Here is a 57671-nt window from a genome sequence, read left to right on the forward strand (position 1 = left end):
CAAATTCGCTGCGCGAATTTGGTAGCCCGTAGGGGAATCGAACCCCTCTTACCAGGATGAAAACCTGGCGTCCTAACCGATAGACGAACGGGCCAAAGAGGATTTACAATTTACCATTTAGGATTTACGATTGAAAATTGCCGTCGTTGCATCAGTTCCTTGCGGTAACAATGCCAGCCGGGCAATTCAAAATTGTACATCATCAATGGTAAATGGTACATCAAATTCGCTGCGCGAATTTGGTAGCCCGTAGGGGAATCGAACCCCTCTTACCAGGATGAAAACCTGGCGTCCTAACCGATAGACGAACGGGCCATTGGGCACTTTGTAATTGGGAAGATGAGCGACTTAAGAGCGACCGGAAGTACCGGGAAGCACAATTTAAGTGAGCGAATCTGCCCCGTAGCCAGCGTTCTGGCCCAAAGCGAGCGCAAAGATAGTAAGTCAGGTTGCAAACTGACAACTATCCGCATAACTTTTTACGAAGGAGGAAAGTTGCTGCTCCGCTTAGAGGGAGGTCCGGAGTTTTTCCAGGCGGGCGCGGAGCTCTTCGGCTTGCTCGGCTTTGTAGCTGATGGCTACGTCCCGGCTCAGTTCCGCGATGGTATCCAGCTGGATGCTGTCTTGCTCCAGGTGGTAACGGGTTTCTTCCAGGCTGGCTTCGTCGTCGAAGTTGGTGCTGCGCAGTGCTTCGAGTTCTTTGCGGCGGGCGGCGATGCTTTCGTGCAGGCGGTGGCGGTCGAGCAATTCCCGGAGCCGCTTGGCGCAGTCGGCAAAGAAGGCGGCTTTCGCATGGCGGAGGTTGAACTCTGCTTCAAAGTCGCGGATCAATTGCTCGCCCCGGGCAATCTCGTCGGCACCGGCGTTCCCGCTCTTTTCCAGGTCTTCGCGCAGGGCCCGGGTGCTCTCGCGGATGGATTCCGCCTCCGAGCGGAAGCGTTCCTCCTGGGCCAAACACTCCCGCAGGCGCTTGCTCACCCGGCCCGCAAAAGTGCGCTCCTCCTTGCGGGCCAGGCGAGCCCCCAGCCAACGCCGCCGGCCTTCCCAGGCGGCCCAGGCCACCCCACCCAGTGCGCCCAGCAGGAACATCAGAATGGCTACGCGCGGAGCAACGCGCAACAGGAAAACCACTGCCATTAAGTAAACGGCAATGAAAATCAGCAGGGTAGGATTCCAAGGCTCCTTTTGCTCGGGAGTTTTCATACCCTCAATAACTAGCTGGCGGGGAGGATAGTTGTACCGTAAGTCCCCGGAATCGTCGCTCCCGTCGATATTCCCCGGATTTGGCTTGGGCCCAGCTGCGCTGCGCCGTCTTAAACCACTAAGTACACGAAGAGGCACTAAGACCAACTTTGGGCCCAGCTGCGCTGCGCCGTCTTAAACCACTAAAGCTAGTCTGTCTAATTAATTGGGGTGAGCCCGTACGCGCGTTAGACTGCCTAGGTTGAGACCCTCTGGGTCGTAGGAGAATACGCCAATGTACTTAGCTGGATCGACACAGAGGGTCTCAACCTAGGGGGGCACCGTGATTAGCTGGATCGACCCAGAGGGTCTCAACCTAGGGGGGCACCGTGATTAGCTGGATCGACCCAGAGGGTCTCAACCTAGGCGGTCCAGGCCCCTAAAGCGCGCACGGGTTAAACCCATTAGATTAGACAGCCTACCACTAAAGCATCAAGGGCACTGCGTTGCACTAAGGTTTGTCTATGTGCTTTTTCTTAGTACCTCTTCGTGTTCTTAGTGGTTCAAAAGAAAGAGCGAAGCTCAAAGAAACCTACTGGTCCTTCTTCTTAAAGTCCCCCCGCTTCCAGCCGTCGAAGAACTGCTTCCAAGCCACGGGGCTGAAGATGTTCATCGGCGGCCGCTGCCCGATGTAGTAAGTCTGCCGGGCCTGTTGCCGCAGGTAGTAGCTGGCGTTTTCGGCACCGGAGGCGGGGACGGTCTCCCGCAGTTTCTCCAGTTTATCCGCGCTCAGGTTGGCCGAGGCAATTTGCTGCAACTCGGGCGTAACGTCCATGGCCAGAAACTCCAGCTTAAAGTGTTCGCGGCTGGGCCAGGGGAAGACGATGGCCGTCGGCAGGTCAATGTCGTTCTTGGTCATCAGCTGCACGATGCTGTACTTATCGTCCTTCAGCGTATCGGGCACGACGTAAACGGCCGGGTCGTAGCCCAGGGCACTGAAGATGACGGTATCGCCCGTGTGGGTGACGATGCTGAAAAAGCCTTCCAGGTTGGCGTAGGTACCCCGGCCGTCGCTTTTAATGAGGACGGTGGCGTAGGGGATGGGCAGCAACTGGTTGTTGGAGCCATCGAGCACCATCCCGGAAAACTGCACCAGCCGGTCGCCATTTTGGTCCACCAACTGCGCACGCAGCGTGGTGACGGAGACGAAGAGGGCACAGACGAGGACGAAGTATTTCATAATGCGGGGTATTTCTTCCGGACAATAGACAAGGAACAGCCCCAAACGGTTGGGAAGCCAGCCCAATGTTAACGCATTCTTGGGGATTTTGGCGCCGCCACGGCAAAAGGCCAGGGTGCGGGGCCCTTACTGAAGCGCGATGTTGAGCACCTCTTCCATCGTTTCAACGAAGCGGATTTTGAGGCCCTTGAGGTAGCGGGCTTCAATTTCGCGGACGTTCTTCTCGTTGAGCTGGCTCAGGATGATTTCTTTCATCCCGGCCCGGCGCGCGGCCAGCAGTTTTTCCTTCACGCCACCCACGGGCAAGACCCGCCCGCGCAGGGTGATTTCCCCTGACATTGCCAGGTAGGGCTTCACGGGCCGGCCGCTGTACACGCTGGCCATGGCCGTCAGCATCGTCACCCCGGCACTGGGACCATCCTTGGGCGTAGCGCCTTCGGGGACGTGGACGTGCAGCTCTTTTTCCCGCAGCACTTCCGTATCGAGGCCCAGGCGTTCGGCGTTGGCTTTGAGGTAGGAAAGGGCCGTTACCGCACTTTCCTTCATCACGTTGCCAAGGTTGCCCGTTTGCACGAGTCCGCCCTTGCCGGGGCTGAGGCTGGCCTCCACGTAGAGGATTTCGCCGCCGACCTGCGTCCAGGCCAGGCCCACCGCAATGCCGGGTTGCTGGGCGGTGCGGTAAGCTTCGCGCTCGAAGAGGAGAGGCCCGAGAATGCTTTCCAGGTCTTCGGGTTGAATCGTCACTACGTCGGCGTCCTCCATCGCAATCTGCTTGGCAGCGTGGCGCATCAGGCCCCCGATCTGCCGGTTGAGGCTGCGTACCCCGCTCTCGCGGGTGTAGCCTTCGATGACGGCCCGTAGGGTGGGCAAGCCGATTTTCACCTGCCGGGGCTTCAGGCCGTGGTCTTCCCGCTGCCGGGGCACCAGGTGGCGTTTGGCAATTTCCAGCTTCTCCTCGGCGGAGTAACCGGAGAGGTTGATGATCTCCATCCGGTCGCGGAGCGGCGGCTGGATGTCGCCAAAGCTGTTGGCCGTGGCGATGAACATCACCTTGCTCAGGTCGAGGTCGAGGTCCAGGTAATTGTCGTGGAAGGTGTTGTTTTGCTCGGGGTCCAGCACCTCGAGCAGGGCGCTGGAGGGGTCACCACGGTGTCCCTGGGCCACTTTGTCGATCTCATCGAGGATGAAAACGGGGTTGGAGGATTTGACTTTCGCCAGCGACTGCACGATGCGGCCGGGCATGGCACCGATGTAGGTCTTGCGGTGGCCGCGGATCTCACTTTCGTCGTGCAGGCCACCCAGGCTCATCCGGATGTACTTGCGCCCGAGTGCGTCGGCCACGCTTTTGCCCAAGCTTGTTTTGCCGACGCCGGGAGGGCCGAGCAGGAGGAGGATGGGGGCTTTCATGTCGCCCTTGAGCTTCAAAACGGCCAGGTGGCTCAGGATGCGGTCTTTGACCTTTTCCAGTCCGTAGTGGTCGTTGTCCAGCACCTTGGCAACGGCCTTGAGGTCGAAGTTGTCTTCGGTCGTTTCGTTCCAGGGCAGGTCCAGGAGGGTTTCCAGGTAAGAGATCTGGATGCTGTACTCGGCCACCTGGGGGTTCATGCGCCGGAGCCGTCCCAGTTCGCGCTTAAAGACGGTGGCGACCTCTTCGGGCCAGTCTTTTTCGGCCGAGCGGCTCTCCAGGCGGTCGATCTCGGCCTTGTTGGGGTTGTCGCCGAGTTCTTCCTGGATGGCCTTCATCTGCTGATTGAGGAAGTACTGGCGTTGCTGCTCTTCGATGTCTCCGCGGGTCTTGTTTTCGATCTGGTCGCGGATTTCGAGGATGTGCAGTTCGCGGTTGAGTTCTTCCAGTACGCGGCTGGCTTTGACGCCCAGGTCGGCCGTTTCCAGCAGTTCCTGCTTGACGCTGAGTTCGCCGTTGAGGTTGCTGGCGATGAAGTTGAGCAGTTGGCGGGGCTCCTCGATGTTATCGAGCATCACTTGCGCCTCGGTGGGGATGTTGGGGTTGAGTTCAACCACCCGGCGGGCATTGTCGCGTACGCTGTCCATCGTCGCCTGAAAGGTCAGGGGGTCGGAAGGCGGGAGGTAAGAAAGCAGTTCGATTTCCCCTTCCAGGTAGGGAATATCCTGGGTGATGCGGGTACGGCGGATGCGCTGCCGGCCCCGCAATACGGCGGTAAGACTGCCGTCGGGCATCCGCAGCATTTTGAGGATTTTGGCCAGCGTGCCGATTTCGTAGAGGTCTTTGCCCTCGGGCTCTTCCACCTTCAGGTCGCGCTGGGCAAATACGGCCACCCACTTATCCGTTTCCGAGGCCTTATTAATGGCCTTGATGGAGCGGTCGCGACCGATGTTGATGGGGATGACGATGGAAGGGAAAAGGACGGAGTTCTTCAGGGCCAGCATGGAGACGCTGGTGGGAAGATCGCCGGAGAACAGGTCTTCTTCACCCTCATCGGTGCCAATGAAGGGAAATAGATCGGCTTCTTCGTCGTATCCTTGTTTGTCCATCTTTATGGTGATCTTCGGTCGGCTCACGGGGTCATGTTGGGGCGGTAAAGGTAGGCATACTCCCTTAGGTTAAAAGCGTGGGAATGCAGCGCAGGCTGCGCTTTGCTGCGGTCGTACGGCCAACTTGCGGTCCGCAGACTTAGCCAAACTGGCGCACGGAAAGCCTCGCCGGGCTAAAACGCTGATCAGTTTGCTAATCCCACCCACACCATCAGGGGTATAACGCGCAACAGCGCGCGGAGGTTCTTAACAAGAATCGTGCCAAAGTTAGCCAATCCGCCACCCATTTGCCTCCTTTTTCCGGATCGGCAGGCTTTTGGGGTCCAGGCCCTGCTCTTGTTTACGCAGACACCGCACCTGCGGCCGCGCCCGAAACGAAAAAGCCGGGCGAAACGGCGTGCCCCGACCATCTTTCTGCCCCAACAAAACGTTCATGGGAAATGGAACTAGAAATTACGCTAAGTTCTTCGACGAATCTGGCCGACATCCCGGTGGTTTTTCCGGACGCGGTGGAGAGTAATGCGGGGACCGATCTGTTCGGCATTCCCTACGAAAGCGTGCTGTCGCTGGAGCTCGTTTTTCGCCACGTGGAGCAGATGACCAAGAGCAAAGACGCCGGCATCCGCTTTCTGGCCAGGGAGGTGATGCGCCGTGTGGCCAAGGTGCCCGAACTACGCCAGCCGCCGCTGGATTACGCCCTGCTGGCGGCCCATAAAGAGATTTTCGACTTCCTGATGCTGTTCATCATTCCGCCCAACGACCGGGAGAAGGAACTCTATAAATTCAGTAAGCCCTTTCAGTTCCAGCCCCTCTACGTGAGCCCCGCGATGGAGCGGCTCATGGCCGTAGACCAGGCCTGTTATTCCTTCAATAACCGCTACCAGGATGTGGTTTCGCGCCACCAGGTGGCCGTCGGCTGCGTCATCCTGAAACGCTTTTACGGCATCGACGTAGAGATGACGCCCTCGGCGATGCTGACCGTGCCCGACCGCGTCACCGGGTTGAGCCGCTACTACAAACCGACGATGAACGAAGACTTCATTGAGGTGGTAGCGAAGGGCCCGCTGCCCAAGTTAAGCCAGGAACAAATCCAGCGCCTGCTGCACAACATCTCCGATACCGACCTGTGGCTGGAGTACCTGCCCGCCGATAAATTTGCTTTCCAGGGCCTTCACATTGCCCACCTCATTGAAGTTACCGAAGAGGAAGCCCTCAGCCGCCTCAAGCATCGCCTCATCAGCCGGGACGCCATCCTGGACATTGAGCGGGTGCGGGAGCTGGCTGACCTGGTGCGCATCCACTTCAAGAACAAGGACCTCCAGTTGGGGCTCACGGCCGTCGATTACCCCATCGACCGCGACGTAGACCACGAGTACCGCATCCGCTTCAACTTCCTCTGCGACCACGTCCGGAAGCTGACCAGCGAAGCCTTCCGGGGCAGCATTTACGACCGGGCCTTCCGGAGCCGGGAGGTGATGATCATCGAAGACCTCACGGCCTTGCCCAACCCCACCAAGCTGGAAAAACTCCTGCTCAAGGAGGGCTTCCGGAGCATTCTGCTGGCCCCCTTGCTCGACCAGCGCAAGGCCGTTATCGGGCTGGTGGAACTTGGCTCACCGGAGCCCTTCGGCATCAATGCGTTTACGGAAATCAAGTTCCGGGAAATCCGCGGCCTTTTCCGCACCGCCGTGGAGCGCAGCCGGGAATACATCGATAACCGCATCGAGGCCATCATGCGCGAGCAGTACACGAGCCTGCACGCCAGCGTGGAGTGGCGCTTTACGGAGGCAGCGTTCAACATCCTCCAGCGCCAGGACGCCGGTCTGCCGGACATGCCGGAGACCATCGTCTTCAAAGGCGTCTATCCCCTCTACGCCCAGGCCGACATCGTGGGCAGCAGCCGCCTGCGCAACGCCGCCATTTACCAGGACCTGGTGGACAACATCCGCGCCGGCCGCTTTTTCCTGACCCAGGCCCTGGAATTGATCGACTTCCCGCTCATCCACCAGGTGTTGCTGCGCATCGATGCTTCGCTGGTGACCAAGAGTGAAGATTTCGACAACAGCCACGAGATTCGCTTCGGCGAACTCATCCAGCGCCACATTACTCCCCTGGTCAGGCAGCTGGCCAACCACGCGCCGAAACTCCGGGAGTTGGCCGATCGCTACATCGCCAAACTGGACCCCGACCTGGGCCTGTTTTACCGCGTCCGCCGCGACTACGAAAACAGCGTAGCCCAACTCAACCGGGCCCTGAGCGACTTCTTTTCCGAACGCGACCAAGCCGCCCAGGCTACCCTCCCCCACTACTACGAAAAGTACAAAACCGACGGCGTAGAATACGAGATCTACGCTGGCCAAAGCCTCCTGAAAAACCAGGAATTCAGCGACGTACACCTGCGCAACCTCCGCCTCTCCCAGCTGATCGACCTGTGCGAAGCCACCCGGCTGGTCCGCAAAATCTCGGAAGAACTGCCCATGCCGCTGCGGACGGCCCAGCTCGTCTTTGCCTACACCAATCCGCTGGACATCAAGTTCCGGATGGACGAAAAGCACTTCGACGTGGACGGCGACTACAACGTCCGCTACGAAATCCTGAAAAAGCGCATCGATAAGGCCACCATCCGCCAGGGGCAGGAGCGGCTGACGCTGGCCGACCAGGTGAGCATCGTCTACCTCCACGATAAAGACCGGCAGGAGTACATGGACTACCTCGACTACCTCCACCAGGCCGGCTACGTCGACGGCGACATCGAAGAGTGGGTGCTGGACCCCCTGCAATCGGTCAATGGCCTGCGGGCTTTGCGTTTTAGGGTGCGGGTGTAGGGGTAGTTCTGTAGTTCTGTAGTGGACAATACCTCGCTACCGAACTAAATACCCTTGCGATCTAACCCTCTGAAAGCAGCGAATAGCTACATTGCATACCCCCAACCTGGAGTTAATTAAGTCCCGAAGACTTCCGAATTTCCAGTCCCCCATCTTCGGCGCGGACCAGGAAATAGCCGTCCAATTCCGGGGTGTTCTCCACCAGTTCGAGGGCGGCTGCGGGGCCGAGGACCATGCAGGCGGTCGCGAAGGCGTCGGCCGTGGCGCAGTCGGGGGCCAAAATGCTGGCGCTGAGCAGGCGATTGCGTTCCACCAGGCCCGTTTTGGGGTTGATGGTGTGGCTAAAGGTTTCGCCGTCGACGGTGTAATAACTCAGGTAATTGCCGGAGGTGGCGATGGCGCGGCCGTTGCTCAGGGGGAGGGTGCCGGCTTGAGAGACTTTGCTGCGGTCTTCGTCGGGCAGTCGGATGGCCACGTTCCAGGGCTTACCGTTTTTGGTGCCGCCGCCGCGCATCTCGCCACCGATGTCGATGAGGTGATCGGGTCTTCCGGCGCTGGTGAGGAGTTGGGAGAGGAGATCGACGCCGAAGCCTTTGGCGCTGGCGTTGAGGTCGAGTTCCGTCCCCGGTTCTTTGTGGAGAAACTGTCCTTCGAGGCGGATGCGGTCCATGCCTACCAGTTGGCGCAGGCGGTCTACCTCGGCGGGGTCGAAGTTGGCGCTCTCCCGGGGTTTACCGGTGCCGAAGCCCCAGAATCTGACGAGGGGGGCAACGGTGGGGTCGTAGGCTCCGCCGGTGGCTTCGCTGGCGCGGCGGGCCAGTTCGAGGTTAGGGATAAAGTGGCGGGTGCCGGCCAGATCGATGCCCCTTTCGCTTTGGTTGAAGGCATTGAGTTTGCTGGTGGGCACCCAGGCGGAAAGTTCGGCGTTGTAGGCCGTCAGCAGGCTATCGATGCGGGCGCGGAGGCCGGGCAGGGAGTCGCCCAGGTAAGTCACGCGGTAGTAGGAACCCATCGCCTCGCCGGTCAGGAGGTGACTTTCCTGGGGGGTGGTGTCGGTGGGTTCGGCCTGCGTTGCGGGGGCGCGGTCGCAGGTGCAAAAGAAAAGGACGAGGAGCAGGGGAAGGTAGAAACGCATGGTCTTTTGGCTTTGGGAGGGAGATTGCCCGGGGAAAGGGAGCGGACGGGCTGCTTTGCGGCAAAGGTAGGGGCCGGCAGCCTCCCCTCGCTCGTCCAACTGGCCCGGCACCTGCGTCCGCGCCAAAAAAAAGCCTGAACTGCCGTATCTTCCCACTTCACCACCAATCTTCAGCTGCCGGGCCTTCCCGCGCGGTTTTGCGTTTATGTTTTCAATCGGCAGGTTCATCCCTACATTATTGTTGTGTAGTGCCTTCGCTTTGGCGGTGCTGCCGGTTTGTGCGCAGCTGCCGCACACTTATTTCTGGCCCTACACCTCCGACGATGGCCTGGGCGGGCAGACCTTGAATGATGTTTTTGTCGACCGCCAGGGCTACCTCTGGAGCGGTGGCTACTCGGGGCTGCACCGCTTTGATGGCTACGACTTTGTACCTTTTCCAGCCGACCTCACCGACTCCCTGGCCCTGAGCCACGACCTCGTCTCCCACCTCTGCGAAGACGGCACGGGGCAGTTGTGGGTGGGCACCAAGGTGGGCCTCAACCGCTACGAGCGCCGCAGTGGCACCTTCCGGCGGTACTTCGCCAAGCCCGACGACCCGCAGCAGCTGCCCGACGATGACATCATGACGGTGGCGCCCTACGGCCCGGACGGACTGCTGGTGGCCACCCTGCGCGGCCTGCGGGAATACCGCGCGGCGACCGACGACTTTGCGCCCGTGGAGCACCTGGCCGACTCCTTATTCTACTGCCTGCGCACCGATTTGCCCGGTTTCCGCATCCTGGGCGGCAACAATTTTACGGTGACGGGCATTGACGCGGCGGGAGAGCCGGTGCACATCCCCTGTGCTGGCCCGAACCGCATTGCCGGCGTCCACGCCCTGGTCCATTTCGGAGGCCAGATTTACGCGGGCACTTCGGAGGGGCTCTTCCGCCTTGACGTTGCGGCCGGCCGCGCCGAAAATGTTTTCCCCGCTGACCACCCCTTGCGCAATGCCTTCGTTAAAGACCTCAGCGTCTACCAGGGGCGGCTCTGGGCCGCCACGCGGGGACTGGGCCTTTTCAGCTACGATCCGGCTGGCGGGGTCCGGCGCTTCCTGCCCCGCGAAGATGGCAGCAATGGCCTGCTAGACGCCCACAACCGCGCCCTGGCAACCGACCCCCAGGGTAACCTGTGGATTGGCGGATTCCGGGGCCTCAACCGCTACCGCACCTCCGCCGGCCTGCAGTGGTACCGCTACCCCGCAGCCAACCCCGCCAGCAACCAACTCCTGATGATGGGCCTGGGCAGCGCCGGCGAATTCCTCACCTACCGCCGCCTGGATGGGCTTACCATCAGTCCGGCCGTCGGCACCGCCAGCCAGGCCGCCCCCTTCCCCCTCAACGAATACTGGATTGATAAAGACCTCAACGACATCTACACCGACCGCAGCGGCACCACCTGGCTGCCCCGGGGCAACGATGGCCTCTACCGCTACCGCGCCGGGCGTTGGCTCCCCCCGGTAGGCACCCCCGCGATGACCCAAACCCGCCTCTCGTGCATCGCCGAGGACCTCCGGCAGGACGGCATTTACTGGCTCGGTACGGAAGCGGGCCTGCTGCGCTACGACCTGGCGGCCAACGCAGCCCGCTTTTTTCTGCCGGCCGACTTCGATAAGACCGTCGTGACGGCCGTTGCGCCGGCGGCCGACGGGCGGGTGTGGCTCGCCATCGGGGGCTACTACGGCGCGCGCATTGCCCACTTTGACCCCGCAGACGGCACTTTCACCTTTTTACCAACGCCGCCGGGGCTGGACGCACTGGGCTCTTCCGGACGGGTCCTGCAATTCAGCTGGGAAGACGAGACAACGCTGTGGGCCCTGAGTAGCAATGGCCTGCAACGCATCGCCACCGACGCGGGAACGTCCACCTGGTTCGGCCAGCGCGAAGGCCTGCCGGCGGGGGTGTTGCGCTCTTTTGCCCTGGACCAGCGGGGCGACTTCTGGATCGGCACCGACCTTTTCATCCACCGCTTCCGGCCAGGGCAAGGAGCGGGCCTTCGTCTGCCGCTGCCACCCGGAGCCCACGTCATCGACCGCACCGCGCTGGTGGCACCAGGCGGCCAGGTGTACTTCGGCACTTTCAACGGACTGGTAACCTTCCACCCCGATAGCGTGGGCCAGGACCTCCGCTTTGCCCCCTTGGTCGTACACGAAGTAAGCGCCAATGGCCACCGCGTAAACCTGCCGGAAGAGCGGGCCGACGATCACTACCTCGCCCTCAGGAAAGGGGAACGGGTACTGCGGCTGAATTTCTCGGCCCTAGCCTACGATGCCCAGGGGGCCTACCGCTACGCCTACCGCCGGGCGGAGGAAAGCGACGCCTGGCAAGCGCTGGGTACGGGCCGTAGCCTGACGATCTCGGACCTTCCGCCGGGCGTTACGCGCCTTGAGCTCCGCTCCGACGACGGCCGGGGCAACTGGAACCCGAAGACGCTGGCGCTGGCCATCGAGGTGCCACCCTACTGGTACGAGATCAAAAAAGTACGGATCGGGCTGGCCCTGTTTTTCTTTCTCCTGCTCTTGCTCGCTGGCCGTTCCATCCTGCGCCGCCGGCTGGAGCGCCAGCGCCACGAGCAGCTGCTGGCGCTGGACGAGTTCAAATCCCGCGTCTTTACCAACCTTACCCATGAGTTCCGCACGCCGCTGACGCTGATCCTGGGTCCCGCCAAACGCCTGCGGGCCAGGGCGACCGAGTTGGCCGACCCGACGCTGGGCCGCGAAGCCCGGCGCATTGTCCGCCAAGGCCAACGCCTGCTCGCCCTCATCAACCAGGTGCTCGACCTCCGCAAACTCGAAGAAGGGCGGCTGGAGGTGGAGCCTGAACCTACTGACCTCGACCAGTTTCTGGCGGACTTAAGCGAAGGCTTTCGGGACGAAGCCCAGCAGCTGGGCATCACCCTGACGTACTACGGAGCCGAAGAGGGAGAAATTGGCAACTGTTGGATCGATCAACCCAAGGTAGAAAGCATCCTGACCAACCTGCTGGGCAATGCCCTGAAATTCACCCCCGCGGGCGGGCGCGTTACCGTAAGCCTAGTTCACCACCCCGGCCGCTGGTCGGTGACCGTGGCCGATAATGGCAAGGGCATTCCGGAGGCCTACCAGGAAGCCATCTTTGAGCGCTTCGGCCGGGTGCCGGGCAAGGAAGCCAGTGGCACGGGGATCGGCCTGGCGGTGGTGCGGGAGCTCACCGAACTTTTACAGGGAAAAATCACGCTGGAAAGCCGCCCGGGGGAAGGCACCTCCTTCCAGCTTGATTTCCCGCTGCACCCGGCCGGGCAGCCCGCGCGCCCGCCCGCTGCACCCCCTGTGAGCGAAGTGGCCGCTGCAGTGGAAGTCCCTGCTCCCCCCCACGACCGTCCCCTGGTATTGATCGTCGAAGACCAGGCCGAGGTGGCCGCCTACCTCCGCGAGAGCCTCGCCGCCCAGTACCGTACCCTGGTAGCCAGTGACGGGGCGGCGGGCCTGGACATTGCCTTCCAGGAAATCCCCGACCTGGTGGTGAGCGACGTGATGATGCCCAGGTTGAACGGCCTGCAACTCTGCGCCCGCCTCAAGGCCGACCGCCGCACGAGCCACCTGCCCGTTTTGCTCCTCACCGCCAAATCCGCCGAAGAACACCGCCTGGAGGGATTGGAACGGGGAGCGGATGCCTACCTCACCAAGCCTTTCAACGAACGGGAACTGCACCTGCGGCTGCGCAACCTGCTCCACCTCCGCGACCGGGCCGCTGCCCACCTGCGGGAACAATTGCTGGTGCCCGCCGCCCGCCCCGGCCCCGCGCCCGCCGAAGCCGACTGGCTGGAGGAGGTCCGCCAACTCATCCTGGCCCGCCTGGACGACGCCAGCCTGGGCGGGGCCGACCTGGAACGCCACCTGGGCATGAGCCGCAGCCAGCTCCAGCGCAAATTGCAATCGACCCTGGGCCTCTCCCCCTCCCGGCTCATCAACCAGTTCCGCCTGGAAGCCGCCGCCCGCCGTTTGCGCAGCAGCAACGACCCGGTCAGCGACATAGCCTACGCCTGCGGCTTCCAGGACCCCAGCTACTTCGGCCGCAAATTCCGCGAACACTACGGCGTATCCCCGAAGGAATACCGCGAAGGAACCGCGAAAAACAATTAGGGCGCGGCCGCAGGTGCGGGAGATGGGGATAAAAAGCAAAGCCGGCAGCCAGGCTCTTGCTCCCCGGCAGCGGCCTTCCGCCAGCCATTGCTAAGCCTGCCAGCCAGCGGGCAATACGTCCGAGGATCTGGGCAATTTGTCCGAGCCTCCCCGTCGGGGTCTCCCCCACCTTTGGCTTGCTTTTTGGCTGTGGACAAGACTCACTCTTTACTTTTAGTTACCCATGATTCACCAACGATTCAGGTTCCGCCTTCTGGCGCTGACCCTCCTCTTTATTGCATTTTCCCTTTCCGTCTATTCCCAGGCCGTTCGCATCAGTGTCATCGTGCCCAATCCGCCGCCGGCCTACTGGGATGCCTACCTGGAATTTAACGCCGACATCCGGGTGATCCTGACCAATGTATCGACCCAAACCCGGGAGGTAAAACTCATTCCCACCCTGACGTCTGACCGGGGCCTGGGGGCAAGGTTTTCGCCGGATTTTCAGCCCCTTTCGCCCATCGTGGTGCCGGGTGGAGGGACGGTCAACCTCACCTACCGCGATCTGCGGGCCATCTTTGGGACGCCGGCCCAGTCGGACGTCCAGCTCTCCGGCATCAGTTTTGATCGCCTTTTTGAATCGGAGACCATTCCGGAGGGCACCTACACTTTGTGCGTGGAAGCCCGCGATTTCGTCACCAACGAGCCCCTGAGCAACAACTTCGGCTGTGATGTCTTCTTCGTGCAGCAGCACGAACCGCCGTTGATCATTTACCCCGGCGACGGAGCGCAGGTGACGAGCACGCAACCCCAATTCATCAACTTCTTGTGGTCGACCACGGGCATTCCCGGGCGGGTCCGGTACCGCTTCGAGCTCTACGACCTGGACGACCTGGGTTTGAACAATCCCGCCGACGCCTACCTGCTGGCCGCTACCCGGCCCCTGTTTGAGACCGATGAGCTGGTGGCCAACACCCTGGCCTACGACCTGGGCTACCCCCCGCTCATTCCCGGCCGGCACTACGCCATTCAGGTGACGGCTTATGACCCGAACGAAGAACTTTTGTTTGCTCAAGGGGGCCAAAGCCAGGTCCATCAGTTCCAGTACGTCGCCCCCATCGTCTTCGGCGGAGGCAACGGCACGATCGTGATTGCTCCACCCAATGACGGCAGTGGCGGTGGCGGCGGCGGGGTGGTTCCCGGCCCCGGCAACCTGAACAACCAGGGCAACCAGCAGGCCAATTACGTGTACAACTGTCCGCCCCTGCCCCCACCCACTACCACGCCCTACCCCAACACCATCGGCATTGGCCAGACCATTTCCGTTGGTGGTTTCCCGCTGGAGATCCTGAGTGGTGGAGGCTTTTCCCCCATTGCGGGGACGGGCCGGATCCTGGTACCCGCCTTTAATACCTACGTCAACGTTGAATTTACTGGCCTCGACGTCAATACCAACCTGGAGGCCTACGGCAACGGCGATGTGGTACGGGCCGTGGCGGGCAGCAACCTCATCCCCAACTCCCTTTTCGAGGACCTTTCCAACGGAGCATTCAACCCCAACGACCTGGCCGAGAGCACCGCCGGGCAATTGCGGGATTACGTGGCCAATACCAACAACTGGCTCAACCCCCAAAACCCCGGAATTCACCCCGCTTTGAACCTTCCCGCCGGCGTTGCTGGTGCGGGCATGGACCTGATCCTGACGGGCATGGAATTCACCCCCGGCGGGGGCGTGATGGCTGCCTACGTACAGGTAGACCTGCCGGAGGCCCAGGGTGACCGCCGCCTGCTCTTCGTCGGCAAAGGCATCTGCCTGACCGAGGGCAACCTCGGCCAGGGGGGAGCCCTGGTGTTGGGTGGCGACCAAACCTTCGCCCTTTCCGACGGTCTGGACCTCACCTTCCTTGGCGGCGAGGACGGCACCAGCGTCGACTGGAGCGAAAACGGCGTCACCTCCCTGAACGTCAGCGGCCGGCTGACTTTCGACCAAACCCTCGTCAATACGAACGGGCAGGCCCTGACGGCATCCTTCACCGCTACGGTGGAAGACTACCAGGATTGGACGGCCACCGTCACCCTCAACCAAAACGAGTGGGCCATCCCCGGGCTGGAGGACTTTGCCCTGCAGCTGTTGCCGGGTACCATTGCCTACGACCACTCCGCCGTGGCCGCCCCTCCGGGCTTCGACCTGCCGGCCAGCCACCCCCTGGCGGGCAATGAACAGCTCTGGCAGGGCGTCTACATCCCTGGCCTCGAATTCAGCTTCCCCTCCGGGATTGACGCCGAAGTAAACATTCAGGACATCATCCTCGACCAGCAGGGCGTCTGGCTGGACGTAGACATTAATGGCAACATCCTTTCTTTCGGGGACAATGCCGACGTTGGCAACTGGCCCCTGGCCATTGACCACCTGGGGCTTGACGTGCGCGGCAGCTCTGTGGAAAGTGCCAGCTTCGGGGGGAGAATCAAGCTGCCCATCAGCAGTACTGAACTGGCCTTCACCGCGCCGATTGGTGGCGGAGGGGACTTCAACTTCGCCGTGGAACTGGGGCAGGCCATCAACGTTGATATGTGGGTGGCGGAAATGTCGCTGGCGGGCAACTCCTCCGTCGGTGTTTCCAAGCAAGGCAATTCCTACCTCCCGCAGGCCGTCCTCCACGGCCAGCTGAGCATTGGCTGGACGAAGACCGACAACCAGGCCAACTCGGCGGTGGGCGACTTCGAGCTGCCGGGCATCGAATTCCAGGACCTGACCATCACCGGCGGCGCGGGACAACCCCAGCTCAGCGGCGAATTTGGCTTAGACCTGGAAGACGTCTTCCAGGGCGGCTTGGCGGCCTTCCCGCTGCAACTCAAGGGTGTCGACCTCAACCTCAACGGCAGCGAAATCGGCTTGCAACTCGACCTCGGGCTCAAACTCACCGAGATGGCCAATGGCTTCGAAGGCAGCACCGCATTCACCATCATTGGCGACTGGGACGGCGGCCAAAAACGTTTTACCTACGACCGCACCGAACTCAACCAGATTTCCATTGACGCCGATATGGGCGTTATTGACATCGAAGGCTCCATCGTCTTTTACAACGGCGACCCTACCTACGGGGATGGCTTCGACGGGGCGGTGGACATTGAGGTCATCCCCCTCGACGTGGGTCTGGAAATGCGGCTGATGGTGGGTAGAAAACCCAGCTACCGTTACTTCATGATTGATGCGCTGGCTAAGTTCCCGGGCATCCCGCTGGGGCCCTCCGGACTTGGGCTCTACGGGCTGGGCGGTGGCTTCTACGCCAATATGCAACGGCAGTTTCCGGAAAACCAGGTCATGACCATCAATGATGTCCCGGACGTACCCGAACTGGGCAACGCCCTGGGTGAAGGCGGCAGCGGCGCCACCTACGTACCGTTGCAAGGCAACTTTGGCTTCATGGCCCGCGCCGTCATTGGCCTCTTCCCCGTCTCTACGGCTATGAACGCCGACCTGGAATTCGGGATGGACATTGGCCCGAACTTCAACGTCAACAGCATGTACATGTCGGGCGACGCCTACGTGATGCAAAACATGGCCGACCGCGACGGTGGTGCCCTCATCAGTGGCGGGGCCGACCTGATTATGAACTTTCAGGACAAGGAGTACACCTTCGGCGGCAGCCTCCACGCCAACATTCTGAAGTTCCTCGAACTGGACGTCAATCTGGAAGCCTACTATTCCCCCGACGACTGGCACTTCTACCTGGGCCGTTGGACGCCCGGCCACGCCGACCCGCTGACGGACCCCAACCGGATCAAGTTTGAAGCAGGCTTTGATTTCTCCGTGGCCAGCGTCAAGACCGGCATCAATTCCTACTTCATGATGGGTACAGACCTGCCCGCTGGCCTGCCACCCAAGCCACTGCAGATCCAGAACATCTTTGCCCAGGACAACGACAATCTTCCTACCCAGGGACTGCTCCCCGTCCTGACCACCACCAAGGGCTTCGCCTTCGGGATGATCAATTATTTCGACCTCAGCTTCAAGGTGCTCATCTTCCGTCTGGACATCGAGTACCTCATGGGCCTCGACGTACTGATGGAGAACAAACAGGGCCAGGAATGCAGCCTGACGGAGTTTGGCATCAACCAGTGGTACGGTAAGGGCCAGGCTTACGCCTACCTCGGCATCGAAGGGGCCGTGGAAGGACGGCTCTTCGGGAAGACCCGTAAGTTCACCTTCGTAGAGATTGAAGCGGCGGCCGCCATCGATTTTGCGGGCCCCAAACCCGTATGGTTGCGGGGGAAAGCCGCATTACGCGGGGAAGTCCTCGGTGGCCTGGTGAAGTTCGACACGAAGGTACAGTTCGAACACGGCAAGAAAGTGGTCTGTAGCCTGGACGGCAACAACGTCTTCGACGACATCCCCATCGTGGAGGAATTTGACCCCGCCGACGGGGCCACCTTGCAGTCCATCTTCACCAACCCCCAGGTATCGTTCAACTTCCCCCGCGGAGCCTTCCCCATCGAAGAAGAGTCTGACGAACCGGGTGAGACCATCACCCGCTACTACGGCTACCAGATTACTTCTTTTAAGGTCCGGACCAAAGTTCAGGGAGAAAGCTGGAAAGTTCACGCAGGTGGAACCGGTGCTCCCCAGTACGACAACGCTGGCTACAGCTGTGCCTACGACCTGCCCGAGCAATTGCCCGAGTACGCCGACGTAGAGATCGAAATCAAGGTGCGTGGCCGGCGCTACGGTTCCAACAATACCAACGACGTTGTGGAGAACTTCGATGAGCAAGTCTACAAGTCCACCTTCAAAACGGGTGAGGCACCGGATTACATCATGGCCAACAGCATTGACCATTCCGTACCCTTCCACCGCCAGCGCTACTTCCTGGAAGACCAGCACGGAAATAGTGGCTATTTCAACTTCTGGCACGAGCAATCCAACAAGCTCTTCCGTTCCGCCCCTTCTCCGCAGGATGGGCTTTCCAACCAGGGGACTTACTCCTACAAAGTTCGTTTTAAAGACCTGGCGGCGGGCACCCACCACGACGTCAACCCCACCGGCATCAGCACTGCGGCGGGCGGCGGGCTGAACTTTGCCCTGCCCAAGGCCTACCTGCAACCCGACAAGGTTTACGAAATCGACGTCGTCCGCATCTACAACCCGCCCGCCGGGAACAGCCAGGACAACACCAACGTAGTCATGGAAAACCTGGGCATCAGCGGCCAGGGTGGTGGTGGCGGCCAACTTCAGATTCTGGCCCTGCCCCCGCCCCCCAACCCAAACCAGGGCCTCTTCCAGGTGGCCGTGCTGAACAACAACGGCGGCAACATCCAGCAAATGGGGCTGAACAACCAGTTCCAGTCTCCCCAGAATCCGCCCGCCAATCTCAACCCCGGCAACCTACAGGGCAATGGAGGGGGTGGTGTCCAGCCCGGCCCCGGCAACCTCCAGGGCAACGGTGGTGGTGGCGGTGGCATCCAGCCCGGACCCGGCAATTTTCTCAACCCGGGCGGTAACATGGACGGCCTGAAGTACGCCTCCCGCCGCCTCAAGCACCGTGGGCAGGTCGGCGAACAGGTCGTTAAATCCCTGATGCAGCAGAAGTTTTACTTCAAAACTTCGAAGTACAAGACCCTGGCGGCGAAGATGAACGACGTAGACATCAAGAACCTGGCCAACCCAAAGTTCCAGGAACACATCCTCGATACCGACCCCCTCCACCAGTACCCCGATGGCGCGTTGATCAAAACGCTCTACGTTTTCCTGGAAAGTGAAGAGCCCTTCGACCGCTTTGAATCGCAGTACTGGACCTGGGCGCTCAACGTCACCGACGGCGCCAACCACAGCCAGTTTAAAGTAACGAAGTACAGCCCCTACGTCACCTTCGAAGGAAAAGAAGACTGGCGGAGCCAGACTTTCATGACCGAAGGCAGCAATGGCCTGTTCCGACCGCCGTTTGACTACAGCGACAACAGCTGGTGCAACCAGACTTTTTACGACCCGGACGTGGAGTATCTGGACTACGAAAATGCCCTTCCCAAGCCCAATGCCATCCTCCACACGGGCAATCCCAACCCCTGGAAATGGTTTGCTTACCAGCTGGCTTCACCCAACGTATGGGATCTGGAAGATGACCGCCGTTACCGCCACGAAGCACCCTTCGGCACGCGGAGAAACCGGGAGCTGCCGCCCGTTTCCCGTTCCGTTAACTACGCGTTCGAGCTCCCAACCATCGAATTCCTGCAACATGCCCCGGGCAACTTGCCGAACAGCTTGAATGGCGTGGCCGTCCAGGAAATCCACACTTATCTCAGCACCGCAGAGATCAACGCTGCCCTGCCCCCGCCTCCTAATCCCGGTGGATTCAGCATCAACAACATGGTGGTCAACAACACCCCGCCCAACGGCGGTGGTGGCCTCGGAACGGTCATTCCTAACTTCCAGATCACACTGAATGGGGGCATCCAGGGCGGTCCGGGCAGCGGCGGTGGCGGCGGAAATTTCCCGAGCGGTCCGGGCATTTACCAGTCGGGGCCCAGTTACATCCCGCTGGTCGACTTCACCGAGTGGATGACCTTCCAGGACTACATCCTCTTCCGCCGCCTGGTGGACGAAGGCGTCACGGAACTGGCCATCCTGAGCGAAACGTTTGAGTCTCCCAACAGTCCGCACTTCAACCTCAACATTGAGTGCGACGAGCCTCCCGGCCCCCTTCCCAACGACCCTGACTACAACACCTTCGACCCGCCTTACGACTTCTACCTGCAGTACTACAAGCAGATCCGGGCCTATTTCAAGATGGGCGGGGAGAATTACTTCCCCTACCCTTACCGCTCTTCCCAGGAAGGGGTCTTCACCCTGGGCGGCAAACAATTCAATTTCCAGACGCCGCTGCTCAACCAGGGCCAGTAAGCCCCGCCTTTTTTACCATCACCACGACGCGGCTGGCAGCGGAGCGTGACCAGGGGAGGATCCATCTACCAACCTGATCACGCTTCCGCCGCCGGCCCCCAACACCAACAAAATGAAAAATCTGTTCACTGCTTGGCGGGGCCTGGTCCTGACCCTGCTCCTCCTTACCTGCACGGCACCTGCGACCGCGCAAACAGAAAACGCGGCCGACACGCTGCCCCCACCCCCGGGGCTGCGGCTGCTGGCCCGCCCCTACGGCGACTCGATCACCCTGCGCTGGGCCCCGACCGATTTTACCGTGTGGCGCGAAATGCGCGCCAACGGCGTGGTGCTGGAACGCCGCATCGCCGGGGCCGACGCCTGGCAATCGGTGACGACCGACCGCCTGATTGCCTACACCCTGGATGATTTTAACAATTTTACGAACACGGATAACGTCCACGTCGTGGCGGTAGCCGAGGCGCTCCACGGCGACGCCGAATACCCGGCCACGCCCCCGGCCGGACCGATGGGCGAGGTGCGGCTGAAGCTCGACGAGCAAGACCAACGCTTCTTCCTCGCCGCCGTCAACGCCGACCTCTCCGCACAGGCCGCCACGGCCCTGGGGTGGCGCTGGACCGACCGCGGACTCCGCCCCGGCATCCCCTACGAATACCGCGTGCGTACCGTGCCCGGCAAAAACCAGGTGGGCAGCCGCTATACCTCCGAGCCCCTGCGGGTGCGCAGTTCCGATAACTTCGCCTTCGGCCCCGTCAGTGGCCTGAGCATCCGCGAGGGCGACCAAAAAGTCACCCTGGAATGGCCCGTTAACCCCAACCGCAAACGCTACGTGGCCTACCACGTGGAGGTGAGCGACGATGGCCGCAACTTCCGCCGCACCCAGGAGTTCCCCCTCTTCAAAACCCTGCCCCAGGACGGCGAGACCGACTTTAAGCACGACATCAAACTGGACGAAAATTACGTTCGCCGCCACTACCGCCTCGTGGGCATCAACTCCTTCGGCGAGCTGGCCGAGCCTTCCATGGCTGCGGTGGGCCAGGGCATTGACCTGACGCCGCCGCCCAGCCTCAACTCCCTCAAGGCCACCGATAACGGCAGCGGCGGCTTTCGCCTCACCTGGGAATTCCCCGAAGCAACGCCCCCGGACGTGCGCGGCTACGTGGTGGTGCGCAGCTGGGATTACAAAGGTCCCTTCTCCCCCGTCAACGACCGCGTTTTACCGCCCCTGGCCACCGAATTTACCGACCCCGAACCGACGCCCCACCGCGCCAACTACTACGCGGTATACACCTACGACACGGCCGGCAACTACGCCATGAGCACCCCGGCCATCGCCCTCTGGCACGACGAAGAACCACCGGCCAAACCCACGGGCCTGACCGGAAAAATCGACACCCTGGGCAACGTCTTCCTCGTGTGGGAGCCCGGAGAGGAACCCGACCTGCACGGCTACCGCGTGTACATGAGCCACGCCAAGAAACGGGAATTTCTGCAGGTAACCTCCGATATCCTGCACCAGAATTACTACTTCGACTCCACGCGCCTGCGCGTGCTCAACGAAAAGATTTACTACCAGGTGGTGGCCCTCGACAACAACTTCAATCCTTCGGCCTACTCCGATATTCTGGAGCTGGAACGGCCCGACGTGATGCCGCCTTCGGCTCCGGTGATCACCGATTTTGCGGCCCGGGGCAGCAGCGTGACTTTGCGGTGGCGGCCGGGTAGCAGCCCCGATGTGGTCCAGCAGGAAATCTGGCGCAGTGGCCCCGACGCTGCCCCCCGCCCCATCCGCGCCCTGGGCGGCAGCGATACGCTTTTTGTGGACACCAGCACGGTGGCGCGCACGCCCTACGTGTACTTCATCCGGGTGTCCGACGAGGCCAGGCTCTTCGCCGACTCCCGCAGCGTGACCATCGTTTCGGGCACCGGTACGGCGCTGGAGGGCGTCAGTGCGTGGGCGCGGACGCAGGTGCCGGGAACGGATGAGGAAGCGATGACCTGGCAGGCCCTGGGCCGGGGCATCGGCGGCTTCCAGCTGTACCGCCAGTCCCCCGGCGAAGCCCTGCGTCCCTACCGCCAGCTCCCGGCCGAACTCCGCAGCTGGTCCATCCCCGCCCAGGAGAATGACGCCAGCTTCGCCATCCAAATCATTTACCAAGACGGAGGCCGCTCGGCGCTGAGCTCCCTGGCTGGCCCCACCAAAAGATAGTCACCCATGACCCCTACGCGCTATACCTGCCTGCTCGGGCTTTTACTGCTCTGCCTTACGGCCTCCCTGCGGGCCCAGGATCTGGAAAGCATTGCCCAAGCCAAACCGATCGTGGTGACCGGCGGCCTGCGATTTGGTACCCAGTTTTACAACGTTACGGGTATTGAGGAGCGGGCCGCCCCTTTGCAACTCTCCGCCAGTGGCCGCATCAACATCGCTATTCTCGAAGAATTCAATATCCCGATCAGCTTCGCCATCGGTCGGCAGCGGCCCAACCTCAACTTCCCCATCTACCGGCAGTTCGGCCTCAGCCCCCGCTACAAGTGGCTGACCGTCCACGCCGGCTACCGGAACATGCGGCTGAGCAACTTCACCCTCAATAACCACACCTTCCTCGGTGGCGGCGTGGAACTCAACCCCGGCAAACTCCGCGTAGCCGGCATGTACGGCCGGCTCCGGCAAGGCCTGCGGGAGGTTACCGAAGACATCGACCTGTTCTTCGGCCAGCCCCTCTACAACCGCTACGCCTGGGGCGGGCGCGTGGGCTGGGGCGACGCGACGAGCCACTTCGACGTGATCTACTTCCGGGCCGAAGACCGCGACCAGAACGTCCTCTTCCCCGATAGCCTCGCCCGGCCCGCGCCCGCCGAAAACCTCGTATTGGGCATTGACTGGCGGCAGCGCATTGGCCAAAACTTCACCATTTACGGGGAGGCCGCCGCCAGTGGTTACAACCGCAACCAGAACTCCGAAGCCTTCCCCCTGGAAGAATACCGCGGCAGCCAGATCCTGGATTACCTCTTTACGCCCAAATTCTCTACCCAGTCTGGCCTGGCCATTAAAGGCGGGGCCAGCTACGCCACCCGGGCCTTCAACCTCGGTCTGGATTACGAACGCATTGACCCGGGATTTGAGAGCATGGGGACTTACTTCCTCAACGGCGACTGGGAAAACATCCGGGGCAGCCTCGGCTTCGGCCTTTTTCAGCAGCGGCTCCGGCTCCAGGGCAGCCTGGGCGTGCAGCGCAACAACCTGTATGAGCAGCGGGCGGAAACCAGCCGGCGCACCATTGGCTCCCTCTTCGCTACCCTCGCGGGCCGGGAACGCTGGAGCCTGGGCGTCAACTACTCCAACTTCAACCAGGACCACCGCCCCTCCGCCCTCGTCATCTTCAACGACACGCTGCGCATCGCCTCCACCACCGAAAACTACGGAGCCAACTGGACCCTGAGCGGGAAGGGCGGCCCCAACCGCGCCCTGGGCACCTTCGTAGCCACCATCAACCTCCAGCGCACCAACAATGACAACCCTTTGAGCGAGGGCTTCGACGACCTCAGGACCCTCTTCAGCTCTCTCAACTACAGCCTTCGCCTGGCCAACCAGACTTCAACCCTGACCACGGCCATCAACTACAGTGAAGTGGACGTGGCCGACCGCCTGACCACGGGCTACGGCGGCACTCTGGGCTGGCGCCAGCAACTGGCCAACAAAAAAATCCAGGTGGCCATCACCAATACCTACAACCGCAACAGCGTCGACGGAACACCCGACGGGTTCAGCAATGCCCTGCGGGGGAACCTCACCTGGCAGGCCAGCAAACTCCACGCTTTCGACTTTGGCTTCTCCTGGCTGGAGCGGACCAGCTCGGCAGGCTTCTCCTTTACCGAACAGCGGGGGACGCTGAGCTACGGACTGAGCTTCCCCGTAAAACGAAAAGACAAAGCAGCGGATGCTGCCAATCAATAATCCCATAAATCCATCCAACATGCGTACCCTCAATTTTCTCCTTTTCCTGCTTTGCGGGTCAATGCTCTACGCCCAGGGAGTTGTCGTGAACATCACCAGTGCGGGCATTGGCGTTCCGCCAGACGGAGATTGCCGGAGCGATATTGCGGAGCCCGACTGCGGGAATCTGGACGGGGTCCAGGACATCACCGTGGCCCCCGGCGCAGAAGTTGCCCTGTTCATCCAGTGGCGGAATGATGGCAGCGCAACCATCACCGAAGTTCGGGCTACTGACCAGCAGGGAAATCCGGTGTTTCCGCCGGTCAGCAACACCTTGCTTCCAGGCGGCTCCGACCTGGCCACCGTTTTTTTCAACGCTCCGGTCGTACCGGGCAACTATACCACTCTGCTCACCCTTACGGCCACGGACAGTAACGAACGCGACGACACCGACCAGTTCCGGTACTTCATCACCGTCGACCAGTCCCTGCCCGTAGTGTTTACTGACTTTACCGCCCGCGCCACGGAAAAAGACGGGGTGGTGTTGCAGTGGTTCACCCAAAACGAAGAAAACAACGACCGCTTTGAGGTGGAAAGGAGCCTTGATGGCCGGAGCTTCGTGCAGTTGGGCGCGGTCGCAGGTGCCGGGGAAAGCCAAACGGAGCAGGGCTATTCCTTCCGTGATCGTTTCCCGCTGCCCGGGGAGAACTTCTACCGGCTACGGCAGGTCGATGTGGACGGGCGGAGTGCTTACAGCAGCGTAGTGGGGGTAAACCTTGCGGCCGGACTCGCCCTCTTCCCCAACCCCGCCCAAGACGAGTTACAACTGCCTGGCTTCGCCGGGGGAGCCGTAGAAATATTCGATGCCCTGGGCCGCCTCATCTTGCGCCAGGAATTGGCGGCGGGAACCCCGTTGGCAGTGCAACACCTCCGGCCAGGCCGCTACCTGCTGCGGGCCGGGCGGGAGTCCAGGTGGTGGATAAAGCGGTAAGGTAGTGGTCCGCGCAAAAACTTGGAGGACCAGGGGGCGGGGACCAAAGGCATAAAAATTCGTCCGCTACCCCAAACAGAGCAATTCAAAGTAGAGGTGGCTGGGAAGACTGGCCAACTCCGGGGGCGTAGCCGGGGGAGCGCCGTATTCGCAAAAGCGAAGGTCTTCGATGTAGCGGTAAAACTGCCGGTAGAGCTCGCTGTGGTCCGTGATTTCTCCGCACAGGTAAAGCGGCACGCGGGCGGGAGACCAGCCGCACTGCTGGTAGGCCAGGAGCAAAAAGTAGAGCGCGTCTTGCGAACTGGCGTAGGTAAAAGTGTTGAAAAACAACAACTTCCCGTTCTGCTGGGCAGCGACGAACAGCTTATTACCCCGTAAGGCGACGGATACCGACTGGTGGCCCAGGCGCTGCGAGCGCAGGCTCCAGGCGGTGAGTAATCCTCCCGCTACGTGGTGGGTGCGCAACGGATGTAAGCGCCTTTCCACCGCTTCGATGCGGTCCTTAGGGCTCGCAAACAGGAGGTGGCCCTCCAGTTCGTTGAAGCGCTCTTCGCGCACCGCGTCGTTGAGGCCCAAAACCGTAAGGTGCTCCAGGTATTTGCTGGCCTGCCCGGGCTGGTACAGCTCGTCGGGCACCACGGTAAGGCGCTCGCTTTCCCAACCCAGGATACAGCTGCCGTAGCGGAGGGCGCGGAGCTTATCGTCGGCCTGGACGAGCCGGTTGAAACTCTCGGGCCAGGCGGCCAACTCGGCGGGGCTCAGCGTGAGGGAGGAATAGGCCAAAAGTTCATTGCGGCTACGATCCCGGATGACATAAGCAAAACTGTCCATCCCAGTGAGGATGGACAGTTCGTACTTATGCGCGCTTTCGGGTTTGAAAGCCGCCGCAGTCAAATGGTAATTACTTACTGCCAAGAGCCACCGAGGGTTGGCTTGCTAAGATCCCCGAAGCTCATGGCGGCGTTCGGGTTGTAGTTCTGGTCGTAGCGCTGGTACTTGATGTCGCCGTATTCCCCCATGTAAGTCGCCTTCTTGACGCCAACCTGCACAACGGGCACCTGGGTAGACTGGTACTCGATCACCTTAGCGTCGATGTCAAAGTTGACCCCTTCGGTATAGGGAACCTTTTCGATGTCTTCCAGGACAATACCCAGCCCGGCAATCGTATCGCGCGCGGGGATGCGGGTGGTATCGTAGGTGATGGTGCCGGTAAAGTTGGGATCGTCGGGGTCACCGATTACGCTGATGGAGAGAAGTTCGCCTTCGGTAAGGACCTGCTTGAGGGTATCGAAGGTGGGCGCAAACTCACCCGTGATGTCCCGGTACAGCTCCTGGGCTTTACGGATCATTTGCAGTTTATCGGCTACTGCCTGGTCCCGTACGCTGCGTTCGTTGTTGAAGGCGATGGGTTCCTCGATGCTTTTGTACAGGAGGAAGGCCAGGAAAAAAGCAAAAACCAGGAAGAGAAGACTGAATAGTGTGCGCATTGGTAGCTTTTAATTTCCGCAAGTATAAAACATTTCCGACATCTGATGGATGCAGAAAATGCCTCGGCTGGTGTAACAGTCCGCAATTTCGTTTGTTTGTGCCATAAAACCAGGCTTTTTCTTCATCTTTTGTAAGTTCCCTCCCATCAATTCCACTACTCCTACCATTCTGGCCATTGAATCGAGCTGCGACGATACTTCGGCGGCAGTTGTGGTCTCCGGGGCTGTCCTCAGCAACGTCACGGCCAGCCAGGCCATCCACGAAGCCTACGGCGGGGTGGTGCCGGAGCACGCCAGCCGGGCCCACCAGCGCAACATTGTACCCACCGTTGCCGTGGCCCTCCAGCGGGCCGGCGTTACGGCCGAAGACATCGACGCAGTAGCCTTTACCCGGGGCCCCGGGCTGATCGGTTCGTTGATGGTGGGGGTCAGTTTTGCCAAGGCTTTTGCCCTGGCCCGGGGCATCCCCCTGATTGAAGTGGACCACATGCAGGCCCACGTACTGGCCCACTTTGCCGAAGACCCGCAGCCTGAATTTCCCTTCCTCTGCCTGACCGTGTCCGGGGGCCATACCCAGCTCGTGCTGGTCCACTCCGCCCTCCACCAGGAAATCATCGGGCGGACACTCGACGACGCCGCCGGGGAGGCCTTTGATAAGTCGGGCAAACTCCTGGGCCTCACTTACCCCGCCGGGCCGGAGATCGACCGGCGGGCCCAACGCGGACAGCCCAGCATTGCCTTCGCGCGGCCCGATCCCGGCGGACTCGACTTCAGTTTCAGCGGCCTCAAGACCAGCATCCTTTACACCCTGCAGAAAAAGGTAAAGGAGGACCCCGACTTCGTGGCGCAGCATCTGGACGACATTTGCGCGTCCATCCAACACAGCATCGTCTCGATTCTCCTGCAAAAGCTGCAACTGGCCGCAGAGGCGACGGGGCTGACCCGCGTGGCCCTGGCCGGCGGGGTTTCGGCCAACAGCGACCTGCGTCTCGGCCTCGAAGCCCTGGGCCAGGAGCGGGGGTGGACCACTTTCATCCCCCGCCTCGAATACTGCACCGATAACGCCGCCATGATCGGGGTAACGGCCCGCTTCAAATACGCCGCTGGCTTGTTTGCGGAACAGGACGTGGCACCGGCGGCCAGGTTCTAGGGTGAGCGCTCCCGGGTGAACATTCGAACATGTTCGAAAGTACGAGCCAGGACCGTCAACCGGGCGCGGCCGCAGGTGCTACCGTCCGGACAAGGAGCAGGGAACAGCCTAATGAACTATGAACTATGAACTATGAACTATGAACTATGAACCAGAGAATCCCCACCGTCGTCTAACAATCCTTGCTCTTCATCGAATTTCCCCTGCACCTGCGCTCCGGCGCCCTAACTTAGAGAAGTGTAGCGACGTTAATATGAAAAGCTTCGCAGGAACCTAGCGTCCCTACCCTTTTTCCCCTCAGCCCCCAACCGCCATGCGCAAGAAAATAACCGACTTCGCCAAGAAGCAACTTAAAGAATCCATTATGAACCCCAACGGCAATACCGACCGCAACCGCCACGCTGAAACCATCATCCGGACCCACGTCGTGTGGAGCATGGGCGCCAGCTTTTTCGTTACGCTGCCAGTAGCCGACGTCTTTGCCGTCTCCGCCCTCCAGCTCGACATGATCCGGCAACTGACCCGGGTCTACGACATCGATTTTGCCGAGACCCAGGGCAAGGCCATCATCTCCGCCCTCACCTCCAGCACCATGGCCCGCGCCGGTGCCCGCAGCCTGATCAAACTCATCCCCGGCGTGGGTACCGTAGTGGGCGGCATCACTACTGCGGCGGTGAACGGCGCGGGAACTTATGCCCTCGGGGAAGTCTTTAAGCAACACTTTGCCAACGGCGGCACCATCCTGGACTTCGACACCGACCGCCTGAAGAAGGTCTACCAGGAGCAATTCGAGAAAGGCAAGAAGGTGGCCAAGCAGTGGAAAGAAGAAGCCGAGGCCAAAGTGGAAACCATGACCACGGAAGCACCCCAGCCCAGCGATCCCACTCCAGCCCGGCCCAGCGCCAAATCCGCCCCTGCTCCCGAGGCTACGCCCGAGCCTTCAGCACCGGTAATGGACGACGACGCCATCCGCAAAATCAAGGAACTGGCCGAGATGAAGGCCCAGAACATCATTTCTGAAGAGGAATTTGAACTGATGAAGAAACGCATCATCGGTTAAGCCTGCGGCAGCGAAAACGGGCAGGGGTAGGAAAGGCCGCCGCATTTGTCCGGCCAGTTTCTATCTTTGCCCGCCCGTATGGAATACCTGCCGCAACACATTGAGGCCCTGATCTTCGCCTCCCCTACTGCCATCTCTTTGGAGGAATTGCAGAATGTTCTCCTGGAGAATTTCGGGGTTTGCTTTGCCCAAAAGGTGATGTTGGAGGCCATTGAGGAACTCCGACAGCGCTATGACCACAACGTACACAGTTTTGCGATTGTGGAAGTGGCTGGCGGTTACCAGTTCATGAGTAAGGGTGCCTACCACGAAACGATCGGCACCCACCTGCGCATGCAGAGCAATAAGAAGCTCAGTCGCTCCGCCCTGGAAACCCTCAGCATTATTGCCTACAAGCAGCCGGTGACCAAATCAGAGTTGGAAAAAATCCGGGGTGTTTCCTGTGATTACGCCATTCAGAAACTCCTGGAAAAGGAGCTCATTACCATTACGGGTCGCGCAGAGACCATCGGCAAACCCCTGACTTACGGCGTCACCGACCGCTTCCTGGATTATTTTGGGATCAAGTCGCTGGACGAACTGCCCCAGCCGAAAGACTTCGCCCTGCCCGAAAACACCATCGGCGAGCCCGAAGCCCTGATGGTGAGCGAGGAGGAGTAAATTCACCGAACGTACTGCCGAAAAAGTCCGCTGAGCACCCGATCCGGGTCGCTGGTGCGGCCGGGGTGGACGCAGGAGCATTGCAGGACAGTGCTGCGGGCGGCCGTCAGCCAGCGAAAACGGCTGGGGGCATCGAGGCAGGCAATGGGTCCGCCGGCCGGGTCACCCTGGCAGATGAGTTCCCAGACGCGGAGGTAGGCGGCCAACTCGGCGGGGTCGGCGGCGGGATCGAAAGCCAACAGGCGGGGCAGGTTGAGGTGGACGGCCAGCTCCAGAAAGCCCAAGCGCTTGCAAAAAAGAATGACCCCGACGTTGATGAACTCCTCGATCTCCACGCGGGGGACGTAACGGATGACGGCGTATTCGTAGACCTGATCAACGGGCATTTTCGGCTGCTTTGGTGAGGGCGTCCAGCTGGGCCAGGCGGATGGTGAGGTATTGGGTATAGACTTGGCGCTTGGCGGCGGGCAACTGGGGGTTTCCTGCGTCGACCAGCCAATCGTCGGGCAGCAACTCCACCACGGTGGCCACGAAATCGGGGGTCAGCCGACTGCGCAACTGAGCGGCAGCGGCGGGTAATTCGGTGGCTTTGGGCAGCAGGACGTGGTCTTTGATGGCGGGGAAGGGGCGGTGGGCGTGGGCTTCCCAGTCCGTCCAGGCGTGGTGAAAATAGAGGCTGGCCCCGTGGTCAATCAGCCAGAGTTCCTTTTTCCAGTTCAGCAGGTTGGGGTTGCGGACCGTCCGGTCGATGTTGGTGATGACGGCATCCAGGAGCACTACCAGCGATGCTTCCAACGGCGTAGCGACGGACACGAGCGGATCGTAGGTAATGGCACCGGCCAGGTAGTGCAGCCCGAGGTTAAGCCCCACGCTGAATTTGAGGAGGTCCTGAATTTCTTCGTCGGGCTCGGTTTTGCTGAAGGAATCGTCGAGTTCCATGAACACCAATTCCGGGACGCGCAGGCCCAGGCCCCGGGCCAGTTCTCCGCCGATGAGTTCGGCGATGAGGGCCTTACGTCCTTGGCCCGCGCCGCGAAACTTGAGGACGTAGGGGAAGTCGTCGTCGCCGTCCACAATGGCGGGCAGGGAACCTCCCTCGCGCAAGGGGGTGACGTAGCGCGTGACGTTGACGGTGCGGAGTTCGGGCGGGATCATGGGGGTAAAGGTACGGGCTAATTAGGGGCTTCTGCTGCGGTGGATTATCGCCCCCTCCCTCCGGCATATCCCGATTTTTAGTCCGGCCACCGCCAAAAGCCTTCACCGCGGCTGTGTAATGGGGCATTTGCCCGCATCTTCCCTATCTAAACACTCCAGTATGCAGCAATGGCTACTCCCTATTCTCCTGTTGTTTTCGGCCATTGCAGTGGGCCAATCTTTTGATTTCCCAGCAACGACCACCCGGATTTACCCCATTCCGGCCAGTACGGTTGGTGGCCTGCTCAGCGGCCAAATCCTGGCCGAGAATCTTCCCGATCCGGGCGAACCCTATCCGGCAAATACTTTGCACGTTGACCTGCCTCCCGGACACTACCTGGAGGTTCGGCTGTCCGCAGAAAATGTGGCGTACGAATACTTTAACACCTACCGCTACACCTTCAGCGCGGAAGAACACCGGGGTAAATTCCACCTCCGGGTCCACGATGCGACAGGCTCCCCCCGGAGCGATGCAGAAGTGTTGGCCGATGGGCACCCCGTCCGCTACGCCAAAAAACACGGTGCCTACCGCCGTCGCGACTGGAAGATTGACGAGGTGCGTATCGTTGTTGACCAAGACACCTTGTTTTACCTGGTCGAAGAAGGTTTTAAAAAGAGTCGCTTTCGCCACGATCTTTCCCACGTCACGCGCAACATCCCGGCCTACGTCATACTTACCCCTTACCGGATTACCCGCAACAGCTACCGCTACCTGAAAGGAGGCATTGCCCACGGCAACTGGAGTATGTACAATTACCCCTTCCGGCGCACCATTCAACGGACGATTAACCCGCCCCGGCCCGTAGCGGGGTACGTCACTACCAACCAGCCCAAATACCGCCCCACAGACACCCTACGCATCAGCGCCTACCTGACCAAGCCCAGCGGCAGGCCCCTGGTAGCAGACTCGATTGACCTGAGCATCTTCCTTCACCGACCTTATCAGCGGGTGCTGGAGCGCAAAATTGGTCGCACCACGCGCGGCAGATACGAATTGACGATGCCTCTTCCTGCGGCCTGGGAGATGGACCGTAAATACAACATTGAATTCAGTCTGCCCGGCATTATGCGGCGCGAAGTGTCCCCGGACATCAGCTTCCGGCTGGAGGATTATGAGCTGGCAGAATACGAACTCGACGTCACGGCCAGTACCGATGCCCGGCTGCCGGGGACGGCGTGGCTGGACCTGGCGACCAAAGACAGCAACGGCCAGCCCCTACCCGATGGGCAGTTGACGCTGACGGTTTTGCTCGACCGGATCGCAGCGCTGGCCGACACAGTGGGCCTGACCCTGCCCGACACCTTATACACTAGGGTGTGTAATCTGATACAGAATGCCCTCACGGTAACTGTGCCGTTGGAAAAACTCATAACTACGTTTAAAACCAGTAGTTACGTTTTTACAAGGGAGCCAAAAAACGGCGAACAGATTTCCCGTCAGATTACACACCCTACCTTATACACCTACCGGGAAGCGACCGATAACCGCGTGAAACGTCGCATTGTCCTGCCCGACAGTCTTTTTCCCGCCGGCTATTCACTGGAGGTGAAAGTGAAGACCCAGCTCAGTGGTCCGTCCGGCGAATATGTGGAGAAGACTTCGCCGCTGGTGGTGGACCGGCGTTTCCCGCAGGTCCCTCGCCTGGAGTTGGACGGGCCCAGCCTTCATCTTTTCCTGGCACCTGCGGCCGCGCCCGCGCCGGCCACCCTCCTGACCATCAATGCCCAGGGAGATACAGTGGTCACGGCCATCACGCTCCCCCACCGGCTTAAGCTCGATCATCAGCAGCGGCAGTACACGCTCCAGTACCAAGAGCAGTCGGTGCAGCAGGTCCTGCGAAAGCTGCGCCCAACCGACGAAAAGCTGGTGCGCTGGGCGCAAGACACGCTTTTCATTCAATTCACCAACCCGCACCAGCAGGAGGTGTTTTGGGAATTGCGGGCGCGGACGCAGGTGCTGGGCGAGGGTGACGGAGCAAAGATGGACTACGTACAAGCGGGCTTCGCGCCGGGCACCGAACTTCAACTGCGCTACCGTTACCTGGCGGGCGGAACCTGGGTTTTTGGCGAGGAAACCTTGGTTGCTCCAGATCCGACCCTCCTGAGCCCCGATCCCCAACAACTGTCCATCGCCCTGGAGCATCCCGAAAAAGTGCGGCCTGGCCAGACCGTCCGCGTAGCCCTCACGGCCACCGATCAACGCGGCCGCCCAGCTTCTGGAGTACGGCTGACCGCCGCCACTTACAACGCCCGTTTTGATGGTTTGCCTTCTTCCATGCCCACCTACACCACCCGGCAACGGCCCGAACGTCAGCGCCAGTCTTACCAAATCAAGGATATTCATCTAAAGGGAAACCGGGTACCACCCTACTGGGCGATTACCCGGACCGGCCTGGACACCTCCTTAGCCTACCAGTTGCGCTACCCCACCGCTGAATTCTCCCTGTTGCGGAGTTTGGATACCATTGTGCCTGCGGGTAGTCCGCAAGCCCATTTCGCCCCCTTCATTCTAAAAGACCACCGGCCAATTCCCCTCAGCCTGGTGTACGCCGACGATCGGCTGGTCTATTTTCACCACCCTAATATTACTACGCCCTACAGCATTCCGGTAGACAGCGGCTGGCACCACATCGTGCTCCGCACCCAACACCACCGCTACGAAAAAGACTTGTACTTCCCGGCCCGGCAGCAATCCATCGTCAGCTTCGCCTCCGAGCAGTGGCTGGCGGCGGGCTGGCAACGGACAGAAATGAAAAAGCCTACCCAAGAGGAAGTCAATAGCGTTCACAACCGGGTCTTTGCCCTGACGGGGATGGATGCACCGGGCGATTTTCATTTCCGGACGGGCGGAGGGACGATGATTCAATCGGGGCGTGCGTCGCGCGGAGGCTATTGGGCACCCCTGGGCCTGGCCACGGCAAATAACAGGATAGACTTCTGGATGCCGAACGGCGATAGTGTTCAATTGACCTACGAGCCCCAAGCGCTGTACCAAATAAAGACGGAGCGGGATCGCCTTTACCCTTTAGCGCCGGAGTTGATCTTATCCACTTTAAGAAAGCCGGGAGAAGCCCCTACCAGCCCGGGGATACCCCGGTACGCGTACCGCCGCCCCGAACCAGCGGTAATGGTAAAAAAAATTTTCAGCGCAAGCGAAGTTCCCCACCGTTTTCCGGAGGAAACTTCCGGGCGTTTACAAGTCTTCGGCCTACCCAAAGAGATTTCGCGGGTGATCATTGCCGAGGTTAAACAAGACCGTTATTACCAGCTCAACCTCAAGCAGCCGAACCGCCTCACACCGGGTTGGTACGATATACTTTATCATTTTCCCAATGATTCCGTTCGCCACCAGCGGATCGACTTACCGCCGGATAGCCTCTTGCTGCTGGTGTACCGGGAAGGACAGACCCAATTTTATAGTTACTTCTCGGAGAAGGAGGGTTACTCGGAGGCGAGGCCTAAATACGTAGCGCCGGTGGTCCATTATCCGGATTTTATTTTCACTGGCAGCGTGGTTAGTGGTCGGGTCGTGGACCAGGACGGCGAACCCTTAGCTTGGGCTACGGTGCTGTTGGAAGAAATGAATACGGGAGTGGTTACGGACGTGGACGGGCATTTTGTAATCAAAGTACCGAGTACTCCTTATACCCTTCGGTTCTTATACACTGGCTTTGTGCAACAGCAATTGGTAATGTCTTCTCCATCCCTCCAGGGCCAGTATTTGGAGGTCATTATGGAGGAAGGTGTTAACAACCTTGATGCAGTAGTCGTAAGCGCATTCAGTGTCCCATCGATTGAGCAAGACCACACCACGGTAACCAGTTTAGCAGCTAGGGTTGCAGGAGTAGAGATAGCGGATATCAACCTCCGTAGTTCTCGCATCAACGCCAAAGACTTATTCGTTGATGGGCTACGGGTTTCGAGCGACGAGGTACCGGACTCCGCCTCATCCCAAACGGAGGATCCGGCATTAACTGGCGCTCTGCTTTCTGTGGGTAATGTACGCAGTAATTTTGCGGATTACGCCGCCTTTGTGCCGGATTTACGGACGGATGCGCGGGGACGGGCGGAGTTTGACATCCACTTCCCGGATGATATAACGGCTTGGAATACCTTGGCGGTGGGCCAAGACCGCCGCCGCCGGGTGGGACTTGCCCAGGCCCAAACGATGGCCTTCCTGCCCTTGCAGGCCCAGCTTTACCTGCCCCGCTTTCTGGTGGAAGGAGATGAGAGCGAGGCCTTGGCATTGGCCATTAATCGGGAGGAAGCCGAGAAACGCGTCCGGTTCAGTTTCCGGGGGGATGGCCAGGCGGTGCAGCAGCGGGATTCGCTTTTGGGGCGGTCCTTATCCTTTAGTTACCCCATCCTGGCTGCGGCGGGGCTGGATAGTATGCACTACCAGTTTGACCTTCAGTCGCTGGCCAGCGATGGAGAAGGCGATGGAGAAACGCGAGCGGTACCGGTCTATCCTAGGGGGACGGAAATGGTCAACGGCGCGCTCTTGTTGTTCAACGATCAGGAGATGATCTTGCCGGATAGCTTCATCGACCCTGCACGAGGGCCGGTGACTTTGCGGCTGCCCGGCAACCGTTTGGCGCAGCTACTGGCGGAGGTGGATCACCTGATCGAATACCCCTACGAATGCGTGGAACAAACGGCCAGCCGCCTCATTGGGCTCCTCGCCCTGGAACGGATCGCGAAAGCCGGGGGCAAGGTAGCCGGGCCAGACCCGAGAATAAACAGAATGATCCGTCGGCTGGAAAAACTGCGCCGGGATGACGGGGGCTTTGGATGGTGGGGTGGTTCCGCTACTGCTTCGCCCTGGATCAGCAACCACGTTTATACCGCCCTTGCTGCGGCCAATGCCCAGGGCTATGCCGTTGCTGACCAGACCGGTACGCGTCGTTATTTGTTGAGTGAGGCGGCCCAGTTGCCCGTGCGGGATCAGCTGCAGATTGCCCTCACCCTGGCTGAAAACGGCTTCCCTCCCACTGCTGCGGAGATGCAGCGCCTGGATACCTTTTCCCGGCCCAATGACTACACCCTCCTGGCCATTACCCGCTTGCAGCAATTGTGGGGAGACACGGTAGACATCCAGCGTCTTTTGGACAGTTCCCGCCAGCACGCCGCTTTGGGCCGTTACTGGGGAGAGCGTCGTTTCCAGTTTTACCGCCAGCCCTTAAACGATCGCTTGGCCTGCGGGCTAATGGCCAGGCGCATTCTCTCCGCTGCGGGGCGCAAGGCAGAGGCGGACGAAACCGTCAATTATCTCCTGGGACAAACGGCTACGGGCGCGCAACGGGGCAGTCAGCCATTGCTGGGGGCAAACACCTTGGAATCTGCCCGGCTCGTGGCCGACCTGCTGCCTTACTTACTGGCGGAAGACGAGGTGCTGGCTCCGCCCACCGTACGGATCACCAGTAAACAGGGGATGGTCGAAGCAAAGGACTTCCCTTTCCAGCTCACCCTCGCCCCGGAGGATGTAGCCGGGTTGAAGCTGCAACGCACGGGCTCCGGCCCTATGCCCCTAGCGCTTTACCAGCGTTGGTTTGAAACGACGCCGGAGGCCTCACAACGGGGTTTTCAACTCACTGCTCGTTTGACGGACCATCGCACCCGCGTCCGCGCCCAATTGACGAAAGGGAAAACGGCTTATTTGGAAGTAAGCCTGACCAGCCAGGCCGACGCCGATTACGTGCTGCTGGAAATTCCGATTCCTGCGGGGTGTAGCTACCACGACCGGGAGGAACCCAAGGGCCCCTTCGCCGTCCACCGGGAGTACCGTCGTGACCGGGTAGCGATTTTTTGTGAACGCTTGCCGGCGGGTACCCACACCTACCGGGTAGCATTGGCACCGCGCTTTTCGGGATCTTATACCATCAATCCCCCCCGCGCCGAAATGCAGTACCTCCCCGTAGTGAATGGCAATGGGGCGCTGCGCGAAGTTTTTGTGGAATAGCGGGAACCTGCTTTAACCTTAGATTGAACCCTTGTAATAAACACAACTAATTGGTTTTCAACGGCCTTTGGAAGGTGGTTCGGTCGTGGACAATACCCCACTACTGAACCAAAAAACCATTGCGGTCTAAGCATCTGAAAACCAGCGCATATCTACGTTGCCTACCCCCCAACCTGACGTTACGTTACCCCTCCCCACCCCGCAAAAAAAGATTAACCGCCTCTACCCGGTTAGCTACCTGAAGGGCTTTGTAGATGGCGTGAACGTGTTGCTTTACCGTCCCTTCGGTGAGGTCGAGTTCCTCGGCGACTTCGCGGTTGGATTTGCCCTCGGCGAGTTTACTCAGGATGCTGTTTTGGCGGGGGGTGAGTTGATCCAAGGGGCGGTGGCTAACGGAGACGGATTCGCGCATGCTGGCCAGTACTTTGCGGGCCATTTCGCGGCTCATGGGGGCACCCCCGGCACCCAGTTCCCGGATGGCGCGCATGACGCCGATGATGCCTTCGTTTTTCAGGATGTAGCCATCGGCCCCGAAGCGGAGGGCGTCAAAGAGTTTGTCTTCCGTATCGAAGACGGTATGCATCAGCATACGGGTAGCGGGTAGGAGGTCTTTGGCGCGCACCATACACTCAATACCGTTCATTTTGGGCAGGCCGATATCCATCAAAACGATGTCGGGGCGGTCCGCGGCAGCGACCTCCAGAAAGGCTTCGGCGGAGTAGTACACGCCGGTGAGTTTCATTTCGGGGTCGCGATCAACGGCCCGGCCAATGCTATCGGCAATTTCCTGACGGTCTTCTACAATGGCTACTTTCATAATTTGGATCGGTTTTTGTTTAAAGTCCTTCTTGTAAGGGCCAGGAGAGGCATAATCGGGTGCCTTGCCCCGGCGTGGACGCGATGGCTACGCGGGCACCAATGGAGTCCGCTTTTTCCTGCATATTATCGACGCCGTAGCCCCCCGTCCCCCTTTTTTTCTCACCGGGCTGAAAGCCTTTGCCGTTGTCGGTAACCTCTATGTGGAGGAGTTTATCCGTTTCGTGCATGGTTACCAGGACGTGGGTTGCCCCGGCGTGTTTGGCAATGTTGTGCCAGGCCTCCTTCACCACCAGGGTGAGGTTGCGTTTGTGGCGGCTGCTCAAGACGAAGGCAGGATTTTCAAGGGTCTCCTGGAATTGATAGTCGATGTGGCGATCCGCGAAAAACGCTTCTCCGGCGGCGCGGAGTTGCTCGCCGAGGTCGCAGAGGCTGACGCGGCGGTTATCGAGGGCAAAGATGATGTCTCGGACATTTTGCAAGGAGTTCCGGGAGAGTTCGTTGATGCGGGTAAGTTCCCTTTCGGTGGTGGGGTTGGCCTCAGTGAGGAGGAGTTCTTCGCTCAGGTAGAGGATGCTGGAAATTTGTCCGCCCAAATCATCGTGGACTTCGCCGGCGATGCGGTCCCGCTCGGCGGCAATCCGGGCCTGGGCTTCTTGCAGGCGCTGCTGCTTGAGACGCTCCCGGTGGAGTAAGGCGGCGTAAATGGCGAACAAGATCACGGCAATGGCGAGCACGGCCGCAATTCGGAACCAAGTCGTTTGCCAATAGGGGGGATTGATGCGAATGCGCAGGGTTTGTTCTCCCGCCGGCAAGCCGTAGGCATTGATGGCAGTCAGCCGGAGGGTGTACTCATCCGGGGGCAGGTTGGGATAGCGCACGGTGGTGCCCGGCAGTACCCGGATGGGCTGCTTATCGTATTCCACCAGCTGGTACTCCAGTCCGCTGGCGGCTGAACTGTGCTGGCTGACGGTGGAGAGGCCAAAATCGAGGGTGTTTTGTCCGTAGGGCAGCACAATCCACTCCCCTTGCCGGGCGCTACTGTCGAGGCGGTACGGCCGGTCGTTGACCCGAAACTGGGTGAGGTAGGGGGTGGCGAGCGCCTCGGAAGTAACTGCTGCGGGATCGAAAGCGAGGATGCCCTGTTCCGTTCCCAGCCAGATTTCGCCATCGGGAAAAACAATGGGAGTAGCTCGGGAGAAGCGTTCGACGGGCAAGCCCACCGCCTGGGAAAAATAGGTATGCAGGCCGGTTGAAGGATCAAAGACAAAAAGGCCAATTTGAGTAGCGTACCAGATGCGGTGGTCTTTCCCTTCGGTGATGGCCACGATGTTGAGTTCCCGGTTGTTGCCCGCGCCGTTGTAAAGCAGCACGGCGCTGGTATCTTTTAGGAGGTACAGGCCAGCACTCGTGCCGAGGTAAGTTTGGCCGCCGGCAGTTTGGGTCAGGCAATTTATTTCTGCGGGAAGGGGGATTTTGTGATCGACCCGCAGGCCCGACGCCGTCCAGGTGACGTGCCAGAGCCGCGTCCCCTGCACCACCAGGTAGAAGGTAGTATCCGTCAGGGGGAACAAAGAGGTAAACTGTTGGCCTTCCTCCAGCGCCAGGGGGTCGGTCGATTCAGGGTCTTGCCCTAGTTTCCAGACCCGAGAATTGAGGAGAAAAATCGCCTCGCCGTCGGGGCCTTCGAATACGCCACGACCGATGGACTCCGGCACGGGCTCGGTCCGCCAGGCACCCGTGGAGAAATTGTAGATGGTCACGGCAGCTTGTCCGTGCAGGTAAGCGTTTTGGAATGAAGTAAAGATCAGGGGCCGGAAAAATCCGGGGGGAAGGTCAGCCCGCTCACTTAGGTCTTCCCAGGCAATGGCTTGGCTGGCCTGGCGAGTAGCAGCGTAAACTGCTCCGCCCCAGGTGGTCGCCAAAATTTCACCGTTAGGCAGCTGGCGTAAATCGGAAAGCCTCCCGGCCGGAGGACCCGCCAGCAGGCGGAAACTACCGGGCTGAAGATTGATGACCTCCAGCCCTTCCGTTGGCAGCGTGGCCCAAAGCGCGTTTTGGCCGTCAAAGTAGAGGTTTTCTACGGCATTTGAGCGGAGACCCATTGTTGCATCTACCAGCAAATGCGTTTGCAGATCGGGCAGGGAAAGTTGAAAGATTCCTTGTTCCTTCTGGTTGAAGTAGACCAACCGTCCAGGCCCCTTCGCCAGGCCGGTAATGCCTGCCCCGGCGGAGGGTATTTTACGTATGCGAGGCTCCGCCGGGGCTCCCGTCAGCAGCAGCAAGCCCTCATCGGTAGCCAATAGCACCGTATCCCGTCCCTGGGCTACGGTGCTGGTTACTTTATGGGGAAAGTTCAGGCTGAGAGGGGTCGCCGGTTTTTCGTCCTCTTGGATCCGGAAATATTCGAGCCCTGGCCCTATCCAGAGGCTTCCCAGGATGATGAATTGGCGGTTTGCCGCCGGAATCACGGTGAGGTGTACCGCAGCTGTTGGGCCTGCCAGCCTCCGGTAGCTGCCCGTATTTACGGCGTATGCCCAGAGCTGATCGGCCGCCCGCAGCCACAATTCCTGCTTTTGGTCGTCAAAATAAAAAGGCCGGTACTCTTCCGTCATCAACTGCCCATCGTGGCGGAGTTGTAGTGTCGTGAAGGCTTCCTGTTGGGGGTCGTAGGTGTGGAGCGCGGAGTAAGTAGAAAACCACAGCCGTCCAGAAGCATCGGGGAACATGGGACTTTGGACGTTCTGCGTATGCAAAATATCCGCCCGGGGGTCCTTGATCAGGACTTTCGTGGCCACGCTGCCGTCAAAACGCGTCAGGCCATTCGTCCCGCCGATCCAGCAGAAGCCATCGGGGGTACGCGAAACAAAACGCTGTTCTTCGGGCGTGGGCAATTGGGAACGTCCCAGGTGCGTCACACTGGTTTGGGCCAGCACGCTGGAAGCTGGCAGCAAAAGCCCACAAAGCAAACTTGTTTTCAGCAAGGCCAGTACCCTCCTCATCCCTTATTTTTTCTACCCGCTCTGCCCGTAAGCCAGTACCAGAAATCGCGCAGACGGTCAAAAAAGTCTTTGTGGACCGGCGGAAGGCGTACGTCATGAGGCAGCTCCAATAGGACGGTATCCATACCATTAAACTTTTTACTGACCAGCGCGCTCCGGAGCTTTGATACCGCTATCTCATCCAAGCCCTGCTCCTCAGCTCTGGCGGCGGTGGCCACCGCCTGGATGTAGTACCAGTAGTTGGGGCAAGGGGCCATCAAGGTGGCTTCGGGAAGGAACTGTACCGCGCCGCCCACGCCGCCACTGCCACCGCTTGCAGCGCTCTTTGCCACTCCGCCTTCGTTGCTTACCAGCGGCTCTACCTTCAGACTGAAGCCTTTGCTTCCTTCGGGCACGGGGAGTTGGGTGTGGGTGCCAACCAACGTTTTTTCATCAATCACCATCAGGGGGTGCTGCATCGAGAGGAAGTTGACGCTGGCACCGCTGAAGAACAGGTCATTGTAGCCCTTCCCGCTTTGTCCTAAGTAGGTCTTCATCAGGTCCAGATCGGAACGGGACATGAAGGCCAGTTCCCCGTATATTTCGTATCCATCCAATCGGGCCAGGTGCAGCAAGGTATCATCCACCATCGTGGGTTGAAGCAGGTCGAAGGCCTGGTTATAGTCAAGCGGGCCGGTTGAGGTCGAAATCCCCGTCATCCGGTTAGCGTAAATTTTGGGGCGAACCAGGCCTTCGCCCACCAATTTTACGTCGATGGCCAGGTTGGGACCATCAGCCACGAGGTTGATTTGGTTGATCTTGATGTCCTTGATCAGTACGCTATCCGGAGCCGTGGCGCTGTACGGGGGAAAGAGGAATACCCAGCCCAGTGGTTTAGTGGATACACCTCCTTGTTGCGTATCCACTACGGAAGCCAGGAGGTCTCCGAGCTTGTTCAGGGTAAAACCAGCGGTAAACCGCATGGCTTCTGCCTCAACCTTGGTGGCAGCCAGGGAGGCGAAGCGTTCGGCGAGGCTTTGGTTGTTGAGGGGGGCGTAGTTCCCGCCCGCAGCAATGATGTGGGGATCCGTAATGGCCATGGCTAGTCAGTGTATGGGAGTGTTATTTGAGAGTGGGAGAGCAATAATCCGGGGTAAAGATCGGAGCCAGTGACACTCGCCCCACCTTAACTTTGGTTATATACCGGTGTTCCCTGGCGTTGGACACCAAGACCTTGAAGCACTTACTGCTCAACGGGCAAGCCCCTCCTTTGTCATTACGAAAAGTACTGGAAATCCGGGGGATTTGCAAATGCCACTGGCCGGGGACTAACAAAAGTTATAGTCCGGCCTACCTCAGTCACCCCGAACTTTGGGTCCGTAAGCAGCTCAAGCCTTCCTCATCCGTTTTGTCTTGCTACCTGATAATCCCCTGAACAGTTCCCAACCCACCTGAAATCACTTTGCTCTAGTGTTAACGCCATCCGTAACCCGGGTGGCTTTTTTTTTGAGCGAAAATGCCCCAGCACGGTGAAGTACTGGGGCATCGCTTAACTCATTTTGATCTCTTCGTCGTCGGCGTCGAAGAACTTGTAGGTCGTGATCGGGAAGTCGCCGTCCTGGACGATCTGCAACCAACGGTAGTACTTCAGGTACCACTTCATCTGGGTGCTCGGCATGCCGCGTTTGAGGTAGGCTGCCACGTAGGGGTGAACCTTCAGTTTGAGCTTGGCCTTGGGCCGTGCTTCCATGATGAAGTTGAGGTCGCGCTCAATATCGTCCGTCAGCAGAATGGTGGCGTTGATTTTGCCCGTTCCGTTGCAGGTCGGGCATTTCTCGGCGGTCGTGATTTTTACCTCAGGGCGAACGCGCTGCCGGGTGATCTGCATCAGGCCGAACTTGCTCAGCGGCAATACCGTATGCTGGGCCCGGTCGTTCTTCATGGCTTTGCGCATGGCCGAGGCTACTTCCTTGCGGTGTTCGGCATCGCGCATATCGATGAAGTCAATGACGATGATGCCGCCAATGTCGCGCAGCCGCAATTGGCGGGCAATCTCCTCGGCGGCCTCCATGTTGATCTTGAGCACCGCCTCCGCCTGGTTCTGGCTAGGCATCTTGTTGCCACTGTTCACATCGATGGTGTGCATCGCCTCGGTGTGCTCGATGACGATGTAAGCACCACTCGGCATGGTGGCCGTTTTACCAAAGCTGCTTTTGATCTGCTTGGTGATGGAGTAATGATCAAAGATCGGTTTCGGGCCCTTGTGCAATTGAACGATGTTGGCTTTTTTCGGGGAGATTTCCGTGACGTACTTGCGTACCGTCTCGAAGAGGTCTTTATCGTCTACTACGATGCGGCTGAAGTCCGGGGTAAGCAGGTCGCGCAGCAGGCCAGTGGTTTTGTCGACCTCGCTGAGCAGTTTGGCCGGAGCCTTGGCGGTCTTGGCCGCCTCGTAAATGGTTTCCCATTTGGCCGTCAGGATTTCCACTTCCTCCAGGAGCTCGCTCACCCCTTTGCCTTCGGCAGCGGTACGGACAATGACGCCGAAGTTTTTGGGGCGGATGCTTTCGATCAATACATGGAGGCGCTTGCGCTCCTCGCTCGTGCTGATCTTTTTCGAGACCGCCACGGAATCGTTGAAGGGCGTCATCACCAAAAAACGGCCCGGAATCGTAATCTCACAACTCAGGCGGGGGCCCTTGGTGCTGATCGGTTCCTTGAGCACCTGGGTCATGATGATGTCCTTTTTCTTGAAGACTTCGTCAATCTTGCCCGTTTTCACAATTTCCGGCTCCATCACGAAATTATCGAGCTGAGCCGTGGGGTTTTTGCCAGCGGCGGTAGTCTTGGCAAATTTTTGGAGGGACCGGACTTTCGGGCCCAGATCGGTGTAATGCAAAAACGCATCCTTCTTGTGCCCGATATCGACGAAGGCTGCGTTGAGGGGGGCAGTTACCCGGGTAACCTGCCCCACGAATACGTCGCCAACGGTAAACTGGTCGGTGGAGCGCTGGCGATGAATCTCCACCAGCGCCCCGTCTTCCAGCAGGGCGACTTCCACGGTGTTGCCCGTAGAAGAAACAATCATTTCTTTTTCCATGCTTAAAAGCTGGGTTGGCGAATGTAGCAAAGCCCACCGCCGGAGGTTACCGGGGTGGGATGGGAAATTACTTACATTCCATACCATTAAAGCATACCACCGCAAGAAGGGAAATATCCCGGAGCAATCAGAGGCATTCGCCTGCGCGGTTGGCCATCAGCGTGGATCTTGGGCACTCACTGTGTGCATTGACGCTGCCCGGGCGGGCACCTTCCCGTCTTCCTTCCCCCACCGGAAAACCGCTCAAGGGCAGTAATTTCCAAGGCAAAGGGAGGGCGAGAAGCCGCCGTTCAACTGGGTAACAAGACAAAAACAAACAGCAGCACCGGGTTTGCACCTCGTTTTAAATCATCGCACTAAGGCCGCTGAACCAGAAATTATTCAGTTGGGGGAAGTTGACCGTCGCACGCCCGCGTGGGGCGGCAGATGACGGTGAAGCTCTTTTTGCCACTCCCTTTGGCAGGAGATAGCGGGTTGGGTTGAATGGCCCGATTCTGGTTGATGGCAGGGCACCAAAGACAAGGGTAGGTCTTTATCGTTCAGGTGAGTGTCCTTGATGATGCTAAACTGATAAACGGAGGCGAAAGGGCTGAAAGTAAAACCGTTGCAAGGGCTGAAGCCAGCGCACCGAAACAAACCAGCAGGCCCGGCCGGAGTACCGTAGTACCCCGGCCGGCGTGGTATGTTGCAGTTCTCAAAGGAGAGAACTAGCGGTTTTTCTTCTTGTGGCGGTTCTTACGCAGACGCTTTTTCCGCTTGTGCGTAGCGATCTTATGACGCTTCCGCTTTTTTCCACACGGCATAGGTTAGTCGTTTTGGGTTAAAAAATATGGTTTCGATCGTTATCAGGAGTCAACTTCCCAGCGCAGAGCTGGTGGGCTGATCCGGCAAAGGTAGCGTTTCCGGGGCAAGTTTGGTGCTGCTTTACGGCGGCGAACGCCAGCGGGCTTACCAAACCACCTTAGATACTACACCTGAGAAGGTCTTATTGTTGGCTTCCCACCGCAGTACGGCGTGCTGCCACTAGTTCAGCACAGCGCGCACCCAGGGTGGCCGCTTCCTCGTTTTTCCCCAGATTTTCGTACACCTGGGCCAGGGGGCATACGGCATCGGGGTTGTTGGGGGCCAGTTCCAGCGCCTGCTCCAGGCGCCGGGCGGCGTTCTCGAGCTGGTTGGTTTTGATCGCCAGTTGGCCTAGGGTGATGTACACCCGAGCGTTCTCGGGGTAGCGTTCTACCAGTTCGCGCAGCAGCAGAATGCCTTTCATGGGCTCATTGGCTGGCGGGTAGTCGGTATAACTCAGCGCCAGGTTGATCCGGTGCTCGGGGTCGTCGGGGTCCAGGCTGATGGCCGCCTGGTAAGCCTGTTCGGCCTGGCTGGCGCAAAACTGCCGGGTTTTAGCGTCACTGTCCTCCCGTTGGAGGCAGATGCTGAAGGTGGTTCCCGTGATGCTCCAGGCCGCTTCGGTGTTGGCCAGTTCAGCGATTTGCCGGGCGTAAACGCCGGAGATGGCCGGGTGGCCAGCGCGGTACCATTCGCCCGCCATTTGTTCCAGCACCCGGATGCGGCTCGTATCCCCTTCTGCCAGCGGCCGGAGCTGATCCTCCAGGTTGGCCAGGGTAGCGATCTGCACCGGGCTTAGTTCCGCGCGGGCCGCCCGGATGAGCGACTCCAGGCCAGTAGCTTCCAACGGGCCTCGGTCTATGCCACTAGCCATATCCGGCGGCCTCACCGGGCATCCCCAGTAAGTCACCAGCACCAAAAGCAGGCATACCGCAACGGCAATCCACTGGCTTTTGCCCATTAGTCGTTGTCTTCTTCGTCGGGCAATTCCGTTACCTTGTCTTTCACCTGCTCTACGAAAATCTTAGCTGGCTTGAACGAGGGAATAAAGTGCTCGGGGATCTCAATGGCTTTGTTTTCCTTGATGTGGCGGCCGATTTTTTTCGCCCGGCGCTTCACCACAAAAGAGCCAAACCCACGAATGTAAACGTTCTCTCCCTGGGCCAAACTGATCTTCACCTCCCGGAAAAAGCTTTCCAGAGAGACCAACACATCCACCTTTGGGATGCCAGTTTTATCGGAGACGGTAGCGACGATATCAGCTTTCCTCATCTTATTTTTCTTGTTCGTTGGGAGTGGTTTTTCTAAAGCGACGCAAATATCGCAATTTCTTCGGGTTTAAGAACACTATCAGACATTATTTATTTAAAATCAGGCAGTTACAGTGGCCAGAGCCAGGCTGTCCAGCCCGTTTGCCCCTCTTCGGGGCCGTCTTTTTACGCCGCTTTGACGTTCGGAGGTGGGCGCGGCCGCAGGTGCTGGCCCGCGGACGCAATAGCTGGGGAAGTCGAACGCCAGCTTCTGACCGATCCGGCTACCTCTCGCCCTTTCGTGGCTCCTCCAACCTTCCCCGGCACCTGCGACCGCGCAAAAAATCAACGCCCGAAATCGTTACGGCTGATGCCGAGCTTGTTCATTTTGCTCATCAGGGTGCGGCCGTTGACGTCCAGCAGTTCCGCCGCTCCGCCGGGTCCGGTGATTTTGCCCTTGCAACGGCGCAGGGCCTCGATGATGTAGCGCCGCTGCATTTCTTCGAAGGGCACGAGGGCGTCGGTACCGCTGAAGCCGATGCCCTCTTCGCTGCGGTCCGTGCGCCTGAGTGCGCGCAGGCTCGCCCCCAGGTTGAGCGTGGAGCCGTTGGCCGTAATCACCGCCCGCTCCACCAGGTTGATGAGCTCGCGGACGTTACCCGGGAAGTCGTAGGCCACCAGCTCGTTGAGGTCCCGCTGGTTGATCTGGGTGATGGTGCGGCCCATCTTTTCGGCGTACTGCCGGGTGAAGTGGTTGACCAGCACCGGGATGTCTTCGCGGCGTTCGCGCAGGGGCAGGTTGTGGATGGGGAAAACGTTGAGGCGGTAATAAAGGTCTTCCCGGAAGCGGCCCTCCTTGATCATGCGTTCGAGGTTGCGGTTGGTGGCGGCCACCACGCGGACGTCTACCGAAATGACCTCATTGGAGCCGATGCGCTGAATCTCTCCCTCCTGCAAGGCCCGCAGCAGTTTGGCCTGCATATCGAGCGGCATCTCCCCGATTTCATCCAGGAAGAGGGTACCGCCGTTGGCCAGTTCGAATTTCCCTTTCTTCTGGGCGAAAGCACCGGTGAAGGCACCCCGTTCATGGCCAAAAAGCTCGCTCTCGATCAGGTTTTCGGGCAAGGCGGCGCAGTTGACGCTGACCATGCGCCGGCTGCCCCGACTGGAAAAATTGTGGATGGACTGGGCCAGGAGCTCTTTGCCCGTCCCCGTCTCCCCGGTGATGAGCACGGTAGCATCGGTGCCCGCCACCTGGCCGATTTGCCCCAGGATGCGCTGGTATTTTTTGGAGACGGTCAGGATGGGCCCTGCGGCGTGGACGGTCTCGATTTCGGCCTTGAGCACTTCATTTTCGCTTTCCAGCTGGGCCCGCAACTCGTCTACCCGCTTTTTGGCCTGGGTCAGGCGGCGTTTGTTGTTGTGCTCCTGGGTGACGTCGCGACAGAGCACGCAGAGGAACAGCCGGGTTTCGGCGGCGACGGGTTCGAAGTGAACTTGCAGCGTCCGTTCGGTGCCACCGGGGTCGGTGTAAACGTAGTCGGTGGCGGCCTGAAGACGGGCCTCCAGGCGGTCCTGGCGAACTTGCCCGAGGGAAGGAACCTCGAGGTCGGGGAGTAATTCCTGAAGGGAGAGGCCCGTCAGTTCGCGGCTGGTGAGGCGGCTGAGCTTGCGGCGGGCAGCAGTGTTGAGCCACACGATTTGGCCGTCTTTATCCAGCCAGACGACCCATTCCTGAAGCATATCGAGGGTGGCGGATTGGAGCGCCCGGAATTCGGCATCTTCCTGGTTGCGGCTCACGTCGTGGGCGACTACAATGGCCAGTTCTTTGCCGTCTTCGCTGCGGTGCAGGTGAAGATTGGCCTGGATGGGGCTGGTGCCACCGTCTTTTCGCAGGGTGGAGAGCCTCAGTTCCTGATACGGCTGGGTAGGCAGGGCCCGCAGGGCGCTCTTCAGGGCGGGAAGGGCGGCTTCTTCCACCAGGGCGGCGAGGTTTTGGGATTGGAGTTCGCGGCGGCTGAAGCCGGTTTGTTCGCAGGCCCGGGCGTTGGCGAAGACGATGCTTTCGGTGGGCAGGTCCACCCAGTAGACGGCATCGAGGCTGTGGTCGAGGCTGGCCGTCCAGACGCCTGCCTCGCCGACGGGGATGGGGTTGGCGCGGTGCTGCTGTTCGGGGCGGAGGGTGCCGTAGAGTTTGTAAACCTCCAGTTCGTTTTCTACGGAGTTGCCGCGCAGCCAGTAATTTTTGCTTTCCCCCTGGGCATCGGCCAGGGTGAGGGCTTGTTCGAAAGGCTTGGCCGAGGCCAGGGACCGTTGGTAGGTACTCTGGGCTTCGCGCAGGTGGGCGGCCGACACCTGGGGGGTGATTTTGGCCAGGAATTCTGCCGCCGGGTAAAAGTCCCTTTCGGGCGACCACCCCAGCCAGCGCCGGACATTGGCGGCCAGGTAGACCTGCCCGGTGCTGAGGTTGTATTCCCAGCCGCCCACTTCGCCGTCGCGCTGCACCGCCTCCAACAGGTCGGCTTCCCGCCGGCCCGCCTCCGTGGAAGAAAAAACGACCAGGCACAGCCGGTTGGCGTCCTGAAAATCATCGAAGCTGACCCAGCCACGGACGCTGAAGAGCTTGCCGGCAGCATTGACGAATTCCGTTTCCAGGCGTTCGCGCCCGGGGTCGGGCAGTTGGGCCCAAAACTTCTTCCAGCCCATGAGGCTGAAATGGGGGTTGATTTCGAAATAGGACAGCTCGGCCAGCCGGGCGAGGTCATAGCCAAGCAACTGGGCGGCTACGGTATTGCCCCCGCGGATCTTCCCCGCCTGGTCAATCCACACCACCCCTTCGGCCAGAAGGCTGAATGCTGCCTGGTGACGGTGCAGCGAAGTATGGGCGGGGGTTTCCGGCATGGGTAGCGAGTGACCCGGGCGAAGATAGCCCTTGGCGAACAATTGGGGAATTGCCTTGGGGTGTTTGGCGAGACGCCCCGGCACCAACATTCGAATATGTTCGAATGTCCGTCTTGGCAAATGTTAAGGAGCTGGGTTACAGCGTCCCGATCATGTCTTCCGGCTTCACCCAGGCGTCGAAATCTTTGGCGGTGACGTAGCCCAGTTCGATGGCGGCGGCCTTCAGGGTAGTGTCTTCGTTGTAGGCTTTCTTGGCAATGGCGGCGGCCTTATCGTAACCGATCCTGGTATTGAGGGCGGTGACGAGCATTAGGCTGTTATCGAGGTGCTGCTTGATCATCTTGCGGTTGGGCTCGATGCCGAAGGCGCAGTTTTCCTCGAAGCTGCGGGCGGCGTCGCCGATGAGGCGGGCCGACATGAGGAAGTTGAAAATCATCATCGGCTTGAAGACGTTGAGCTCGAAGTGGCCCGTTGCGCCGCCAATGTTGATGGCCACGTCGTTGCCCAACACCTGGGCCATGGCCATGGTGAGGGCTTCGCTCTGGGTGGGGTTCACCTTGCCGGGCATGATGGAGCTGCCGGGCTCGTTGGCCGGGATGATGATTTCGCCGATGCCCGAGCGGGGGCCGCTGGAAAGCATGCGGATGTCGTTGCCAATTTTCATCAGGCTGACGGCCAGCGTTTTCAGTGCGCCGTGCGCTTCGACGATGGCGTCGTGGGCGGCCAAAGACTCAAATTTGTTCTCCGCCGTGCGGAAGGGCAGGCCCGTGAGTTTGGCAATTTCTCCGGCTACGTGGACGTCGTAGCCCTTCGGCGCGTTGAGCCCGGTTCCTACGGCGGTACCGCCCAGGGCCAGTTCGGCCAGGTGATCGAGGGTATTGCGCAGGGCCTTAAGGCCATGGTTGAGCTGGCTGACGTAGCCGCTGAACTCCTGGCCCAGCGTCAGCGGGGTAGCGTCCATGAAGTGGGTGCGGCCAATTTTGACCACCTCCATCATTTCCGTTGCTTTGGCCTGGAGGCGGTCGCGGAGCTGTTCCACACCGGGGATGGTGACGTCCACCAGCATCCGGTAGGCGGCGATGTGCATCGCGGTGGGGAAGGTATCGTTGGAAGACTGGCTCTTGTTGACGTCGTCGTTGGGGTGGAGGGCTTTTTCGGCATCGTTGAGGCTACCGCCGGCGAGGACGTGGCCGCGGTTGGCGATGACTTCATTGACGTTCATGTTGGACTGGGTACCGGAGCCCGTCTGCCACACGACGAGGGGGAATTCGTCGTCGAGCTTACCCGCCAGTATTTCGTCGGCCACTTGCCCGATGAGTTTGGCCTTGCCTTCGTCGAGCACGCCGAGGGCGACGTTGGTCTGGGCAGCGGCCTTTTTCAGGATGGCAAAAGCGCGGATGATCTCCGTCGGCATCCGCTGCCCGCCGATGTCGAAATTGGTGAAACTCCGTTGGGTTTGCGCTCCCCAGTAGCGGTGGGCGGGTACCTCTACGTATCCGATGCTGTCTTTTTCCTGGCGGGTCTGGCTCATGCGGCTGGGCTATTTTTTTCGGGGACGAAGGTAGCCATTACGGGGCGATTTCCAATGGGGCAGCACAATCTGCGACGAAGCAGCAGGGTAACGAAAAGCCCTACCACCGGGGCTGAGCCTCCAGGTTCAGTACCCACTTTGCTCCGATGGCAAATGCTCCACCGGGCCTGATCAACTAGGAGGTGCCCAGACTAGCGGGCAAAAACCTGGGTCCAGTAAAAATCGCGCTCCCCCACGCCCAGAAATTGGTAATTCGCTCCCATAATGTTTTTACAATGGCCTTCGCTCTCCAGCCAGGCGCGCATGACGGCCTCGACGCTGCGGTAGTTCCAGGCGACGTTCTCGCCGACGGCCCGCCAGGTGAAGCCAGCGCGGGTGACGCGGTCGCCTACCCGGGAGCCATCGCTGCCCAGGTGCTGCATCTTGCGGTGGCGGGCCTGGTCTTCGGAATGTGCCTGGGCGGCATCACTCAACTGAGGGTGCAGGCGCAGCGCCGGCACGGCCGGCATCCGGGTCGTACCGCAAAGGCAACCACTGCCGCGTACGGCATTGACCCGTTGCAAAAATTCCTGGGCCATGGCCGTCGCTCCATCGGGCGCAGGATCGGCTACGGGTGCGGTGGGTTCATCTTCTGCCGCCGGTTCGCCGGTAACGATGTCGGTCTCGCAGCCACAGGACAAGAGGGCCAACAGCAAAAGAATGGGGAGGAAACGCAGGAACATGGGCTAAAGTCGTTCGGTGAAAGTAGCAAGGAAACGACTTTGGGGGGCGGGGATTGCATATCTAGTGCAATAGTTCATAGTTCATAGTTCATAGTTCATAGTTCATAGTTCATAGTTCAAAAGCAGCAAGATTCTATGTTCAAGTGAACTATCGACTACTGAACTATGAACTACAAGACTAGTGAACTACCCCCCCTTCCGCTTCATCACCCCATCCAAAGGAGCCACCGTCGGCTTCACCCGCCGCGCCGTATTGATGAACCATACCCCCGTCAGCAACACCGCCCCGGCCACCAGGGTCTGGGTACTGATGGCTTCCTTGTTCAACCAGGCACCGAGCAAAACGGCTACTACGGGATTGACGTAAGTACTCGTCGATGCCTTATCCGGAGTGACCTTCACCAGCAAATAGTTGAAGGCCGTATAGGCCACCACCGAACCAAAAACCACCAGAAAGGCCCAGGCGAAAAACGAACGCGCCGTCATCTGCCCCGGGCTCCACCCTGCCCATTCACCGAGGGAGGCACTGAAAATCAACAAGAGCGTCCCGCCCACCAGCATCTGCATGGCGGAGGTGCGAAAGCGGTTCTTGCCCATATCTAGGCGGGAGGAGATCGTCATACCCAGGCCCCAGCAGAGGAGTCCCGCCAGGATACCGAAGATGCCCTTCCCGCCCCCCCCTTCGCCCAACGACGCTGGCTGGTTGATCAGCAGGGCCATGCCGCCAATGCTGATGGCTGCCCCGATGAAGGCGCGCGCAGGCGGACGGTTATCGAGCAATACCCACATCATTGTCATCACCACCAGGGGCTGGAAGGAGATCAGCAGGGCCGTCGTGCTGGTGGGTACCCACTGCTGGGCCCACACCACCGCCCCTACGCCAATGGTCAGGAACAGGAAACCGATGATGCCCGCGTTCTTCCACTGCCGAAGCGTTGGCCGCTCCTTGTCCCCCACGAAAAAAGAGAGCAGGTAAAGAATCGTTCCCGCCGCCAGGAAGCGGAAGCCCGCCATGCCGAAGACCGGGATGGTCTCAATGGCCCAGTAATTAGCCAGGTAGGTAGAGCCCCAAACCACGTACGTGCAAAAGAAGGCCCCGATGATGAGCCACTGCTCTTTGTTCATGTTGATTAAGTTTGGGTAGAGCGGGCGGCGAAAGTACTTACCGCGGCCCGCATTGTCGTCCCTGGGTTTGATCCGCCAGCGCTTGAAGAATGAATTAGGGCCAGTTCATCATCCGTTCTTCCAGCGCTAGTCTATCTTTGCGCAAAATAACCGACAATGATTCGCTTTAACAGCATACTTCCCTCCGGACTTTTAGTTGCCTGCGCCTTGATCTTTCTGGGGTGCCAGCCCCAGGATAAGGGGGGGGCCACCGCCACCCCCGCCAGTGAGAACGCCGGTTCTGGCATGAACATCGTTTTCATTCGCCTTGATAGCCTTCAGACGGGTTACACCGAGCTGGCGGGAGAACTCAAGCGCCTGGAAGACAATGCCATGCTGGCCCAGGAAAACATCCAGAAACAAATTGCGGCGCTGGAAAAAGAAGTCCGTGGCCTCCAAAACCAGGTTCAACAGGGCCTCCTGGCCCCCAACCGCGTCCAGGCCGAACAGCAACGCATCGCCCAGCGGGAACAGCAGATCGCCCAGCAACGCGACCTGGCCCTCGGCAGCATTCAGGAAGACCAGATGCGCCTCCAGGCCCAGTTTGGCGATAAGGTGAAAGCCATCCTGGAAACCCTGCGCGAAGAGAAAGGCTACGACTATATCCTGAACCAAAGCGGCGGCTCTGCCGTCCTGGTTGCCGACGACGCCCACGACATCACCGACCTGGTACTGGAGCGCCTCAACGCCAGCCCGGCCACGCCCATGGCCACGGATACCGTACAGTAAGCATCAGAGAAAAAGCTTGCCATTGAGCCAGTTGTTCTCAATGGTCGCTTGCTGGGCAGCGTAAAATTTCAGGGCCTCCGTATTGGTGTCGATGATCTGCCACTTGAGCAATTTACAACCCTTGCGGCGGCCCTCCTCCAGCAGGGCATCCCACAGTTTCTGGCCCAGACCCTGCCGGCGGTAGCCCGGTTGCAGCACAAAATCTTCCAGGTAAAGCATGCGCCCTTTCCAGGTACTGTACATAAAAACGTACAGCGCCATGCCCACCACTTTGCCGTCCACTTCGGCCACCAGAGCGTGAAAAAAGCCTTCCCGGAAGTCGGTTTCGTAGGCCGCCAGGCTAGCCGTAAACTCGGGCAAGGCGTCTACGTAGTTGGCCAGTTCGGCCACCAGCCCGTGTAGGGCGGGCACGTCAGCGAGGGTTGCGGGGCGGATCTTCATAGTAAAGGAATAAAGGAGTAAAGGAGTAAAAGGGAGCCGTTCGCTACTAATCTATGAACTACTGAACTATGAACCAGATCAGGGCGCGGCCGCAGGTGCAAAGTTAGGGACTAATGAGCGGGGCATGCCCACGGTGGGGACGCAGGTTTTGCAACCACTGCTTTTGCCTGCTGCGCAGACTTTTTTGAACCACTAAGAACACGAAGAGGGACTAAGCGAGAAATCGACCAGGGCAAACGAGACGAGAAAGAAATCCTACCCCAAAAACCACACCTAATGAAAGGATGATCCAACCTCCCCGACCCTGGAGGGGTCGCTTGGGCAGCGTCGGGTACAACCCGACGTTTTCGATAAAAATCAACCAGGCGCCTATCTCTTGCGGCAGCCTATTAACTGCGCTGCTGCCTACAGCGGTCAAGCATTCCCCCGGTCTCGTGCGGTAGCTCATTCACACATTCACGCATTCACGCATTCGCGCATTCACTACCTTAGCCCCTGTTCCACCACCCCCTCCCATCCACCAGCAACTGCTCGCACAACTGACCCTCGGCACCGCCCGCCAGCCCCTCAGCGCCGAAGTGCGGGAGTGGCTCAGTCTGCGCGATGCGGTAGACCCCGCGGCTGACGACGCAGAGCAGCTCCTGGCCGCCTGGTGCATCGTGGAGCGGCTGGCCCGCCTGGAAGCCCGGCCAGGAAGCCTCTCCGCGCTGGGTTCTCCTGGCCCGGAAGAGCGCAATCCTCCCCCACCCCGGGTGGCGCGCGGACTGCAACTCATTCTGGAGGGTACTTATCCGGAAGTGTTGCCCGAAGCGATGCAGTGGCTGGAAGAAAAGCAGTGGTACGTCCCCCCGGCCCTCTTGCCGGCGTTGCTGGCCCGGGCGGCGGCGCTGGCGGAAAGTCAACCAGATTTTGCCGATGCCCTTCTGCGGGCGGGCGGGGCGCGGGCGGCTTGGCTCTGTGGGATCAACCCGGCCTGGGAGCAATTGTCGGTTGACTTTCCCTACTCCACCGCCTGGGAGCGCGCCGTCACTCCCGCCCAACGCGCGAGTGTACTACTAAGCTGGCGGCGACGCGACCCGGTTGCCGCCCGCACCGCCCTGACAGCCATGTGGGCGGGGCAGTCCCCAAAAAACCAGGAAAGCCTGGTTCGCACGCTGGCCGTAGGACTTTCGGCTGCCGATCACCCTTGGCTCCGGACCCAACTCGCTGCCCCGCGTAAGGGCGTCCGCCGGGAAATTCTCCAGCTCCTGGCGCAGTCCGAAGAAGCCCAGGCCATTGATGACTTACTGACCCTCGCTAGTTTTGCGGTGGCGGAGGATGGTCGGCTGCGCGAGGTAGCTACGGACCCGGCCGCCCAGGAAGTATTGGCGCGCTACGGAGGTTTGCGCGACCGCGAGAGCCTGGCTGCTTTCCTCCTGTCCACCCTACCGCCCCGGCTGTTGCCCGATCTGGTGGGGAAATCACCCCCGGCCTTCTGGGGCACCCTCAACCCGGCCCAGTTGAAACTCGTCGCCAGCACTTTACTGCGCAGCGGGACGGACGAAAAGCGCGAAGACTTCCTGCGCTTTGCCGTCGGCATCGACACGGCCCGCCTGCCCCTGGAACAAACCGTAAGTTTGGCGCAGGTCCTGTCCGCCGGGCACTTCGAGAAGCTGGTGCACGACTGGCTGGACCAGGAAAAGAACGTCCTGGCATTCGGGGGGTTGCCTCGCTTGCTGTTGCTGGCGCGCACAACGCCGTGGTCGGAACGCATCAGCAAGGCTTTTGTCCTGCAACTCGTCAGTGCCCTGCGCGACGCGCGCGACTTGCCACCGCAGTTGCAAAAAGACCTGCTGGCCCACTGGAATTTGGCTGCGCCGCTGCTTCACCCCCGCTTATTTCCCTGGCTGCGCACCCAGCTCAACACCATTACGGAGCGGGCCGATGGTTTTGGGAAGGCGGCTACGCGCACCCTCCAGTTGGTCGGTTTTCGGGCGGCTTTGCGGGAGTGATGAGCTTTACGGGGACTGGGGGAGTCTTATCTCAATGTACTACACTCTGCTATTGACTTTTTGCCGGAGAACACCTACCTTTGCGTGAGGAAGAGTTAAAAACCCTAGCAAGGTGGGACGGTTTACGATCATCTGTAAGCTATCCTAAACGTGCTGTGTGTTCGTCGCCCCTAGGTTGCTTCCTTTTCCTAATTGATGGGGTGATTTAGGTAAGTTTCCGGGCAGCTTTGCGGGAGTGATGGGGTTCGTTGACTCACCCTGCTCTCCCCCGTTGGGGGTTGGGGGGCGTCCTTACCCTGCACCTGCGACCGCGCCCAAGTACGCCTCCTGCGCCTGATAGTACCCAAACCCTGGCACCGAAAATGCCTTCAGAGCTCCCTCGTTTGCCGTATCTTTGCGGGAAATTTCCACTTATCCTTACTTACGTCGTCCGTCTTATGGCCCGTCGCCGTCAACTCCGCAACCTACTAAACGAAGAACAGCTACGCGCCCGCCTCAGCGCCGAGATGGAACCCCGCGTAACCTTCTCTTTCTACCGCTATGCGCAAATTGCCGATCCGCAGGCTTTCCGCGACGACTGCTACGCCGCCTGGGAATCCCTCGGCGTGCTGGGCCGTGTTTACATTGCCCACGAAGGGATCAACGGGCAGGTGTCCGTGCCGAGCTCCAACTTTCCGGCCTATCGCGATGCCCTTTACGCAGTGGATTTTATGGACGGGATGCGGCTCAACATTGCCATTGAGGCCGATGCGCCCTCTTTCCTGAAGCTGAAAATCAAGGTCCGGCCCAAGATTGTGGCCGATGGCCTCAACGACGCCACTTTCGACGTGACCAAGCGCGGCCGCCACCTGAGTGCACCGGAAGTGAACGCCTTGCTGGAACAGGAAGGCACCATTGTGGTCGATATGCGCAACCACTACGAGAGCGAGGTGGGCTATTTTGAAGGCGCGATCCGGCCCGACATCGACAATTTCCGCGACCTGTTGCCCGCCGTCGAAGAAATGCTGACCGACCACCGGGAGGCCAACATCGTGATGTACTGCACGGGCGGCATCCGCTGCGAAAAGGCCAGTGCGTACTACCTCCACCGGGGTTTCCCGAACGTAGCGATGGTCGATGGAGGCATCATCGATTACGCCCGGCAGTGCGCCGCCCTGGGCATCGAATCAAAATACCTGGGCAAAAATTTTGTCTTTGACGAGCGCCGGGGCGAACGCATCACGGAGCACATCGTCAGCCACTGCCACCAGTGTGGTACGCCTACCGACCGGCAGATCGACTGCGCCAACGTGGCTTGCCACCTGCTTTTTGTCCAGTGCCCCACTTGCGCGGCGGAATACAATGATTGCTGCTCCACGGAATGCCGCGATTTCCACGCCCTACCCACCGAGGAAAAGGCCCAGCAGCGGACCGAGCGGGTGTTCAACGGACAGAAGTACGGCAAGGCTATGCGGGCGTCTTTGTTGGAGAAGGGGGTGGCCAGGTTGGAATAAAAGGGGGAAGGGAGTGACGTGTCTCCCATTGCTGGGCCAAAGACATCTCCAAAGCGAAATCCGGCTGCGGCATGAGCCGGGAAAAGCGTACCCACGCAGAAAAAGCCCTTTGCCGGTGTACGCTGGTTGCGTGGATTGTTCTATCTTTCCCGTCGTATGAGCCAAATCAAGATCCCCTCCGAGAACGGTAACCTTTTGCTGACCAAATCGACCAAGCTGGTCGGGATAAAAAAGCACGTAGAAGGCGCGGAGCTGGACGCCGTAGAAAGCAACGTGATGCCCAACCTGGGGGGCTTTGAAGTGGTGACGCTCAACCCCGCCGAAGACGTTGATGAAGCCTTGGATCAGGTGCGGGCCCGCGAAGATGTGGCCATCGGTACCCACGTGTACTTCGCGGAAGGCGACAACCGCCCGGTCATTGCCACGGGCATCATCTACTGTGAGATGGCCGAAGGGGTGGGCAAGGAAGAGCGGCAGGTCGTTTTAGACGCTTTTGCGCTGGAAATCCTGGAAGACCGCGAAGACGGCACCATTGTCTGCAAGGTGACCGAGCGCAGTCCCAACCCGCTTAAGGTCGCCGCTGCCCTCACGAAACTCAGCATGGTACAAAAAGCCTACCCGGATTTGGACGTACCGTTGGACCAGTACTTCATGGAGCCGCGGGACGGGCTGCTGCCCAACGCCTGGCACCTGGAGAACACGGGGCGGGTGAGTGACGTGCCCAATTTCCCCCTCAAGCCCGGCGCGGATGCCAAGGTGCGGGCCGCCTGGCGCCGCATGGGCAACCTCGGTTCCAGCAACGTGGTGGTGGCCGTTATTGACAACGGCTTTGACTTAAACCACCCCGACCTGCGGGGCAAGGTGGTTGCCCCGCTCAACATTGCCAGCGGGGGCAATGACATCCCGGCCGGCAGTGGCCACGGCGACCACGCCACCCCTTGCGCCAGCGTAGCCGTGGCTTCCGCGAATGGCAGTGGCCTGGTGGGGGCCGCCCCGATGGCCCGTCTGATGCCTTTGCACGGACTGACCTATTCCAAATTCCTGACCGAGCGCATGTTTACCCACTGCATCCGCAACGGCGCCGACGTTATATCCTGCAGCTGGGGGACGATCGACCCGCGCTACCGACCGGGCTCGGAACACGAACGCGCCATCCGGCAGGCCCTCACCTCGGGCCGCAACGGGAAGGGCTGTGTGGTCGTCTTCGCCTCTGGCAACGAAGGGCGGGAATACATCAATTACTACGCTGCCATCCCCGGTGTCATTGGGGTGGGGGCCAGCACGAGTTCCGACACCCACGCCAGCTATTCCAACCGGGGCCAGGGGCTTAGTGTGGTAGCTCCTT

At 59.9% G+C, this 57671-nt stretch carries 33 protein-coding genes and 2 tRNA genes (1 of these 35 running past the window's edge); 14 read left to right on the forward strand and 21 right to left on the reverse strand.

Annotated elements, in window-relative coordinates:
• Window positions 1-19: 19 nt before the first annotated feature.
• The 5 genes from H9S92_RS14880 to lon all read right to left on the reverse strand — a co-directional run bounded on the left by H9S92_RS14880 (window position 20) and on the right by lon (window position 4936).
• Window positions 20-94, reverse strand: a tRNA-Glu gene (locus tag H9S92_RS14880).
• Window positions 95-240: 146 nt separating this feature from the next.
• A tRNA-Glu gene (locus tag H9S92_RS14885) sits at window positions 241-315 on the reverse strand.
• Between the two features lie 192 nt (window positions 316-507).
• On the reverse strand, window positions 508-1203 hold the full coding sequence (locus H9S92_RS14890; protein WP_187467492.1) for a hypothetical protein: 696 nt from the start codon (window positions 1201-1203) through the stop codon (window positions 508-510).
• A gap of 571 nt (window positions 1204-1774) precedes the next feature.
• Window positions 1775-2422: a carboxypeptidase-like regulatory domain-containing protein gene (locus H9S92_RS14895; RefSeq protein WP_187467493.1), complete on the reverse strand. Its 648-nt coding sequence runs from the start codon at window positions 2420-2422 to the stop codon at window positions 1775-1777.
• A gap of 126 nt (window positions 2423-2548) precedes the next feature.
• A complete protein-coding gene (gene lon / locus H9S92_RS14900; RefSeq protein ID WP_187467494.1) occupies window positions 2549-4936 on the reverse strand; it encodes an endopeptidase La in 2388 nt (795 codons plus the stop codon).
• Window positions 4937-5376: 440 nt separating this feature from the next.
• Between lon and H9S92_RS14905 the strand changes: the two genes are divergently transcribed.
• Window positions 5377-7761: a GAF domain-containing protein gene (locus H9S92_RS14905; protein WP_187467495.1), complete on the forward strand. Its 2385-nt coding sequence runs from the start codon at window positions 5377-5379 to the stop codon at window positions 7759-7761.
• Between the two features lie 112 nt (window positions 7762-7873).
• Here H9S92_RS14905 and H9S92_RS14910 read toward each other — a convergent pair whose 3' ends face one another.
• The gene (locus H9S92_RS14910) at window positions 7874-8896 is read right to left on the reverse strand and encodes an FAD:protein FMN transferase (RefSeq protein ID WP_187467496.1); all 1023 of its coding nucleotides are present in this window, start codon (window positions 8894-8896) and stop codon (window positions 7874-7876) included.
• Window positions 8897-9137: 241 nt separating this feature from the next.
• Here H9S92_RS14910 and H9S92_RS14915 point away from each other — a divergent pair, with 241 nt between their 5' ends.
• The 5 genes from H9S92_RS14915 (at window position 9138) to H9S92_RS14935 (ending at window position 24854) form a co-directional block, all read left to right on the forward strand.
• Entirely contained in the window at window positions 9138-13055 is a 3918-nt protein-coding gene (locus H9S92_RS14915) for a hybrid sensor histidine kinase/response regulator transcription factor (protein ID WP_187467497.1), read from the forward strand.
• Between the two features lie 223 nt (window positions 13056-13278).
• Window positions 13279-19929 (forward strand): hypothetical protein, encoded by a 6651-nt coding sequence (locus H9S92_RS14920; RefSeq protein WP_187467498.1) that lies wholly within the window; start codon window positions 13279-13281, stop codon window positions 19927-19929.
• 112 nt (window positions 19930-20041) lie between these two features.
• Entirely contained in the window at window positions 20042-22138 is a 2097-nt protein-coding gene (locus H9S92_RS14925) for a fibronectin type III domain-containing protein (RefSeq protein WP_187467499.1), read from the forward strand.
• 6 nt (window positions 22139-22144) lie between these two features.
• A complete protein-coding gene (locus tag H9S92_RS14930) occupies window positions 22145-23884 on the forward strand; it encodes a hypothetical protein (protein WP_187467500.1) in 1740 nt (579 codons plus the stop codon).
• Between the two features lie 19 nt (window positions 23885-23903).
• Window positions 23904-24854 carry a T9SS type A sorting domain-containing protein gene (locus H9S92_RS14935; protein ID WP_187467501.1) on the forward strand — a complete coding sequence of 317 codons (951 nt, stop codon included), beginning with the start codon at window positions 23904-23906 and terminating at the stop codon, window positions 24852-24854.
• A gap of 66 nt (window positions 24855-24920) precedes the next feature.
• On the opposite strand, the gene H9S92_RS14940 is transcribed toward H9S92_RS14935, so the two are convergent.
• Window positions 24921-25769, reverse strand: a complete 849-nt coding sequence (locus tag H9S92_RS14940; protein ID WP_187467502.1) for a DUF3822 family protein — start codon at window positions 25767-25769, stop codon at window positions 24921-24923.
• Window positions 25760-26341, reverse strand: coding sequence for a hypothetical protein (locus H9S92_RS14945; RefSeq protein WP_187467503.1), 582 nt, complete (start codon window positions 26339-26341; stop codon window positions 25760-25762). Before H9S92_RS14945 ends, H9S92_RS14940 begins: the two co-directional genes overlap by 10 nt.
• Before the next feature lie 145 nt (window positions 26342-26486).
• Between H9S92_RS14945 and tsaD the strand changes: the two genes are divergently transcribed.
• The 3 genes from tsaD to scpB all read left to right on the forward strand — a co-directional run bounded on the left by tsaD (window position 26487) and on the right by scpB (window position 29211).
• Complete coding sequence (gene tsaD, locus H9S92_RS14950; protein WP_187467567.1) at window positions 26487-27491, forward strand: tRNA (adenosine(37)-N6)-threonylcarbamoyltransferase complex transferase subunit TsaD; 1005 nt, start codon at window positions 26487-26489, stop codon at window positions 27489-27491.
• 313 nt (window positions 27492-27804) lie between these two features.
• The gene (locus tag H9S92_RS14955; protein ID WP_187467504.1) at window positions 27805-28551 is read left to right on the forward strand and encodes a DUF697 domain-containing protein; all 747 of its coding nucleotides are present in this window, start codon (window positions 27805-27807) and stop codon (window positions 28549-28551) included.
• Between the two features lie 78 nt (window positions 28552-28629).
• Window positions 28630-29211, forward strand: coding sequence for an SMC-Scp complex subunit ScpB (scpB, locus tag H9S92_RS14960; protein WP_187467505.1), 582 nt, complete (start codon window positions 28630-28632; stop codon window positions 29209-29211).
• A gap of 2 nt (window positions 29212-29213) precedes the next feature.
• Here the strand turns inward: scpB and H9S92_RS14965 are convergent, their stop codons facing one another.
• Together H9S92_RS14965 and H9S92_RS14970 are read right to left on the reverse strand one after the other, a co-directional pair.
• Window positions 29214-29597, reverse strand: coding sequence for a DUF3037 domain-containing protein (locus H9S92_RS14965; protein ID WP_187467506.1), 384 nt, complete (start codon window positions 29595-29597; stop codon window positions 29214-29216).
• On the reverse strand, window positions 29587-30366 hold the full coding sequence (locus H9S92_RS14970) for a HipA family kinase (RefSeq protein ID WP_187467507.1): 780 nt from the start codon (window positions 30364-30366) through the stop codon (window positions 29587-29589). Before H9S92_RS14970 ends, H9S92_RS14965 begins: the two co-directional genes overlap by 11 nt.
• 160 nt (window positions 30367-30526) lie before the next feature.
• On the opposite strand from H9S92_RS14970, the gene H9S92_RS14975 reads away from it, so the two are divergent.
• Window positions 30527-36364: a carboxypeptidase-like regulatory domain-containing protein gene (locus tag H9S92_RS14975; protein ID WP_187467508.1), complete on the forward strand. Its 5838-nt coding sequence runs from the start codon at window positions 30527-30529 to the stop codon at window positions 36362-36364.
• A gap of 184 nt (window positions 36365-36548) precedes the next feature.
• Here the strand turns inward: H9S92_RS14975 and H9S92_RS14980 are convergent, their stop codons facing one another.
• From H9S92_RS14980 to H9S92_RS15025, 10 genes are all read right to left on the reverse strand, one after another.
• Entirely contained in the window at window positions 36549-37181 is a 633-nt protein-coding gene (locus H9S92_RS14980; RefSeq protein ID WP_187467509.1) for a response regulator, read from the reverse strand.
• Window positions 37182-37200: 19 nt separating this feature from the next.
• Window positions 37201-40182 (reverse strand): sensor histidine kinase, encoded by a 2982-nt coding sequence (locus H9S92_RS14985; protein WP_187467510.1) that lies wholly within the window; start codon window positions 40180-40182, stop codon window positions 37201-37203.
• Window positions 40179-41261 carry a hypothetical protein gene (locus H9S92_RS14990; protein WP_187467511.1) on the reverse strand — a complete coding sequence of 361 codons (1083 nt, stop codon included), beginning with the start codon at window positions 41259-41261 and terminating at the stop codon, window positions 40179-40181. Before H9S92_RS14990 ends, H9S92_RS14985 begins: the two co-directional genes overlap by 4 nt.
• 449 nt (window positions 41262-41710) lie before the next feature.
• Window positions 41711-43261 (reverse strand): Rne/Rng family ribonuclease, encoded by a 1551-nt coding sequence (locus H9S92_RS14995; RefSeq protein ID WP_187467512.1) that lies wholly within the window; start codon window positions 43259-43261, stop codon window positions 41711-41713.
• A 985-nt stretch (window positions 43262-44246) separates the two neighbouring features.
• Window positions 44247-45065, reverse strand: coding sequence for a tetratricopeptide repeat protein (locus H9S92_RS15000; protein ID WP_187467513.1), 819 nt, complete (start codon window positions 45063-45065; stop codon window positions 44247-44249).
• Window positions 45065-45376 carry an HU family DNA-binding protein gene (locus tag H9S92_RS15005; RefSeq protein ID WP_187467514.1) on the reverse strand — a complete coding sequence of 104 codons (312 nt, stop codon included), beginning with the start codon at window positions 45374-45376 and terminating at the stop codon, window positions 45065-45067. The genes H9S92_RS15000 and H9S92_RS15005 overlap by 1 nt, the downstream gene beginning before the upstream one ends.
• Before the next feature lie 323 nt (window positions 45377-45699).
• Window positions 45700-48255 (reverse strand): sigma 54-interacting transcriptional regulator, encoded by a 2556-nt coding sequence (locus H9S92_RS22690; protein WP_187467515.1) that lies wholly within the window; start codon window positions 48253-48255, stop codon window positions 45700-45702.
• 136 nt (window positions 48256-48391) lie between these two features.
• Entirely contained in the window at window positions 48392-49786 is a 1395-nt protein-coding gene (gene fumC, locus H9S92_RS15015; protein WP_187467516.1) for a class II fumarate hydratase, read from the reverse strand.
• Between the two features lie 191 nt (window positions 49787-49977).
• Window positions 49978-50508 carry a CAP domain-containing protein gene (locus H9S92_RS15020; RefSeq protein ID WP_187467517.1) on the reverse strand — a complete coding sequence of 177 codons (531 nt, stop codon included), beginning with the start codon at window positions 50506-50508 and terminating at the stop codon, window positions 49978-49980.
• 186 nt (window positions 50509-50694) lie between these two features.
• Window positions 50695-51633 (reverse strand): EamA family transporter, encoded by a 939-nt coding sequence (locus H9S92_RS15025; RefSeq protein WP_187467518.1) that lies wholly within the window; start codon window positions 51631-51633, stop codon window positions 50695-50697.
• A 156-nt stretch (window positions 51634-51789) separates the two neighbouring features.
• Here H9S92_RS15025 and H9S92_RS15030 point away from each other — a divergent pair, with 156 nt between their 5' ends.
• Window positions 51790-52401 (forward strand): OmpH family outer membrane protein, encoded by a 612-nt coding sequence (locus H9S92_RS15030; RefSeq protein WP_187467519.1) that lies wholly within the window; start codon window positions 51790-51792, stop codon window positions 52399-52401.
• A 3-nt stretch (window positions 52402-52404) separates the two neighbouring features.
• Here the strand turns inward: H9S92_RS15030 and H9S92_RS15035 are convergent, their stop codons facing one another.
• Window positions 52405-52842 carry a GNAT family N-acetyltransferase gene (locus H9S92_RS15035; RefSeq protein ID WP_187467520.1) on the reverse strand — a complete coding sequence of 146 codons (438 nt, stop codon included), beginning with the start codon at window positions 52840-52842 and terminating at the stop codon, window positions 52405-52407.
• Window positions 52843-53369: 527 nt separating this feature from the next.
• Between H9S92_RS15035 and H9S92_RS15040 the strand changes: the two genes are divergently transcribed.
• The 3 genes from H9S92_RS15040 to H9S92_RS15050 form a co-directional block, all read left to right on the forward strand.
• Window positions 53370-54833 (forward strand): DUF5691 domain-containing protein, encoded by a 1464-nt coding sequence (locus tag H9S92_RS15040; protein WP_454557408.1) that lies wholly within the window; start codon window positions 53370-53372, stop codon window positions 54831-54833.
• Between the two features lie 437 nt (window positions 54834-55270).
• On the forward strand, window positions 55271-56326 hold the full coding sequence (trhO, locus tag H9S92_RS15045) for an oxygen-dependent tRNA uridine(34) hydroxylase TrhO (protein WP_187467522.1): 1056 nt from the start codon (window positions 55271-55273) through the stop codon (window positions 56324-56326).
• Between the two features lie 156 nt (window positions 56327-56482).
• Window positions 56483-57671: the 5' portion of a S8 family serine peptidase gene (locus tag H9S92_RS15050; RefSeq protein ID WP_187467523.1), read on the forward strand. 791 nt of this gene lie beyond the right edge of the window; only the first 1189 of its 1980 coding nucleotides appear in the window; the start codon lies at window positions 56483-56485; the stop codon falls past the right edge of the window.

The sequence above is a fragment of the Neolewinella lacunae genome (assembly GCF_014349155.1).
In the GTDB taxonomy this organism is placed as follows: Bacteria; Bacteroidota; Bacteroidia; order Chitinophagales; family Saprospiraceae; genus Neolewinella; species Neolewinella lacunae.

What these genes read in the sequence shown, in the direction of transcription:
- H9S92_RS14890 (WP_187467492.1), bottom strand. Translation starts at nt 1,203, where the DNA reads ATGAAAACTCCCGAGCAAAAGGAGCCTTGGAATCCTACCCTGCTGATT.
- H9S92_RS14895 (WP_187467493.1), bottom strand. Translation starts at nt 2,422, where the DNA reads ATGAAATACTTCGTCCTCGTCTGTGCCCTCTTCGTCTCCGTCACCACG.
- lon (WP_187467494.1), bottom strand. Translation starts at nt 4,936, where the DNA reads ATGGACAAACAAGGATACGACGAAGAAGCCGATCTATTTCCCTTCATT.
- H9S92_RS14905 (WP_187467495.1), top strand. Translation starts at nt 5,377, where the DNA reads ATGGAACTAGAAATTACGCTAAGTTCTTCGACGAATCTGGCCGACATC.
- H9S92_RS14910 (WP_187467496.1), bottom strand. Translation starts at nt 8,896, where the DNA reads ATGCGTTTCTACCTTCCCCTGCTCCTCGTCCTTTTCTTTTGCACCTGC.
- H9S92_RS14920 (WP_187467498.1), top strand. Translation starts at nt 13,279, where the DNA reads ATGATTCACCAACGATTCAGGTTCCGCCTTCTGGCGCTGACCCTCCTC.
- H9S92_RS14925 (WP_187467499.1), top strand. Translation starts at nt 20,042, where the DNA reads ATGAAAAATCTGTTCACTGCTTGGCGGGGCCTGGTCCTGACCCTGCTC.
- H9S92_RS14930 (WP_187467500.1), top strand. Translation starts at nt 22,145, where the DNA reads ATGACCCCTACGCGCTATACCTGCCTGCTCGGGCTTTTACTGCTCTGC.
- H9S92_RS14935 (WP_187467501.1), top strand. Translation starts at nt 23,904, where the DNA reads ATGCGTACCCTCAATTTTCTCCTTTTCCTGCTTTGCGGGTCAATGCTC.
- H9S92_RS14945 (WP_187467503.1), bottom strand. Translation starts at nt 26,341, where the DNA reads ATGCGCACACTATTCAGTCTTCTCTTCCTGGTTTTTGCTTTTTTCCTG.
- H9S92_RS14955 (WP_187467504.1), top strand. Translation starts at nt 27,805, where the DNA reads ATGCGCAAGAAAATAACCGACTTCGCCAAGAAGCAACTTAAAGAATCC.
- scpB (WP_187467505.1), top strand. Translation starts at nt 28,630, where the DNA reads ATGGAATACCTGCCGCAACACATTGAGGCCCTGATCTTCGCCTCCCCT.
- H9S92_RS14965 (WP_187467506.1), bottom strand. Translation starts at nt 29,597, where the DNA reads ATGCCCGTTGATCAGGTCTACGAATACGCCGTCATCCGTTACGTCCCC.
- H9S92_RS14970 (WP_187467507.1), bottom strand. Translation starts at nt 30,366, where the DNA reads ATGATCCCGCCCGAACTCCGCACCGTCAACGTCACGCGCTACGTCACC.
- H9S92_RS14975 (WP_187467508.1), top strand. Translation starts at nt 30,527, where the DNA reads ATGCAGCAATGGCTACTCCCTATTCTCCTGTTGTTTTCGGCCATTGCA.
- H9S92_RS14980 (WP_187467509.1), bottom strand. Translation starts at nt 37,181, where the DNA reads ATGAAAGTAGCCATTGTAGAAGACCGTCAGGAAATTGCCGATAGCATT.
- H9S92_RS14985 (WP_187467510.1), bottom strand. Translation starts at nt 40,182, where the DNA reads ATGAGGAGGGTACTGGCCTTGCTGAAAACAAGTTTGCTTTGTGGGCTT.
- H9S92_RS14990 (WP_187467511.1), bottom strand. Translation starts at nt 41,261, where the DNA reads ATGGCCATTACGGATCCCCACATCATTGCTGCGGGCGGGAACTACGCC.
- H9S92_RS14995 (WP_187467512.1), bottom strand. Translation starts at nt 43,261, where the DNA reads ATGGAAAAAGAAATGATTGTTTCTTCTACGGGCAACACCGTGGAAGTC.
- H9S92_RS15000 (WP_187467513.1), bottom strand. Translation starts at nt 45,065, where the DNA reads ATGGGCAAAAGCCAGTGGATTGCCGTTGCGGTATGCCTGCTTTTGGTG.
- H9S92_RS15005 (WP_187467514.1), bottom strand. Translation starts at nt 45,376, where the DNA reads ATGAGGAAAGCTGATATCGTCGCTACCGTCTCCGATAAAACTGGCATC.
- H9S92_RS22690 (WP_187467515.1), bottom strand. Translation starts at nt 48,255, where the DNA reads ATGCCGGAAACCCCCGCCCATACTTCGCTGCACCGTCACCAGGCAGCA.
- fumC (WP_187467516.1), bottom strand. Translation starts at nt 49,786, where the DNA reads ATGAGCCAGACCCGCCAGGAAAAAGACAGCATCGGATACGTAGAGGTA.
- H9S92_RS15020 (WP_187467517.1), bottom strand. Translation starts at nt 50,508, where the DNA reads ATGTTCCTGCGTTTCCTCCCCATTCTTTTGCTGTTGGCCCTCTTGTCC.
- H9S92_RS15025 (WP_187467518.1), bottom strand. Translation starts at nt 51,633, where the DNA reads ATGAACAAAGAGCAGTGGCTCATCATCGGGGCCTTCTTTTGCACGTAC.
- H9S92_RS15030 (WP_187467519.1), top strand. Translation starts at nt 51,790, where the DNA reads ATGATTCGCTTTAACAGCATACTTCCCTCCGGACTTTTAGTTGCCTGC.
- H9S92_RS15035 (WP_187467520.1), bottom strand. Translation starts at nt 52,842, where the DNA reads ATGAAGATCCGCCCCGCAACCCTCGCTGACGTGCCCGCCCTACACGGG.
- trhO (WP_187467522.1), top strand. Translation starts at nt 55,271, where the DNA reads ATGGCCCGTCGCCGTCAACTCCGCAACCTACTAAACGAAGAACAGCTA.